General features: G+C 44.2%; 48 protein-coding genes, 1 tRNA gene and 3 pseudogenes (1 of these 52 cut by a window edge). 12 read left to right on the forward strand and 40 right to left on the reverse strand.

What is annotated here, in order from left to right:
• From IPL34_RS18560 to IPL34_RS18590, 7 genes are all read right to left on the reverse strand, one after another.
• Positions 1-701, reverse strand: partial view of a DUF4344 domain-containing metallopeptidase gene (locus tag IPL34_RS18560; RefSeq protein ID WP_296842985.1) — the 5' portion only. The gene continues 52 nt to the left of window position 1, outside the view; only the first 701 of its 753 coding nucleotides appear in the window; the start codon lies at positions 699-701; the stop codon falls past the left edge of the window.
• Positions 702-732: 31 nt separating this feature from the next.
• The gene (locus IPL34_RS18565; protein WP_296842986.1) at positions 733-2,406 is read right to left on the reverse strand and encodes a glutamine--tRNA ligase/YqeY domain fusion protein; all 1,674 of its coding nucleotides are present in this window, start codon (positions 2,404-2,406) and stop codon (positions 733-735) included.
• Between the two features lie 89 nt (positions 2,407-2,495).
• Positions 2,496-2,981 carry a CYTH domain-containing protein gene (locus IPL34_RS18570; RefSeq protein WP_296842987.1) on the reverse strand — a complete coding sequence of 162 codons (486 nt, stop codon included), beginning with the start codon at positions 2,979-2,981 and terminating at the stop codon, positions 2,496-2,498.
• 12 nt (positions 2,982-2,993) lie between these two features.
• A complete protein-coding gene (locus IPL34_RS18575) occupies positions 2,994-3,962 on the reverse strand; it encodes a beta-ketoacyl-ACP synthase III (protein WP_296842988.1) in 969 nt (322 codons plus the stop codon).
• Positions 3,959-4,987, reverse strand: a complete 1,029-nt coding sequence (plsX, locus tag IPL34_RS18580) for a phosphate acyltransferase PlsX (RefSeq protein WP_296842989.1) — start codon at positions 4,985-4,987, stop codon at positions 3,959-3,961. The genes IPL34_RS18575 and plsX overlap by 4 nt, the downstream gene beginning before the upstream one ends.
• A 100-nt stretch (positions 4,988-5,087) precedes the next feature.
• Positions 5,088-5,285 carry a 50S ribosomal protein L32 gene (rpmF, locus tag IPL34_RS18585; protein ID WP_296842990.1) on the reverse strand — a complete coding sequence of 66 codons (198 nt, stop codon included), beginning with the start codon at positions 5,283-5,285 and terminating at the stop codon, positions 5,088-5,090.
• 6 nt (positions 5,286-5,291) lie between these two features.
• A complete protein-coding gene (locus IPL34_RS18590; protein WP_296842991.1) occupies positions 5,292-5,825 on the reverse strand; it encodes a YceD family protein in 534 nt (177 codons plus the stop codon).
• Positions 5,826-5,924: 99 nt separating this feature from the next.
• On the opposite strand from IPL34_RS18590, the gene IPL34_RS18595 reads away from it, so the two are divergent.
• Positions 5,925-6,527, forward strand: a complete 603-nt coding sequence (locus IPL34_RS18595) for a nucleoside triphosphate pyrophosphatase (RefSeq protein ID WP_296842992.1) — start codon at positions 5,925-5,927, stop codon at positions 6,525-6,527.
• On the opposite strand, the gene IPL34_RS18600 is transcribed toward IPL34_RS18595, so the two are convergent.
• Together IPL34_RS18600 and IPL34_RS18605 are read right to left on the reverse strand one after the other, a co-directional pair.
• On the reverse strand, positions 6,524-6,847 hold the full coding sequence (locus IPL34_RS18600; RefSeq protein ID WP_296842993.1) for a hypothetical protein: 324 nt from the start codon (positions 6,845-6,847) through the stop codon (positions 6,524-6,526). The two genes, IPL34_RS18595 and IPL34_RS18600, sit on opposite strands and share 4 nt — an antisense overlap.
• A 28-nt stretch (positions 6,848-6,875) precedes the next feature.
• On the reverse strand, positions 6,876-8,015 hold the full coding sequence (locus IPL34_RS18605) for an IS4 family transposase (protein ID WP_296839273.1): 1,140 nt from the start codon (positions 8,013-8,015) through the stop codon (positions 6,876-6,878).
• A gap of 313 nt (positions 8,016-8,328) precedes the next feature.
• On the opposite strand from IPL34_RS18605, the gene rlmJ reads away from it, so the two are divergent.
• Positions 8,329-9,180, forward strand: coding sequence for a 23S rRNA (adenine(2030)-N(6))-methyltransferase RlmJ (gene rlmJ / locus IPL34_RS18610; protein WP_296842994.1), 852 nt, complete (start codon positions 8,329-8,331; stop codon positions 9,178-9,180).
• Positions 9,181-9,284: 104 nt separating this feature from the next.
• On the forward strand, positions 9,285-10,505 hold the full coding sequence (locus tag IPL34_RS18615; RefSeq protein ID WP_296842995.1) for an ATP-binding protein: 1,221 nt from the start codon (positions 9,285-9,287) through the stop codon (positions 10,503-10,505).
• On the opposite strand, the gene aroE is transcribed toward IPL34_RS18615, so the two are convergent.
• The 22 genes and pseudogenes from aroE to ndhC all read right to left on the reverse strand — a co-directional run bounded on the left by aroE (position 10,502) and on the right by ndhC (position 32,570).
• Positions 10,502-11,341 carry a shikimate dehydrogenase gene (gene aroE, locus IPL34_RS18620; protein WP_296842996.1) on the reverse strand — a complete coding sequence of 280 codons (840 nt, stop codon included), beginning with the start codon at positions 11,339-11,341 and terminating at the stop codon, positions 10,502-10,504. The two genes, IPL34_RS18615 and aroE, sit on opposite strands and share 4 nt — an antisense overlap.
• A 20-nt stretch (positions 11,342-11,361) precedes the next feature.
• Complete coding sequence (gene truB, locus IPL34_RS18625) at positions 11,362-12,279, reverse strand: tRNA pseudouridine(55) synthase TruB (protein ID WP_296842997.1); 918 nt, start codon at positions 12,277-12,279, stop codon at positions 11,362-11,364.
• Between the two features lie 3 nt (positions 12,280-12,282).
• On the reverse strand, positions 12,283-12,681 hold the full coding sequence (gene rbfA, locus IPL34_RS18630) for a 30S ribosome-binding factor RbfA (RefSeq protein ID WP_296842998.1): 399 nt from the start codon (positions 12,679-12,681) through the stop codon (positions 12,283-12,285).
• Positions 12,681-15,623 carry a translation initiation factor IF-2 gene (gene infB, locus IPL34_RS18635; protein ID WP_296842999.1) on the reverse strand — a complete coding sequence of 981 codons (2,943 nt, stop codon included), beginning with the start codon at positions 15,621-15,623 and terminating at the stop codon, positions 12,681-12,683. The genes rbfA and infB overlap by 1 nt, the downstream gene beginning before the upstream one ends.
• A 20-nt stretch (positions 15,624-15,643) precedes the next feature.
• Positions 15,644-17,131, reverse strand: a complete 1,488-nt coding sequence (gene nusA, locus IPL34_RS18640; RefSeq protein WP_296843000.1) for a transcription termination factor NusA — start codon at positions 17,129-17,131, stop codon at positions 15,644-15,646.
• The gene (rimP, locus tag IPL34_RS18645) at positions 17,124-17,609 is read right to left on the reverse strand and encodes a ribosome maturation factor RimP (RefSeq protein ID WP_296843001.1); all 486 of its coding nucleotides are present in this window, start codon (positions 17,607-17,609) and stop codon (positions 17,124-17,126) included. The genes nusA and rimP overlap by 8 nt, the downstream gene beginning before the upstream one ends.
• A gap of 66 nt (positions 17,610-17,675) precedes the next feature.
• Positions 17,676-17,752: transfer RNA gene (locus tag IPL34_RS18650), tRNA-Met, on the reverse strand.
• A 98-nt stretch (positions 17,753-17,850) separates the two neighbouring features.
• Positions 17,851-18,147 carry a DUF2818 family protein gene (locus IPL34_RS18655; RefSeq protein ID WP_296843002.1) on the reverse strand — a complete coding sequence of 99 codons (297 nt, stop codon included), beginning with the start codon at positions 18,145-18,147 and terminating at the stop codon, positions 17,851-17,853.
• Complete coding sequence (nuoN, locus tag IPL34_RS18660) at positions 18,144-19,589, reverse strand: NADH-quinone oxidoreductase subunit NuoN (protein WP_296843003.1); 1,446 nt, start codon at positions 19,587-19,589, stop codon at positions 18,144-18,146. The genes IPL34_RS18655 and nuoN overlap by 4 nt, the downstream gene beginning before the upstream one ends.
• The gene (locus IPL34_RS18665) at positions 19,589-21,112 is read right to left on the reverse strand and encodes a NuoM family protein (protein ID WP_296843004.1); all 1,524 of its coding nucleotides are present in this window, start codon (positions 21,110-21,112) and stop codon (positions 19,589-19,591) included. The genes nuoN and IPL34_RS18665 overlap by 1 nt, the downstream gene beginning before the upstream one ends.
• A 31-nt stretch (positions 21,113-21,143) precedes the next feature.
• On the reverse strand, positions 21,144-23,147 hold the full coding sequence (gene nuoL, locus IPL34_RS18670) for an NADH-quinone oxidoreductase subunit L (RefSeq protein WP_296843005.1): 2,004 nt from the start codon (positions 23,145-23,147) through the stop codon (positions 21,144-21,146).
• Between the two features lie 3 nt (positions 23,148-23,150).
• Positions 23,151-23,456, reverse strand: a complete 306-nt coding sequence (gene nuoK / locus IPL34_RS18675; protein ID WP_296843006.1) for an NADH-quinone oxidoreductase subunit NuoK — start codon at positions 23,454-23,456, stop codon at positions 23,151-23,153.
• On the reverse strand, positions 23,453-24,055 hold the full coding sequence (locus IPL34_RS18680) for an NADH-quinone oxidoreductase subunit J (protein WP_296843007.1): 603 nt from the start codon (positions 24,053-24,055) through the stop codon (positions 23,453-23,455). The genes nuoK and IPL34_RS18680 overlap by 4 nt, the downstream gene beginning before the upstream one ends.
• A gap of 8 nt (positions 24,056-24,063) precedes the next feature.
• A complete protein-coding gene (nuoI, locus tag IPL34_RS18685) occupies positions 24,064-24,555 on the reverse strand; it encodes an NADH-quinone oxidoreductase subunit NuoI (protein ID WP_296843008.1) in 492 nt (163 codons plus the stop codon).
• A gap of 9 nt (positions 24,556-24,564) precedes the next feature.
• Entirely contained in the window at positions 24,565-25,626 is a 1,062-nt protein-coding gene (gene nuoH / locus IPL34_RS18690) for an NADH-quinone oxidoreductase subunit NuoH (RefSeq protein ID WP_296843009.1), read from the reverse strand.
• Positions 25,626-27,986, reverse strand: a complete 2,361-nt coding sequence (gene nuoG / locus IPL34_RS18695) for an NADH-quinone oxidoreductase subunit NuoG (protein ID WP_296843010.1) — start codon at positions 27,984-27,986, stop codon at positions 25,626-25,628. Before nuoG ends, nuoH begins: the two co-directional genes overlap by 1 nt.
• Entirely contained in the window at positions 27,983-29,266 is a 1,284-nt protein-coding gene (nuoF, locus tag IPL34_RS18700; RefSeq protein ID WP_296843011.1) for an NADH-quinone oxidoreductase subunit NuoF, read from the reverse strand. Before nuoF ends, nuoG begins: the two co-directional genes overlap by 4 nt.
• A gap of 3 nt (positions 29,267-29,269) precedes the next feature.
• Positions 29,270-29,782, reverse strand: a complete 513-nt coding sequence (nuoE, locus tag IPL34_RS18705) for an NADH-quinone oxidoreductase subunit NuoE (RefSeq protein ID WP_296843012.1) — start codon at positions 29,780-29,782, stop codon at positions 29,270-29,272.
• A complete protein-coding gene (locus IPL34_RS18710) occupies positions 29,782-31,035 on the reverse strand; it encodes an NADH-quinone oxidoreductase subunit D (protein ID WP_296843013.1) in 1,254 nt (417 codons plus the stop codon). Before IPL34_RS18710 ends, nuoE begins: the two co-directional genes overlap by 1 nt.
• Positions 31,035-31,739, reverse strand: coding sequence for an NADH-quinone oxidoreductase subunit C (locus IPL34_RS18715; protein ID WP_296843014.1), 705 nt, complete (start codon positions 31,737-31,739; stop codon positions 31,035-31,037). The genes IPL34_RS18710 and IPL34_RS18715 overlap by 1 nt, the downstream gene beginning before the upstream one ends.
• A gap of 8 nt (positions 31,740-31,747) precedes the next feature.
• The gene (locus IPL34_RS18720) at positions 31,748-32,224 is read right to left on the reverse strand and encodes an NADH-quinone oxidoreductase subunit B family protein (protein ID WP_296835775.1); all 477 of its coding nucleotides are present in this window, start codon (positions 32,222-32,224) and stop codon (positions 31,748-31,750) included.
• Positions 32,215-32,570: pseudogene (gene ndhC, locus IPL34_RS18725) on the reverse strand (NADH-quinone oxidoreductase subunit A). The gene IPL34_RS18720 and the pseudogene ndhC overlap by 10 nt, the downstream one beginning before the upstream one ends.
• A gap of 390 nt (positions 32,571-32,960) precedes the next feature.
• On the opposite strand from ndhC, the gene IPL34_RS18730 reads away from it, so the two are divergent.
• From IPL34_RS18730 to IPL34_RS18745, 4 genes and pseudogenes are all read left to right on the forward strand, one after another.
• Complete coding sequence (locus tag IPL34_RS18730; RefSeq protein ID WP_296835781.1) at positions 32,961-33,944, forward strand: tripartite tricarboxylate transporter substrate-binding protein; 984 nt, start codon at positions 32,961-32,963, stop codon at positions 33,942-33,944.
• Positions 33,945-33,962: 18 nt separating this feature from the next.
• Positions 33,963-34,403: a tripartite tricarboxylate transporter TctB family protein gene (locus IPL34_RS18735; protein ID WP_296843015.1), complete on the forward strand. Its 441-nt coding sequence runs from the start codon at positions 33,963-33,965 to the stop codon at positions 34,401-34,403.
• A 12-nt stretch (positions 34,404-34,415) separates the two neighbouring features.
• Positions 34,416-35,926 (forward strand): annotated as a pseudogene (locus IPL34_RS18740) (tripartite tricarboxylate transporter permease).
• 25 nt (positions 35,927-35,951) lie between these two features.
• A pseudogene (locus tag IPL34_RS18745) lies at positions 35,952-36,982 on the forward strand (AbrB family transcriptional regulator).
• A 2-nt stretch (positions 36,983-36,984) separates the two neighbouring features.
• On the opposite strand, the gene IPL34_RS18750 reads toward IPL34_RS18745, so the two are convergent.
• From IPL34_RS18750 to IPL34_RS18765, 4 genes are all read right to left on the reverse strand, one after another.
• On the reverse strand, positions 36,985-38,181 hold the full coding sequence (locus IPL34_RS18750) for a hypothetical protein (RefSeq protein ID WP_296835795.1): 1,197 nt from the start codon (positions 38,179-38,181) through the stop codon (positions 36,985-36,987).
• Between the two features lie 180 nt (positions 38,182-38,361).
• Positions 38,362-38,940: a cupredoxin family protein gene (locus tag IPL34_RS18755; RefSeq protein ID WP_296843016.1), complete on the reverse strand. Its 579-nt coding sequence runs from the start codon at positions 38,938-38,940 to the stop codon at positions 38,362-38,364.
• A gap of 2 nt (positions 38,941-38,942) precedes the next feature.
• The gene (locus IPL34_RS18760) at positions 38,943-39,086 is read right to left on the reverse strand and encodes a hypothetical protein (RefSeq protein WP_296843017.1); all 144 of its coding nucleotides are present in this window, start codon (positions 39,084-39,086) and stop codon (positions 38,943-38,945) included.
• A gap of 28 nt (positions 39,087-39,114) precedes the next feature.
• The gene (locus IPL34_RS18765; protein WP_296843018.1) at positions 39,115-39,420 is read right to left on the reverse strand and encodes a hypothetical protein; all 306 of its coding nucleotides are present in this window, start codon (positions 39,418-39,420) and stop codon (positions 39,115-39,117) included.
• Positions 39,421-39,613: 193 nt separating this feature from the next.
• Here IPL34_RS18765 and IPL34_RS18770 point away from each other — a divergent pair, with 193 nt between their 5' ends.
• The gene (locus IPL34_RS18770; protein WP_366931086.1) at positions 39,614-40,555 is read left to right on the forward strand and encodes an FAD-dependent oxidoreductase; all 942 of its coding nucleotides are present in this window, start codon (positions 39,614-39,616) and stop codon (positions 40,553-40,555) included.
• A gap of 217 nt (positions 40,556-40,772) precedes the next feature.
• On the opposite strand, the gene IPL34_RS18775 is transcribed toward IPL34_RS18770, so the two are convergent.
• The gene (locus IPL34_RS18775; RefSeq protein WP_296835802.1) at positions 40,773-42,329 is read right to left on the reverse strand and encodes an ATP-binding protein; all 1,557 of its coding nucleotides are present in this window, start codon (positions 42,327-42,329) and stop codon (positions 40,773-40,775) included.
• A gap of 99 nt (positions 42,330-42,428) precedes the next feature.
• Here IPL34_RS18775 and IPL34_RS18780 point away from each other — a divergent pair, with 99 nt between their 5' ends.
• From IPL34_RS18780 to IPL34_RS18795, 4 genes are read left to right on the forward strand one after another with little or no spacing between them, the layout of a single operon-like run.
• Positions 42,429-42,836 (forward strand): PaaI family thioesterase, encoded by a 408-nt coding sequence (locus tag IPL34_RS18780; protein WP_296835805.1) that lies wholly within the window; start codon positions 42,429-42,431, stop codon positions 42,834-42,836.
• A 52-nt stretch (positions 42,837-42,888) separates the two neighbouring features.
• The gene (locus IPL34_RS18785) at positions 42,889-43,458 is read left to right on the forward strand and encodes an FAD-binding protein (RefSeq protein WP_296843019.1); all 570 of its coding nucleotides are present in this window, start codon (positions 42,889-42,891) and stop codon (positions 43,456-43,458) included.
• A complete protein-coding gene (locus IPL34_RS18790) occupies positions 43,430-43,936 on the forward strand; it encodes an FAD-linked oxidase C-terminal domain-containing protein (protein ID WP_296843020.1) in 507 nt (168 codons plus the stop codon). The genes IPL34_RS18785 and IPL34_RS18790 overlap by 29 nt, the downstream gene beginning before the upstream one ends.
• Entirely contained in the window at positions 43,870-44,271 is a 402-nt protein-coding gene (locus IPL34_RS18795; RefSeq protein WP_296843021.1) for an FAD-linked oxidase C-terminal domain-containing protein, read from the forward strand. Before IPL34_RS18790 ends, IPL34_RS18795 begins: the two co-directional genes overlap by 67 nt.
• Positions 44,272-44,436: 165 nt before the next feature.
• Here the strand turns inward: IPL34_RS18795 and moaB are convergent, their stop codons facing one another.
• The 4 genes from moaB to IPL34_RS18815 all read right to left on the reverse strand — a co-directional run.
• The gene (gene moaB, locus IPL34_RS18800) at positions 44,437-44,967 is read right to left on the reverse strand and encodes a molybdenum cofactor biosynthesis protein B (protein WP_296843022.1); all 531 of its coding nucleotides are present in this window, start codon (positions 44,965-44,967) and stop codon (positions 44,437-44,439) included.
• Positions 44,968-45,300: 333 nt separating this feature from the next.
• Positions 45,301-45,450 (reverse strand): hypothetical protein, encoded by a 150-nt coding sequence (locus IPL34_RS18805; RefSeq protein ID WP_296843023.1) that lies wholly within the window; start codon positions 45,448-45,450, stop codon positions 45,301-45,303.
• A gap of 118 nt (positions 45,451-45,568) precedes the next feature.
• On the reverse strand, positions 45,569-45,754 hold the full coding sequence (locus IPL34_RS18810) for a HAMP domain-containing sensor histidine kinase (protein ID WP_296843024.1): 186 nt from the start codon (positions 45,752-45,754) through the stop codon (positions 45,569-45,571).
• A gap of 174 nt (positions 45,755-45,928) precedes the next feature.
• Positions 45,929-46,175, reverse strand: a 247-nt coding sequence (locus IPL34_RS18815; RefSeq protein ID WP_296843025.1) for a hypothetical protein, incomplete at its 5' end; no start/stop codon positions are given.

Below are 46,175 nucleotides of genomic sequence, written 5' to 3' on the forward strand. Positions count from 1 at the left end.
TACTCTTCAATACATAACTCCGCACGCTCTGTAGGAAAACCCGCTAGCTTTTTTATCTCAGCATATTTTTTAGGATCACTACCATACACATGACAGAGCGCATTATAAAAACGCTGTTCATCTAAACTGTGCTCATCCCAAAAGTCCTCTTCAGTGAACTCTTTGCGATCAGCACTGATTAGGTCAAAGAAATCGGCCGCTGTGAGTACCACTTCCTGACCATTCTCAAAATACTCGCTGAGTATGACGCTAGATAGACTATCCGCCGCATCTTCTTCTTTACCCACAATCGGTAAATCATAGTTATGAATCAAGGCATGAGCGATTTCATGAATCAGAATATAAATCATGACATCAATAGCCGCTTCTGTAGGCGTACCTTCAATATCAGCCTTATTATCGGTATATAAGTCCTTAATCTCATTTACAAAAGCATAGGATACGATGATTTGCTTAGCGTCAGGATCATAGGCAGCGTCCTCGTCCTCTTTGCCATTAAAAACAATTTTTAAGCCTTTCGGGAGCTTCAGACTCTCATTGAGAGCACTGATAAGCTCCTGAAAGCTCTCTGAGGATTGCAAGGATTGGCGAATAGCATCGTAAGTTTTAGATGGCTCGTACACTACGGCTAGATCTTTAGCTTGAGTAGTCGTAATACCCAAGCACAACATCAAACTTAAAATCCTTAACCATCTCAACATATTAGCTATCCTTATCTACTCGATTAAACGGCTACGCAGTAGTACTTTTTTCCCAAGTATCTTTTAGACTAATCACGCGATTAAAGACCAAACTACTTGGTTTAGAATACTTAGCATCCTGAATAAAATACCCTTGACGTTCAAACTGATAGCGTGTTTCCGTATCAGCGTGCGCCAACTGTATCTCACCTTTACAGCCTTGTAAAATCACTAAACTATTAGGATTCATATAGTCAAGAAAGTTCTTGCCACCCGCATCCGGTGCTACATCTGTAAACAGACGATCATACAGGCGCACTTCACACTCAACATTCGTGCGAGCATCGACCCAGTGAATCACGCCTTTAGCCTTAACACCATCGACTGGATCTTTGCCTAAGGTATCTTCAATCACTTTAGCGTGTACCTCAGTAATATGACCGGCTGCATCCTTAATCGCTTCAACCGCTTCAATCACATAGGCATTGCGCAACCGTACCCGCTTACCAAGGACTAAACGCTTATATTGCTTATTGGCTTCCTCACGGAAATCGTCTTTTTCAATCCAAATTTCACGGCTAAAGGGCAATTCACGCACCCCAAAGGCTTCATTTTGTGGGTGATTAGGAGCGGTCATGGTTTCAGTTTTATCGGCTGGATAATTCACTAACACCACTTTTAAAGGCTCTAAGACACACATAGCACGCGGTGAATGTTCATTGAGGTCTTCACGAATAGCATGTTCGAGCATGCCAATATCAACGACACCTTCAACTTTAGTTACCCCTGCCATTTCACAAAAATCACGTAAGGCTTTAGGCGTGAACCCTCGGCGGCGCATCCCCGCAATAGTAGGCATACGCGGATCATTCCAACCATCTACATGCTTTTCATCGACCAGTTGTTTGAGTTTACGCTTACTCGTGACGGTATAATTCACATTGAGGCGTGAAAACTCATATTGATGCGGTGTTGCAGGAACAGGAAGATTCTCAATGAACCACTCATACAGCGGACGGTGATCTTCAAACTCTAAAGTACAGATCGAATGAGTAATCCCCTCAATAGCATCGCTTTGCCCATGTGCATAGTCATAGGAGGGATAAATACACCATTTATCGCCGGTTTGATGGTGCGATGCCTTTTTAATCCGATAAATCACCGGATCACGTAAATTGATATTAGGGGATGCCATATCGATTTTAACACGTAAAGCACAAGCACCCTCTTCAAACTCGCCTGCACGCATTTTCTCAAATAGCGCTAAATTTTCTTCAACCGTGCGCTTGCGATAGGGACTATCTTTGCCTACCTCGGTCAGTGTGCCACGATATTGGCGCATTTCCTCAGCACTTAAATCGCAGACATAGGCTTTACCTTGCTCAATCAGGTAAATAGCCCATTGATACAGTTGGTCAAAGTAGTCTGAGGCATAGCGTACCTCTCCCTCCCATTGATAACCCAACCATTGCACATCGCGTTGGATGGACTCGACATATTCCTCATCTTCTTTGGCTGGATTAGTATCGTCCATACGTAAATTGCACACCCCACCATAACGCTGAGCTAGCCCAAAATTCAGCCAAATTGATTTGGCATGACCTAAATGTAAGTAGCCATTGGGTTCTGGGGGAAAACGAGTATGCACTTGGGTCACTTTGCCACTGGCTAAATCGTCTTCAACAATACGCTCGATAAAATTTAATGGTTTATTGGTCTCGCTCATGATGGAAATAGGACCCTTGTAAAAGAATGGTAGTGATTAGACTATGGTTATAGATAGCTGTCTAGCACAGCCTTAAGGTAGCTAAGCGTTTAGGCTTTTTCAGCGTCTGACCACTGTCGATAAGGATATTGTGTTAAACGCACATTATAATAGCGTGGCTCAAGCGAAACCTCTTTGCCTGCCCAATCCGGTAGCTCAAAGGCTTCATTAGCCTCATTTAATTCTACTTCTGCCACCACCAAACCTTGATTATCGCCATGAAACTCATCGACTTCCCAGACCTTGCCAGCGTAGTCGATATAATGGCGGGTTTTTTCTATGAGGGGCGGCAGACATAAAGTACTCAATAGCTCTTGCGCATCTTTTAAGGGGATAGCGTATTCATACTCAGTGCGTGTCACGCCAATAGTCATGCCTTTAATATTAAGATTCGCTTGGTCATTCTCAATACGAATACGCACTGAGGCAGTAGGATTATTACTTAAATAGCCTTGGCGAAACTGCTCTGAGCGCTGTACTTGTAAACGCCAAGTATCAGAAATAACTAAAAACTTACGCTCAATTTCAGTGGCCATTTTACTGTCCTTTTAGAATCGCACTAATGCCGAACCCCATGTAAATCCGCCCCCAAAGGCTTCTAATAACACCGTCTGCCCGCGTTGAATACGTCCATCGCGTACTGCGGTATCAAAAGCAATTGGAATCGAGGCAGCCGAAGTATTACCCTGCTCACCCACCGTCACAACGACACGCTCCATCGGCATATCAAGTTTTTTAGCGGTCGCTTGAATAATACGGATATTAGCTTGATGAGGCACTAACCAATCCACATCTGCTTTAGTCATATGATTAGCTTCTAAAGTTTCCTCCACAATGCGCCCTAAGGTCGTCACTGCCATACGGAATACTTCATTACCTTTCATACGCAAGAATGCTTTACCTGCTAATAGCACATCACGATTACGGGATACGCCTGCGGCGACATTGAGTAGTTCTTCGTAACTGCCTTCGGAATGAATATGAGTAGAATAAATACCCGGCTCAGCACTAGGCTCTAACACTAAAGCACCCGCGCCATCGCCAAATAATACGCAAGTCCCACGATCAGTCCAATCCAATAAGCGCGACATGGTTTCAGCACCTACTACTAAGGCACATTTACTCGCACCACTACGCACAAACTTATCAGCCACACTCAGCGCATAAGTAAAACCAGAGCAAGCGGCATTAACATCAAAGGCAGCGCCCCCATTGGTAATACCTAAGCGGCCTTGTAAAAGACAAGCTGTACTAGGGAAAATGAGGTCTGGAGTTGAAGTTCCTAAGACAATTAAATCGACTTCATTAGGCTGGCGTCCAGCCATTTCTAAGGCTCGGCGTGCTGCCATTTCAGCTAAATCACAGGCTGACTCATTCTCAACTATATGGCGTTGACGAATACCCGTGCGCTCCACTATCCATTCATCAGTAGTATCCACGAATTGCGCTAGATCACGATTAGTCATAATGCGTGGTGGTAGATAGCTACCCGTGCCTGTAATACGTGAATACATCATGCCTCCACTCTAGCAGCTAAGAGCGCTTCAATTTGTTTATCAATGCGCTGTGGTACTTTCTTAATAATTTCGGTACGGGCAATGCCAATAGCATTCGCAAAAGCAAAACTATCCGCACCTCCATGACTTTTCACCACAATACCACGTAATCCCAACAAACTCGCGCCATTATAGCTGCGGGGATCCACTTGACGCCGGAATCGTGTCAACACAGGCAAGGCAATTAAACCCGCTAATTTAGTCAATAAATTACGTTTGAACCCCTCTTTAAGCAGGGTAGCAATCATTTTTGCCACCCCCTCGGAATTCTTTAGCGCCACATTACCCACAAAGCCATCACAAACCACGACATCAACATCACCTAGATAAATATCATCGCCTTCTACATAACCAATATAGTTAAGGGGTGACTTGGCTAAGAGTGCATGGGCGGCTTTGACTTGTTCATTACCTTTAATTTCTTCCTGACCAATATTAAGCAGCCCTACCTTAGGCGCTTCAATATCATCAATCGCTTTGGCTAACTCTGACCCCATTAAGGCAAATTGATACAGGTGCTCTGCGGACGAATCGACATTAGCCCCTAGATCCAGCATATGAGTATGCCCATCAATAGAGGGTAATACTGTGCAAATAGCAGGGCGATCAATCCCCGGTAGCATTTTTAATACAAAGCGTGCGGTTGCCATTAGAGCGCCTGTATTACCCGCACTCACCGCCGCATCTGCTATCCCCTCTTTTACCAAATTAATGGCTACTCGCATGGACGAGTCTTTTTTATTCTTAAGGGCACTGGTCGGTGATTCATCCATAGCCACCACTTGGCTGGCTATTTTGATCTGTAGCCGTTCTGAGAGAGTAGTTTTATGTTTGGCTAGGGCATCATGAATTTGTGCCTCGTCCCCTACCAGTATTAATTCGATGTCTGCATGAGCTGCCAATGCTTTTAAAGCCGCCGGAACAGTGACCTCAAGCCCATGATCACCCCCCATTGCATCTAACGCAATACGGTATTTGTTAGCCATAATTCATCCAACATACAATCCAAAAAAAATCGCGGGACAAGCCCGCGATTTTAAATATTTTTAGGGGTAAAAGTAATCTTATACCCCCAAAGACTTGTGCTTACTCTTGGACCTCTTCCACTTCAACAGCCGTCTTAATGATTTGACGACCACGATAGAATCCGTCTGGAGTCATATGGTGACGTAAATGGGTTTCACCTGATACAGGATCCACTGAAAGAGCACGATTTTTAAGTGCATCATGAGCACGACGCATATCACGCTTAGAACGTGACATACGGGTTTGAGCGACTGCCATATTAGCTTACTCCGATTTTTTCCAATTCTTTAATACTGCAAACGGATGTTGTTTTTCTTCCGTTGGAGCAGATTCATTATCTACCGCATCATCCTCATACCCCTCAATTAAGGGCTTTATGGGCTGACAGGAATCATGGCGTGGTATCAGTGGCATAGCGAGTAATAACTCATCTTCCACAAAATCACGCAAATATAGGCTATCGTCTTCTACTACCCAACTTTCATACCCTGCCTCTTCTGGGCGACGGTCTGTTTCAGAGCGGGTAAAAACCACTGCAACTGAGTGATCAATGCTTAATGCCATCGGTTGTAAACAACGTTGGCATTCCACTTGAAGCTCCCCTTGGATCGTACCTGTAACCATAGGTAAATGGGTTTCAGATAAGCCAAAGGTTAATTCCACTTGAAAATCACCACGGGTATCTACGGCTAACTCAGCTAAACGCAACATTTCACGCAGAGGCATAATGCCACTGAGTTCACGGCGCTGCTCAACGTAGCGAAAGGGATTAATTTCAACGGGTAACCTATTCAACATAAGGGCGCGATTATATGAAGATGGGGATGCAAGTGTAAAGAAAAATCACTATGATGGGGAGCTTTTTATTACTTCCTAGCGCTAATTTGTAACAAACTCATGATGAATTCTCAACCTCCCGTTTTAGTCCTAGCCTCAACCTCTAAATTTCGCCAAGAACTCCTGCAACGCTTGCAAATTCCTTTTGTATGCGCTTCTCCGAATATCGATGAAAGTCCACTACCTCATGAGTCTGCCTATGACTTAGTAGCTCGTCTAGCTTTAGCCAAAGCTCAAGCGGTACAAGCACACTATACGGATGCTCTTATTATAGGGTCTGATCAAGTGGCCGTACTAAATGAACAAATTCTAGGAAAACCTCATACTCATATTAATGCAGTAGCACAACTCCAAGCCTCCTCTAATCAATATGTCGAATTTCTAACAGGCTTATGCCTATTAAACACACATACTCATAGTTATCAGGTGGATGTAATACGCTATGGCGTCAAATTTCGTCCCTTAACCGAGCAGATGATTGAACACTATCTACAACGGGAACAGCCCTATCAATGTGCAGGTAGCTTTAAATCAGAAGGGTTAGGTGTAACTCTATTTGAAAAAATGCAGGGCGACGACCCCAGTGCACTGATTGGTTTACCATTGATTCGTTTGACCGACTTTTTACAACAACAAGGTATAACGCTGCCTTTAGCTCTTTAAAATACTCGCGTCTCACTTTGAACTGAAATAGTCACATCGACATCATGATGCGGCTTTAAAGTAAAGGGCTGCTCGTACCGGATACCACTAAAAATAATCTCAGCAACATAATTACCCTGTGGCAGATCGATTACTCCCGAATGACGATTAAAGCCGGTGGCAAACAATTTACGATTATTCCTAAGCTCATAAATTTTCCATGCTACCGGACGCATTAACGGCGCTCCTCCGGGCATCACGGCTCTTAAGCTCACAGTGCCACCTGACCCTGCTGCTTGTACGCCAGCACTTAATAGCCATATTGCTATGATCCCAATCATAGATTGATCTCTGTACACGACAATTCGCTTAACTCATTGAATCTTTTTCAAAAGAAAATCGCCTGAGTTTCATCCGTCCATCCTCGATCGCCATGAATTGTGGTGGACAAAGGAACAGAAGCAGCAGCCTAAGCCTATCCACTTTTTCCCGTACCCTTCCATTCAATAAATCGGTCAAGTAGTCCAAGCCGTAACGGAAGACACTTTGCTCTTTGCGTCCATGTTTTTTCGTCTTCAAAGGCTTGACGGCTTTTTCCTTCCATTCGCCGACTTTGTGCGCCCAACAGAAGCCAATGGCAAGCAACGCCATCATCTTTTTGATGCGAGGGGGTTTGGTGAAGTGAGTGGCTTCCATGTGAAAACCACGCCCTTTCAAGCATTGGAACAGGTTTTCAATTTCCCAACGTAGCCGATAAGTGCCAATGGGATCAGCCGTGTAGTGGTTGCTGGCGATAATCAACAACTCACCACTGGGCAGCTTTGAGCCACTGAGCCAAACCCATTCCCCGCTAACGTCGCGACGGTGACGGAGAACGCGCCGTTTACCCGGCTTGAGGTTGGCAAACAGCGAGCGGACATGCGCCTCTTTTTTGTGTTTGTCGGTCATCAACTGATTACCCTTGATACGAATCAAGTAGGGAATCTCTTTGGAAGACAACCACTTCCACCATTGACCACCAATAAACTCACGGTCAGCCAACACACCCAAGATGTTGTTGCGCCCGAATTGGCTGATAAATCGTTGCAGCAGGGCAATACGTTCACGTTGGTTAGAATTACCGCGTTTGTTCAACACCATCCAGTAAACGGGGATAGCCGCACCTTGGTAAACAACCGCCAAAGTCAGGAGATTGAGGTTGGATTTGCCCCATTTCCAGTTGGTTCTGTCGAGTGTGAGGTAGTATTGTTGACCACTAAAGGCGAACATTCCCATAAGAAAATGGGCAATGTCATTGTAATTAAAGAACACTTGGCTAAAAAAGCGTTGCATCCGTCGATAGCGGGAACCAATGTCGGTGTCAGAATCTATGTGTACCGCCAACAACGCCAAATTCATTTGTCGCGCACTCAGCAAAGTATGCAGCATTCCCACAAAACAATCCAAACGGGGCTTGCCCCAACTCAAGTGGGCTTTTAAACTGTCACGTAGTCCATCGCTCAGATCCATTTTGCTCTCCTGTGTGGTAACTAGAGAGTAAAACATAGGAGCGGTGGACTTTCACCATCTCCATGACAAACATGCTAAATCAATAAGTTAGTGGTTTTGTCGTGTACAGAGTAGATTGATATAAAATCTTCATATTACTTCCCTCAACATTCCACCCATGCACATAAGACTCTGACTTCAGTGTTTATTCAATGTCTAACACATGCCTGATATTTATACACATCACAAACATGAGAATAGCCTTTCCCTGTTCGCTACGCAGTGCTTTTTTCGCTAGCATGTAGCGCTTCAACTCTTAGGTAAATCATTATTTATGCTTAGCTATCGTCATGCTTTCCATGCGGGCAATCACGCAGATATTTTAAAACACGCCGCCCTTACTTTAATTTTAAATAGCCTCAATCAAAAGCCCAAGCCATACTGCTATATCGACACCCATGCGGGAGCGGGGTTATATCGTTTAGATTCTGAATGGTCTACTAAAACAGGGGAAGCGTCCTTAGGCATTCACAAACTCTGGTCTCATCGAGCACAGTTACCTCAATTAACGACTTATTTTGCTTGTATCCAAGGCTTAAATCCTAATGCAACACTCAGTTATTATCCGGGTTCACCTTGGATTGCTCAAACATTAGTCAGGTCAACTGAGCAATTGGTTTTAACTGAATTGCATCCTGATGATAAGAATTTACTCAAAAATAATTTGCGACACTCAAAACAGGTTACTCTAGTAGTTAATGATGGGTTTAAGGAACTACTGGCGCGTGTCCCTCCCTTACTTAAACGGGGCTTAGTTCTGATTGATCCACCTTATGAGCTTAAGCAAGACTATATGCTGGTAACAGAGACACTAGCCCAAGCTTATAAGCGTTGGGCAACGGGTATTTATGCGGTGTGGTATCCGATTTTGGCGAGTAAACGTGATCACAGCGACACTATGCTGCGTAAAATTAAGCAAGGCGCTTATAGCAATTTATTAAAAGTGGAATTGCATGTAAAAGGGGCAAATAGTGATTTTGGTATGTACGGCTCTGGCATGTTGATTGTCAATGCACCGTGGCAATTAGATACACAACTAGAAAGTATTTTACCCCCCCTAACCAACATACTTGCTCAAGATGAACACGCGAGTTGGACAGTAGAGTGGTTAAAAGCACCAACCTAAGCAGTATTAATCCTAGTGTAGCTCTGTATCATCGTTACTCTAGTCACTCAAATACTAATCCTGTAAATTATGGGAGTATATTCCTATAATTTACAGGATTAGCTATGTTAAAACGCCATATCCTTGCCGATGTTCAAGCCTATTTGATGCATTTTCCTTCTTTGCTGATTACGGGAGCGCGACAGGTGGGTAAATCCACCTTGGCTTTGCAACTAGGTATTGAAAATTATGTGACTTTAGATGACATCGCCACCTATCAAAGCGCAAAAGCAGACCCTAAAGGTTTTATTCTAAGCCTAACTAAACCTGTGATTATTGATGAAATCCAGCGTGTACCCGAATTATTTGTAGCGATTAAAGAGCAAATTGACTTAGATCGTCGTGCAGGGCAATTTGTTTTAACAGGCTCTAGCAGTTTACAAGGCTTTCGGGATTTATCGGATTCCTTGGCTGGACGTATTGGCATAGTCGATTTGTATGGCTTTAATCTCAGTGAGATTTACGCTACTAATTTTAATGTGCTTGATCACTTATTTAGTGATACACACTTTTCTTCACTAGAGCACAGTATTGATATACCCTCACACCTTATCAAAGGTGGTTTTCCTGAAGTACAAACCATAACGCATGCTAAAACTCGCATGTTGTGGTTTAGTTCTTATATTCGCACTTATATAGAGCGTGATTTACATGATGTAGGTAATATTCGTAACTTAGATAGCTTTATGCGCTTGTATTTATTATTGGCATTGCGTAGTGCTAATTTATTAAATAAATCAGAATTGGCTAAAGAATCTAGCATAGATACTAAAACCCTAGATAATTATTTGAGTATTTTAAAAAATACTTACCAAGTAGCCGTGCTTAAGCCTTGGTTTACCAATGAAGCTAAACGCTTAATTAAAATGCCCAAAGTTTTTATGCTAGATACTGGTATTTTGTGTCACTTGCTACGTATTATGGCTACTGATGAGCTAAATCAATCCTTACAACGCGGCGCGATCTATGAAACTTTTATCCTCAGTGAGTTAGTCAAAGCCAATACTTATGCTAAACAGCCTGTAGATATTAGCTTTTATCGTACTCAGGACGGTAAAGAAATTGATTTTATTTTAGATAATGGTAAAGGCTTAATTCCAATTGAGGTGAAAGCTGCATATACAGTCACCCTGCAAGACTTTCGTCACATCCAGTATTTTATTGAACAGAATCAGGGAAAGGTATTGCAGGGTATTGTATTTTATTCGGGTGACAGAGTACTGCCATTTGGAGAAAAGGATGGAGTAAAATTGTGGGCAGTACCATTTGGAGTGTTGGCAGGCTAATTCTTAGCTTTTAATTCCATCATCAATTGTTGCAATACAGGTTGTGTTTCAGGTCGCACACCGCGCCAAATATAAAACGCTTCTGCTGCCTGTTCCACTAACATACCTAAGCCATCCACGACTTGATTAGCGCCCTGCTCTGCTGCCCATTGCATAAACACAGTGGGTTTAGCGCTATACATCATGTCATAACAAAAAGTCTCAGCATTGATGCAAGTGGTGGGTATAGGTGGCAACTCACCCTGCAAGCTCGCCGAAGTACCGTTAATAATTACATCAAACCTACCTATTACGGCTTCAAAACTACAACCTGATACTTGACCTAAATCAGCAAAGGCCTGAGCCAACTCATGCGCCTTACTCACAGTACGATTAGCAATCACCAGCTCAGCAGGTTGTTGCTCCAATAATGGCTGCAACACTCCACGTACCGCGCCACCTGCCCCTAGGATTAAAATCCGTTTTTGCTTCAGTACTAAACCTTGATTTTGCATAAGGTCACGAACTAAACCGATACCATCTGTATTAGCCCCCCAAATTGAGCCATCGGCATGAAAACTAAGCGTATTGACCGCACCGGCTCGTTCAGCATACGCCGAGCGCTCAGTCGCTAACGTCCAAGCTTCTTGTTTAAACGGTACGGTCACATTGCAACCCTTACCACCCGCTGCACGAAAGGACTGAACCGTCGCCGTAAAGGCATCAAAAGGAGCTAATAATTTGTCATACTGAAGCGCTTGAGCCGTTTGCTGGGCAAATAAGGTATGAATTTGAGGGGATTTACTGTGTTGAACCGGATTACCAATGACTGCATAGTGATCTAGAGTATGTGCCATGCAAAGCTCACTTAATAAGATTAAAAGACAAATACGCGCTTGGGTTGAAGGGTAATATTAGCGCTAATTTCACCTAAACCGATGAAAACACCTGCTTCATCATACAGCTTAATTAATGGCACTGAAGGTTGCTCACAACGTATTTTTTGCCCTAGTTGAATCTTAGCTACTTGAGCCTCATGCAAGGTCACACTAGGTAGATGCGGTAAAGCAGCATCCATAGGCAATAAGCATTGATCTAAAGCAGCCACGCCACCTTGATCATTTAGCTCACGTAGCTCGTCTAAGCTATAAGTGCGCAGCCCATTAAAAGGATAAACTTCAACACGATGTAAAGCGGATACATAAGCTCCACAACCTAAGGCTTGCCCTATATCCTCAACCAAAGTACGAATATACGTCCCTTTGCTACAAGACACATCTAGCTTTAAATGCTGCTCATCAAAATCTACTAGCGTCAGCTCAGAGATTGTGACGGTACGACTAGAACGCTCTACTTCAATCCCTTGCCGTGCTAACTCATACAGCTTTTTACCGTCTTTTTTTAACGCCGAATACATCGGAGGGATTTGTTCAATCTCACCTCTAAACGAGGCTAATACGCGCTCTACACTATAACGACTCAACTCTGGAATAGGAGCAGGCTCTGAAAGCTCACCTTCGCTATCTCCAGTGGTACTGACTTGCCCTAAAGTGGCGGTGGTGAGATAGCGTTTATCTGCTTCTAATAAATACGCAGAAAGCTTAGTAGCTTCCCCAAAACACAAAGGCAACATACCCGAAGCTAGTGGATCGAGACTCCCCGTATGTCCGGCTTTTTCAGCTTTAAGTAGAAAACGTACTTGTTGCAAGGCTTGGCTACTCGATAAGCCTAACGGTTTATCGAGTAATAAAATACCGTGTACGGGACGGGAAGGAGGGCGACGGGGACGGCTCAAGATTCAACTACTTTTAGTATCCACATCCGTCGCGGAATCATCATCGGCATGACGATCACTAGCAACAGCTTGCTCAATCAAACGTGATAACTCATTACCTTTAGCCTGAGTATCGTCATAGAAAAAGTGTAAAGTGGGCACTGCTCTTAACTTCATTGCCCGCCCCACTTCGCGCCGTAAAAAACCTGCTGCATGGTTTAAGGCAATTTCAATATCTTTACCATGCTCAGCATCTAAAGTGTCGAACCATACTTTAGCATGCTCTAGATCTTTACTCAGGGTCACATCTAAGATTGACACCATACCGACACGCGGGTCTTTAATCTCATTGCGAATCAGCATAGCTAATTCGCGCTTGAGTTGAGCAGCTACTCGTTCTGAGCGAGAAAACGTCGTTTGCATTAGGCAATTTTCCGAGCTACTTCAATCTTTTCAAAGACTTCAATCTGATCGCCCACTTGAACGTCGTTATAGTCTTTTACTGCAATACCGCATTCAGTACCTACCTGAACTTCCTTCACATCATCACGATGACGACGCAATGACTCTAGTTCACCCGTAAAGATCACCACATTATTACGTAATACACGAATTGGGCTACCACGACGCACCACACCTTCAGTCACTAAGCAACCTGCTACCTGACCAAAGCCAGAGGCACGGAACACATTACGTACTTCAGCCAAGCCGATAAAGACTTCACGCGTTTCTGGAGAGAGCATACCGCTCATCGCATCTTTAACATCATTGATCACATCGTAAATAATGCTGTAGTAGCGAATCTCAATATCCGAATCTTGGGCTGATTTGCGGGTTGTAGAGTTAGCACGCACGTTAAAGGCAATCACTATCGCTTTCGAGGTCAATGCCATTTCAATGTCGTTTTCGGTCAAGCCCCCCACACCCGAAGCAATGACACGCACCTCAATTTCAGAAGTAGATAGATTAACCAACTCGCTGCGTAGTGCTTCCACGCTACCTTGCACATCGGCTTTGACAATCAAGTTCAATTGAGCACGTTCTGTTGCACCCGCTTGAATCTGATTGAACATATCCAATTTAGCACTGTTCTGAGCAGCAAAACGGGTATCACGTTGCTTTTCTTTACGCAATTCAGCGATTTCACGCGCTTTACGCTCATCAGTGACTACAATCGCTTCATCACCTGCTTGCGGTGCACCCGTTAAACCCAGCACTGCCACGGGAATAGAAGGCCCTGCTTCTTTAACGGAGCGTCCACGCTCGTCAAACATGGCACGTACCCGACCATACTCGGAACCACACAGTAAAATATCACCACGACGTAAAGTACCTTCACGTACTAAGACCGTAGCGACTGCACCACGACCGCGCTCCATACTAGCCTCAATCACATGACCTTTAGCAGGCGCATCAATCGATGCTTTCAATTCTTGAATTTCTGCGACCAATAATAAGGTTTCTAATAAGTCGTCAACACCTTGACCTGACTTACCGGATACACGTACTACGGGTACATCACCACCCCACTCTTCAGTGAGTACATTGTTTTGGGCGAGTTCACTCAGTACTTTTTCAGGATCAGCTTGCGGCTTATCAATCTTACTAATAGCTACGACTATCGGTACTTGAGCATCACGAGCGTGTTTAATCGCTTCTTTGGTTTGCGGCATAACACCATCATCGGCTGCCACAATCAAGACTACGATGTCAGTTACTTGAGCACCGCGTGCACGCATTTGACTGAAAGCCGCGTGACCGGGTGTATCCAAGAAAGTCACCGTACCACGCTCAGTCTCCACATGATAAGCACCGATATGCTGAGTAATACCGCCTGCTTCACCTGCTGCTACACGAGTTTTACGAATGTAATCTAGTAAAGAGGTTTTACCATGATCAACGTGACCCATAATGGTCACGACAGGAGGACGCGTGACTTCTTCAGAGGTTGCACTAGCCGTTACTTCTGCTAATAAAGAAGCATCATCAACCTCTTTCATAGCAGTGGCTTTGTGCCCTAACTCTTCAGTAACTAGAATGGCCGTATCTTGGTCGATGGTCTGATTGATTGTGACCATAGTGCCCATTTTCATCATCGCTTTAATGATGTCAGTGGCACGAATTGCTAATTTTTGAGCCAGATCAGAGACAACAATAGTCGATGGAATTTCAATCTCACGCACTACGGGAGCAGTAGGACGCTCAAAGCCATGTTTAGACTCCGCTTTCGCAGTGGCATCAACGCCTTTGCGACCTTGTTTTTTACCACCCTTGCCTTTGGGCATAGGCATAGCATCAATAACATCATCACGATCACGGGGATTCTTAGAACGAGCGGGCTTTTTATCACCCTTTTTCTTATCAGTACGCCCTTCGCCTGCTGTTTTTTCTACTTCAACCACTACCTTACTAGGCACAACGACTTTAGCGAGTACAGGCTCGACCTCATCATCGGCTTCCACAATTGTAGTACGTGGCGCTAAAGAAGGTTTAGCCTTAGGCTTAGGACGAGAAGGACGCCGTTTTAAAGCAGTGGCCGCTTCTTGACGTGCCGCAGCAACAACCGCTTCGCGTTGTTCTAAAGCAGTTAAACCTGATTGATCATTATCGGTCGCACTATTATCCGTGCTCGCCGCTGCCGCTGGCGCAGCAGGCACAGAGACAGGAGCAGGCGCCACAACTTCAGGGGCTTTTGCTACGGGTGCGCTAGGCTTTGATTCAGCCTTTACTACCTCAGCCACTGGTTTTGCTGGAGTCTCCACCTGAGTAGCAAGCACTTCCGGCGTCGGTGTTACTACGCTTGGAGTATTCACCACGACAGTAGGTTTAGTTTCAGGCGCTACCACAGGCTCTACTGGCTCAGGCTCTTTAGCCACTTCGCCTTTCGTAGCCACAGCAGGCTTGCCCGCCATACGCTTACTTTGCAGTTCACGACGCTCTTGTTCAGCGCGACGAATAATTTCCTCCCGCTCCAAACGCACTTTGCGTGCTGCCTCTAGTTCCTGAGCCTTAGCGGCTGCCACACTGGATACCGAAGCATTATCGTCTTGGTTACGGTTGAGTACTTTTTTGCGGCGTACTTCAACATTCACAGTCTTATTCGCGTTTTGATTGCGACCATGCGAGGGTTGCGCATGAGTAGACTCTTGACTAGCACGACGCTGTATCGTCATTTTACCAGTGCCCTTTTTAACGGCGTTATCGGGGTTTTGTTTCATCTTTTCTAGCAGCATTAATTTCTGCTGGTCGGTAATACTATCATCAGGGCCTGTTACACGGATGCCAGCATCCTGTAGGTGGCGTAAGAGAACCTCTACAGGGGCTTTAATCATTTCGGCTAACTTTCTAACAGCTATATCTGACATCTATCTATCCTCTCACAGCGCTATTGCTGTGCATCCGAGAACCAAGGTGCTCTGGCTGCCATAATCAAAGCTGCCGCTGCATCCTCGTCTAATCCGCTTATTTCCATCAGTTCATCGACTGACTGCTCAGCCAAATCTTCCATGGTACGTACACCGTGTTTAGCTAACTCATAGGCTAACTCTTCGGTCATATTGTCCATACCCAATAAATCATCGGCTGGTAAAGTAGAATCTTGCGCAATCGCTTGGGTTAATAAGGCATTCCGCGCACGATCCCGTAATTCCTCAACAATTTCTTGGTCAAAGGCCTCAATAGCTAAAAACTCATCGAGTGCCACATACGCCACCTCTTCTAAGGTGGAGAAACCCTCATCTGCTAAGATCGTAGCCACTTCTTCATCTACATCCAACTTGGATATAAATAAGTCTAAAATAGCACGTTGTTCCGCCGCGTTTTTCTCTTCAGCCTCTTCAACACTCATCACATTGAGAGTCCAGCCAGTTAGTTCGCTGGCTAAACGCACATTCTGACCACCTTTACCAATGGCTTGAGAGAGACGATCAGCATCTACCCCAATATCCATCGCCTTATTTTCCTCATCTACTACAATAGAGAGTACTTCAGCCGGCGCCATGGCATTCATGACATAGGTGGCAATATCTTCATCCCAGAGCACAATATCGACACGCTCTTCATTGAGTTCACGAGTCACCGTTTGAATACGCGAACCGCGCATCCCCACACAAGCGCCCACAGGGTCAACATTAGGTAAGTGAGTTCTAACTGCAATCTTAGCACGTTGCCCGGGATCGCGTGCGGCTCCCATAATCTCAATCATTTCTTGATTGATTTCAGGAACTTCCAAACGCATCAATTCAACTAGGAAGTTTACATCCGTCCGACTTACAATAATCTGCGGACCGCGTTGATCTTCCTTAATTTCTTTTAAATAACCACGAATCCGCGCCCCGACTTGAGCGCGTTCACGAGGAATCATTTCTTCTTTAGGGATGAAAGCCTCGGCATTATCCCCTAAATCCATAACCACGCCTTTATGATCAGCACGTTTGACCGTACCCATCAGTAGTTGTCCGACTCGATTACGATAACCTGAAACTAACTTTTCGCGCTCTGCTTCACGTACTTTAGCGACAATCACTTGTTTAGCGGTTTGAGCTGCAATCCGTCCAAATTCTACGGAGTCAATAGGTTCTTCAATGTAGTCACCTACTTCCGCTTTTAAACCACGATTGAGCGCATAGCTTAATAAAATTTGGCGTTCTGGGCTTTCAAACTCTGGGTCTTCATCATCTAACACTTGCCAACGGCGAAATGTTTTATAATCCCCTGTATTACGATCGACTGATACCCGCACATCCATATGCATACCAAAACGTTTACGGGTAGCCATGGCTAAAGCAGTTTCTACCGCTTCAAAAATTAATTCTTTGCCGACGTTCTTCTCGTTTGAAACCGCATCAACTACGTATAGAATTTCTTTATTCATGAGTACGTTTACCCTTACTCTTTGGCTGAGCTTTCATTTCGTATACTAGCCGCCCACGATCAATCACATCATAGGGAATAACATAACTATTACCTTCTACTTGAACGGTAATAGTCGCGGTGTCGCATTGTTCTAAGATCCCTACAAAATTACGTCGCCCTTCAATAGGAGTGCGCGTGCGAATTTTTAATTTTTCACCGACATATGCGGCGTAATGCTCCGGTATAAACAACACTCGATCAACACCAGGAGAAGAGACTTCAAGGATATAAGCCACTGGAATCAGATCTTCTACGTCTAAAGCAGCACCTATTTGCAGGCTCACTTTAGAGCAATCATCCACGGTAATACCCTGCTCACTATCAATAAATACACGTAATAATGCACTCTCCTGATGAGCACGGTATTCATACCCCCACAGGACATAACCAAGACCTGTTACCGTGGTCTCAATTAGAGCATCTAAACGTTTTTGCATAGTTAGCGGTATTCTCTTGACAGGAGGTAATAAAAAAGCCCCATAAAGGGGCTTTCTTCTTAGATTTGGTAGCGGGGGCAGGATTTGAACCTGCGACCTTCGGGTTATGAGCCCGACGAGCTGCCAGACTGCTCCACCCCGCATCTGAGGTTGTGAATACTATAGAAGTTTTTTAGGGAGTGCAAGCCTTTTACTAAAAAATTACTAATAAAGTTTACTGCACAACTAATTGGCCACGTGCTCAACGAATATGGCGATAAATGAAACCGGGCAAAGCAAACACAGCGAACACAAAGAAAGTGATAGCATAAAACTCCCAATCCTGAGAGTGCACATTACCCACCCCCATAATCCGCCGCTCTAAAGCATAAGCCAGCACACCCACCACTAAATACAGCACTAGCCACTCAAACAGGCGTACCCACACGTATTTAGTCTCACATTCGAGAATAAAAAAACAACGTTGATTCAACCAAGGTAAATTAGCCAGCACGCCAGCTAATACCAAAAAAGCAATTTGATACGATAAAGTTGTCATAATAAATGTTTAGCATCCAGCGCTCTAACACAAGCTGTTATCAGTAAGTTCGGCATAAAACCCACCACCAAGACCCAAACACCATTCAGACTTAACGTCACACCGAACTCTAGATCCCAACGTAAAGGGGTTGAGTCTTGCGGCTCGTCAAAGTACATCATTTTAATCGCACGTAGGTAGTAAAACGCACCAATGACGGACATTATGACCATACCAATAGCGAGCACTAAGTAGCCTGCTTGCAATACTGAATTAATCACTAATAACTTGGCGTGAAAACCTGCTAGAGGGGGAATACCTGCCATAGAAAACAATAGCATAAGCATCAGTAAAGCAAACCATGGACTACGCTTATTTAAGCCCTTTAAATCCGATAAAGTCTCAGCATCCAAGCCTGCTTGGCTCAATAGAATCAAGATCCCAAACCCGCCCACACTCATTACCACATAGACAATGGCATAAAATAAAGCAGCACTAGAACCATCGGCAGACTGAGTAGAAATACCTAGTAAAATAAACCCCATATGCGCAATCGCGGAGTAGGCTAACATGCGCTTGAGGTTGGTCTGTGCAATCGCAACTAAATTACCCAAGATTATGGATAACATCCCCAAGACCATTAAAATCTGCGCCCAATCAGAGGTGATATTACCTAATCCACTCACTAACAAGCGCACTAAAAGAGCAAAAGTAGCTAATTTGGGGATGCTAGCGATCAAGGCAGTAACGGCTGTAGGTGCTCCTTGATACACATCCGGAATCCACATATGAAAGGGTACTACCCCTAATTTAAAGCCCAATCCTGCAATCAAAAAGACCAAGGCTAGTAACAGCGGAACTGTTTGTGCTCCTGCCTCATGACCGAGTACTTCAGCGATAGCTAATAGCTCTAGAGAACCCGTCAAACCATATAAAATAGAAATACCATAGAGCAACATGCCGGAGGCTAAAGCACCTAATACAAAGTATTTCATGGCCGCCTCAGTCGCTCGACTATTATCACGCAACAGCGAAACCAAAGCATATAAGGACAAAGACATTAGCTCTAGACCCAAGTACAACACTACTAAATGGGTGCTTGATACCATGAGCATCATGCCCAGTACCGTAAACAAGACCAACACATAAAACTCACCCGGAGCTTCTTGATGGTTTGACCAATATTTGCGTCCATACACTACAATCGCACAGGTTAGTAGTAGGGCTACCACTTTCAGCAAACTAGCAAGGTAGTCGTGCATATACATATCACCGACTACTTGTCGTGCAGCCCCATCGGCAAAATTGCCATACACTAACAAAGCGGCGGCTAATAAAGCCGCTTGCGTCAACATATAGGTCAAAATACGGCTATGCTGTCTTAGAAATAAATCCACTAATAACACCACTAATGCCGCTACTAACATAAAAATTTCAGGTAGGGCAAAACTAATACCATTCATTATTGTACTCCCTGCCCTTTAACTTCCACGGCGGCACGAATATATTGGATAAGCTGATCTAAGGAGGCATTCATTAAATCCATTAATGGCGCTGGCCACAATCCAAGCACTAAGACGGCTAACGCCAAACCGCCCAGCATTAATACCTCACGAGTGCTCAAATCTGTTAATTTATCTACCTCAGCATTCGTCACTGAACCAAACACCACTCGTTTAACTAGCCATAAATTATAAGCCGCACCAATCACTAAGGTCAGTGACGCGATAAGTGCTACTGAAATCGATACACTCCATGCCACGGAAGCAGTAATCACTAAGAACTCTCCGATAAAGCCTGAAGTTCCGGGTAAAGCAGCATTGGACATAGCAAAGAATACAAATAAAGTAGCGAACCACGGCATACGGTTTACTACCCCACCATAGGCTTTAATTTCACGAGTATGCATACGGTCATACAACACACCGATACATAAAAACATAGCGGCTGAAATAAAACCGTGTGACACCATTTGCACCATAGCACCTTGTAAAGCGATGATAGGAATATCAGGATCATTACCATTCCCTACCAACCAATGCACCATAAAAAAGCCCAAAGTTACAAAGCCCATATGTGCAATCGAAGAATAAGCAATCAGCTTTTTCATATCAGTCTGCACTAACGCAACGAAACCGATATAGACAATAGCAATCAAAGACAGCACCATCGGAATCCAGTAATACACACTCACTGCATCACTCAAAAGGGGTAATACAAAACGAATAATCGCATAGCCCCCCACTTTTAAAGTAATCGCGGCTAAAATAACCGAACCTGCTGTAGGCGCTTCCACATGGGCATCTGGTAGCCAAGTATGCACCGGCCACATGGGAATTTTGACCCCAAAAGCCAATAAGAAGGCAAAGAAAATTAATATTTGCGCCTCTTTACCCACCGGATGCTGATAAAAATCCTGTAAGGCAAAACTACCATTAGCATGTTGATAGAGATAGATAAGACTAATAAAGAAAAAGACTGAGCCTAAAAAGGTATAGAGAAAAAACTTAATAGTGGCATAAACTCGTCTTGGACCACCCCATACCCCAATAATAATAAATAAGGGGATTAGCATCGCTTCAAAAAAGATGTAAAACAACATCGCATCTTGAGCTAAAAATACTCCATTTACCACACCTTCCATAATCAGGAAAGCTGCAAAAAATTGAGCGGGCTGCTTGGTGTTTTCCCAACCACTGCCTATAGCAAAAAGCGTGATAAAGGTATTGAGTAAGAGTAAGGGCAAGGCAATTCCATCAACCCCTAAATAATAATCTACTTTAATACCTGCTATATCAATCCAACTAACACGCTCGACTAGCTGAAGATGAGCACTAGACCCATCAAATGCAGGTAATAATAGTAAGCTTAAAATAAAGGTAACGACAGCAGCACCTAAAGCCGCCCAATTTAGCCAAGGGCGATTATTGAGGATTAATACAACCGCCCCTGCTATAATAGGTAGCCATACTAACCAACTTAACATATTATCATCCTCATGGTTGGAAGACTCCCGACTACCATAATAATGCAATAAACCATGTTGCCATGGCTAAAATGCCCAAGATCATTGCTAAGGCTGAATGATATAAATAGCCTGATTGAATTAAACGCGTTTTATTAGAAAACCAAGCTACCACGCGTGCTGTACCATTTACCAATAAACCATCAATAATCATGCGCTCCACTAATGCCATAAAGCTATTACCTAAATATAAAGCACCTTTGGCAAAAAAACCTTGGTTAAACGCATCAAAATAATATTGATTTTCAAGAATTCTGCGTGGTGTTTTTAATCTGTCATTTAACCATACTAGGGCATTATCATTTTTAAGGTATAAATACCAAGCACTAGTAATACCTGCAACCATTAATATAAAAGGTAAACCCATCATCCCGTGTAAGATAAAGCTCAGTACACCATGATACTCTGCTCTTAATAGGTTATCCGTCTTGTGTAACTCATATTCCTTAGACTCTTGTACTCCATTATTGACCTCTAATTTAGACTGCTCACCCATAATAATAGAGTTGCCAAAGAAATCTCCCAATCCTACCGAGTATATATAATAACCTGCAAAAACAGCGGGGATTGCTAATAATACTAATGGAATCAGTACAACACGCGGCGATTCATGTAAATGATGTAGGGTATGATCATCCATACGCTCATCCCCATGAAACACCATGAAGAACATACGGAAGGTATAAAAAGCGGTAACAAAGACCCCTAACACTAATAATACATAGGCATACATTGCGGCGGGCTGATCTGATAGTTTTACTGCTTCTATAATTAAATCTTTAGAGAAAAAGCCTGAAAATCCGGGGAAGCCCACTAAAGCTAAAGAGCCAATCAAGCAAGTCCAATAGGTCACGGGCATATAACGTTTTAAGCCACCCATTTTACGCATATCTTGTTCATGGTGCATACCTATAATCACAGAACCTGCCGCCAAAAAGAGTAAGGCTTTAAAAAACGCATGCGTCATTAAATGGAATAGTCCGGCTGAATAAACCGACGCACCCAATGCAGTCATCATATAACCCAATTGTGACAGGGTAGAATAGGCGACCACACGTTTAATATCGTTTTGCACAATACCCACTAGACCCATAAAAAAGGCTGTAGTAGCACCAATCACTAAAATGGCATTTAAAGTCCACGTCGCATTTTCAAAAATAGGAGACATGCGTGCAATCATAAAAATGCCTGCGGTCACCATAGTAGCCGCATGAATTAAGGCTGAAATGGGAGTCGGACCTTCCATAGAATCGGGTAACCAGACATGCAAAGGCACTTGAGCCGATTTACCCATAGCCCCAATTAAAAGCAAAATACCTACAATTTCCGGTACTGGTAAATCGAGCACATCAGCATGGGAGCGTAAGAATAAGCGCTCAAATACATCCTCATAACGTAGGCTAGATAAACCACTAACATTCACTACAATGACCGCAATACCCAGCAATAAGCCAATATCACCCACTCGATTGACTAAAAAGGCTTTCATATTGGCATAAATCGCTGTTTCTTTTTGATACCAAAAGCCAATTAATAAATAAGATACTAAGCCCACACCTTCCCAACCGAAAAACAACTGAAGGAAGTTATTACTCATCACTAACATGAGCATGGCAAAAGTGAATAAGGAAATATAGCTAAAGAAGCGCTGATAGCCCGGATCATCATGCATATAACCTATGGTATAGATATGCACCATGAAGGAGACAAAAGTTACAATCAGCATCATAAAAACCGTGAGCCGGTCTATTAAAAAACCTACTTCTAACTCAATTCTACCGACTGTTGCCCAACGATAGACTTGAATATTCTCACTATAATTAGCGTCAAACTGGAGAAGGTAATAAAATACATAGGCTGATAATAAAAATGCCATACCGACCAAACCACTGGTGACCCAATGGCTAGCATTACGCCCTATCTGCTTACCAAAAAAACCTGCCGTAATGGCGCCAATTAAGGGTAAGAGCACGATAGCAAGATAAATAATCTCCATTCTCTACCCCTTCATTTCATCTAGATCTTGTACTTGAATCGAACGCTTATTACGGAATAACACTACTAATATAGCCAAACCAATGGCAGCCTCAGCCGCAGCCACCGTTAAAATAAAAAATACAAATATTTGACCATGTAAATTATTTAGATAGTATGAAAAAGCCACAAAATTCAAGTTAACACTCAAGAGCATTAACTCAATACACATTAAAATCAATAAAATATTTTTGCGATTAAGCACTATGCCCGCGATACTAATAGCGAATAACATAGCCGCTAAAATCAGATAATGAGTTAAGGAGATCACTGGTTTTGTCTCCCTGAGGGTAATTTGATTAAGCGAATCCGGTCTTTACTTTGCACTTGTACCTGCTGATCAATATCTTGAACCTTGACATCTTCGCGGCGTCTTAAGGTCAACATAATGGCTGCAATAATTGCCACCAATAAAATAACAGCGGCTATTTCAAAGGGAAACAGATAATCTTTATATAATAACGCACCGATAGCAGCCGTATTATCAGTATTTTTAAATAATTCTGGGTCTGGTGCAGCTTTATCAAATAAAGAACTTTGTAGCATTAAAATCAGCTCGACAATCAATAGAAACAACACAGCTAAGCTAAAAGGAAAATATTGCCCGAAACTCTCTTTAATAGTCTCGCCTCTTAAGTTGAGCATCATAATAATGAATAGGAACAGCACCATGACCGCCCCCACATAGACCAAAACTAACGTGATACTTAAAAACTCAGCCTGTAATAATAACCACAGGGCGGCACTATTAAAAAAAGCTAAAATTAATAATAGCGCTGCATATACTGTATTGCGTACCACCACGACTCCAACCGCTGAGCCGATGAGTAAGAACGCAAATAAATAAAACAGCCATGCTTCAAAACTCATACTAACTCCTAGCGATAGGGGGCATCTTGGGCTTTTACGCGGGCAATCGTGGCTTCATGCTCATCACCGACTGCGAGTAATTTAGCCTTAGTCATAATATTTTCACCGCGCTGCTCAAAGTGATATTCAAAAATCGGGGTTTCAACAATGGCATCAACGGGGCAAGCCTCTTCACAAAAGCCACAATAAATACATTTAAATAAATCAATATCATAGCGCGTAGTACGGCGTGTACCATCAGGGCGCTCATCTAGCTCTATTTTAATAGCCAACGCTGGACAAACTGCCTCACATAGTTTGCAAGCAATACAACGCTCTTCTCCATTCGGATAACGCCGTAAGGCATGCAATCCTCTAAAACGCGGTGACAATGGTGTTTTTTGTTCGGGATACTGTACTGTGATTTTGCGCTCAAACAAATACTTACCCGTGACCTTAAGCCCCTGCAATAGCTCTGCTAGAGTAAAGGACTTTAGATAATGCTTAATATTAATCCCCATCACTTACTCCTAAGAAAGCCAAGGCTGCCAACCCATTGCAACAGCCACACCTTCAGCAAATAACCAAACAATGGTAATTGGAATCAGCACTTTCCAACCTAAACGCATGATTTGGTCATAGCGATACCGTGGAAATGTCGCTCTAAACCATAAATATAAGAAAATGAAAAAGGCTGTTTTGATTAAAAACCAGTGTATACCATTATCAAAAAATAGCCCCACTACAGGAATATTGATGAGACTATCTAATCCTTGAAAGGGTGAAAGCCAACCACCTAAAAACATTAAAGAAGTCAAAGCCGAAATTAAAATCATATTGGCATATTCAGCTAAAAAGAATAGCGCAAAGGCCACTCCTGAATATTCAACATGAAATCCCGCTACGATTTCAGACTCCCCTTCTGCTACGTCAAAAGGAGCGCGGTTCGTTTCAGCCACACCAGAAATAAAATAGACTAGAAATAAACCAAATAAAGGCCACACAAACCAATCAAAAATACTACCGGATTGCGCTTGCACAATAGCGGACAGATTTAGGCTACTAGAGGCCATGAGTACGCCTACGAGTGCAAAGCCCATAGCAATCTCATAAGACACCATTTGTGCCCCCACCCTCAGAGCACTCAGCATCGCGTATTTAGAGTTGGAAGCCCAACCCGCCAAAATAATCCCGTATACCCCTAGAGAGGACAAAGCTAAGACAAATAATAGCCCCGCATTAATATTGGCTAATACCCAACCATCGGCAAAAGGAATAACTGCCCAGACCGCAAAAGCCGGAGCCAAGGCTAATACAGGCGCAATTAAAAACAGATAACGGTTAGAGCTAGTAGGTATGACGACTTCTTTGAGGAGTAGCTTCAGCACATCGGCAAAAGGTTGCAACAAGCCTTTAAAGCCTACTCGGTTAGGACCTAAGCGCACTTGCATATAGCCAATGATTTTGCGCTCAGCATAAGTGGTATAGGCCACCGCTAAAATCAGTGGAATTAAAATAGCCACTATTTTCAGCAAAATAACTATCACTAATTGCAGAGTAGCAGGTACTAGCTCCCATAAACTGGCTAACATTAAGCACCCTCCTCTGCTATTAACTCAATACTACCCCATGCAGCCCCTAATTGAGCGCTAAGATCATTACCACTCGCTATCCACACGCTATTATCAGGCACCGTCTCATCTAACTGGAGTGGTAAACGCACTGAGGCTGTACCTTGCTTTACGGTAATGACCGTTTCTGGCTTTAAATTTAAGCGTGCTGCTGTAGTCGGATGAATACGAACCGTTGTCGCTGGGACTAAAGCCTGTAACGCAGCAGCACGGCGCACCAAATTATCAGCTCGATAAGCATGCACTTCGCTAATGCGCTCTAAACCTGTAGGGCTAGGGCTATTACGCAATGCAGCATTAGGCTGAATGTTGGGCGGCGTTAAAGGATACTTATCGGCTAAGCGTCTTAGCTCAAAACTAATCTGCTCAATATTGACATACTCACAATCTGGCACATCCAGTTGACTACCGAGTACGCGTAAAATCTTCCAAGCCGGACGTGCTTCAGCTTTAGGCTCAGTCGCGGCTCTTACAAACTGCCACGTACCTTCAGCATTCACATAAGTCCCTGAGGTTTCAGCCCAAGGTGCACAAGGTAAGATCACCGTCGCATAGTCACGCATGGCTGGACTGATAAAGGAAGTCAGCGCAATCACCTGTTTAGCTTGGCGCAATTGCTGCACCGCCAAAGCAGGGTCAGCCATATCATATTCTGGCTCAGTTTGGAGTAATATCGCCGTATCAATCGTTTGGTTGAATACTTGATTAGCCCCTAGACCAGTAATGGCAGGCTTACCAAATGCACCACGATGCGGTAAGACACCTACCCAGTCCGCCCCTACACTATTCGCTTTAGCAGGAATAAACCCTAACTGACCTTGTAGTTGATCGGCAAGTTGTTGAGCTAGGCTAGCAAGATCAGCATAGTGAGGATGCTCTTGAGCGCTATTACCGAGTAAGACTAAGACTTTGCCCTGAGCAATACCTAAAGCAGCCTTAAGAGCATCCATATACTGACGCTCTAGGTATACACCCTCTAAAGTATCTGCCGAACTTGCTCCAGTTGCCCCATTTAGATTACTGATTAACTCTTGCAATACAGTAGCAAGTTGTGAAGGTGCAACCGCGCTTTGCGTCACTGGGTAATTGAATTCTACTTGGCGCATATTCAAAGCAAATATTTTTGCACCAAAGCGCTGAGCTAAATGAATACGATGATTGAGCATCGGTTGCTCATGGCGTACATCGCTACCGATTAAAATAATCAGCTTTTGCTCATTTATCGCATCAAGGGGTAATCCCAGCCAACTAATAGGCGGCAGTACTTGATCTGCTTGAGCATCCACTTGACGTAAGCGATGATCAATATGATTTACTTCTAAACTACGCAATACTTTCTGGAATAAATATAACTCTTCTAAAGTAGCATTCGCAGAAGCTAGCCCTACACTTTGCTCAGGATTGAGTTGAGTCAGTAGATCACGCGTTAAATTCAATGCTTCTTGCCATGACACGGTTTGCCATTGACCTTCACGCTTCACTAAAGGCTGCAAGGCACGCTCAGATGAATTCAAGCCTTCATAGCTAAAGCGATCCCGATCCGAAATCCAACATTGATTAATGGCATCGTTTTCGCGCGGTACTACACGCACCACTTTGCCATCAAAGGTATGCACCTCAATATTAGAGCCTACCGAATCATGTGCTGCTACACAGGGATGAGCCTTCATTTCCCACGCTCTGGCGGTATAGCGTGAAGGTTTAGCCGTCAATGCACCTACAGGGCACACATCGATCACATTACCCGATAATTCAGACTGCAACGCTCGCTCTACATAAGTCGTGATCGCCATACGATCACCACGCCCAATACCCCCTAGCTCACGTATACCCGCAATCTCCGTACCAAAACGTACACAACGCGTACACTGAATACAGCGCGTCATTTCAGTTTCAATCAAGGGACCAATATCAGGATCAGGCACAACGCGTTTAATTTCTTGATAGCGTGATTGAGTTTTGCCATGACTCATGGCTTGGTCTTGTAACTCACATTCACCACCTTGGTCACAAATCGGACAATCTAGCGGATGATTAATGAGTAAAAACTCCATCATGGCTTGTTGCGCATCAATGGCTTTTTTGGATTGAGTCCAGACCTTCATCCCAGCAGCTACGGGTGTAGCACAAGCAGGTAAAGGCTTACCCATTTTTTCCACTTCAACCAAACACATGCGGCAGTTTGCTGCAATAGACAAATGCTTGTGATAACAAAAACGGGGTACTTCAATACCTAAATCATCAGTCGCCTCAATCAACATTTGTCCGGGACGAACTTGATAGGCTTTGCCATTGACTTCAATGGTAATGAGTTCGCTCATCTCGCCCCCTTGACCATACTATGTCCATGCTGAATATAGTATTCAAACTCTGGACGAAAATGCTTGATAAAACTCCACACTGGCATAGCCGCCGCATCGCCTAGAGCACAAATAGAGCGCCCCTCAATATTACGTGCCACACTATCGAGTTTATCTAAATCGGCAATATGCCCTTTGCCTTGAATAATGCGAGTTAACATGCGATAGAGCCAACCCGTACCCTCACGGCAAGGCGTACATTGACCACAAGACTCTGAAAAGTAAAAGCGTGAGATGCGATGCAATACCTTAACCATGTCAGTCGTATCGTCCATTACCATGACCGCGCCCGAACCGAGTTGTGAGCCTACTTTACTCACCCCGTCGTAATCCATCGTGGCGGTTAGCATAATGTCTCCCGGCACTACTGGAGTTGAAGAACCACCCGGAATCACCGCTTTTAACGGTCGCCCATTACGTACTCCACCCGCTATCTCCAATAACTCACGAAACGGTATACCCATAGGTACTTCATAATTGCCCGGCTTATTTAAATGCCCCGACATGGAAAATATTTTTTCCCCACCCGCTGTTTTAGTACCTAGATCTGCAAACCACTTGCCACCATTACGCAAAATGACCGGAATCGACGATAAGCTCTCAGTATTATTAATCGTGGTAGGGCGACCATAAAGACCAAAATTAGCCGGAAACGGGGGCTTAAAACGGGGCTGACCTTTTTTGCCCTCTAAGGACTCCAGCAAAGCAGTCTCTTCACCACAAATATAAGCCCCTGCACCTAGTGAACCATAAAGATCAAAATCAATCCCACTACCTTGAATATTTTTACCTAGCAAACCTATTTCATACGCTTCACGCACCGCTTGCTCAAAACGCAAAAAAGGCTCGTCCATGAACTCACCGCGCATATAGTTATAGCCAACGGTCGCACCAATGGTGAATCCGGCTATCGCCATCCCCTCCACTAAGGCATGAGGATTAAAACGTAAAATATCGCGGTCTTTACACGTACCGGGTTCGGACTCATCCGAGTTACATACGATATATTTTTGACCGGGCATTTGGCGTGGCATAAAGCTCCACTTCATTCCTGTGGGAAAGCCCGCACCACCACGACCTCTTAAACCCGATAATTTTACTTCTTCAATAATCGCTTCTTGGGTGAGATCTTTACTGAGTATGCGCTTCCAAGCACTATAACCACCGACTTTTAAATAGGACTTTAAAGTGTGTGCCTGATCACCGAATTGCAACGTGGTATAACAAACCTGATTAGCCATGCCTTACTCCAATCCAGCTAGAATCTCATCCACCTTTTCAGGGGTGAGATTCGTGTAATACACATGGTTAATTTGCATCATAGGAGCACTCGCGCAGGCCGCTAAACATTCTTCTTCGTTTTTCAAAAAGAACTTATGGTCAGGAGTACGCTCTCCAATTTTTACCCCCAATTTAGTCTCAATATGCTCTACGATCTGATCTGAGCCGCATAACATGCAGGACACATTAGTACAAATAGAAATACTGTATTTTGCTGCCGCTTGCGGATCTAGCTCATACATAGAATAAAAACTAGCGACTTCATACACCGCAATGGGTGGCAAACTTAAATAATCTGCAACTGCATCCATCTTCTCAGTAGAGAGATAGCCATCGGTGTGCATGACTGCTCTTAAAGCCGCTAATAAAGCAGAACGCTTTTGCTCCGGTGGATAACGCTTGAGCCAATGATCAATTTCATGGCGTTCATGTTCGGTGAGTAAATCGCGTTTACGCGCTAAAGGACTCTGATTCACTAGCGATCTACCTCCCCAAAGACAATATCTTGTGTACCAATTAATGTAACTACATCCGCCAACATATGACCACGCGCCATTTCATCTAAACCGGATAAATGCGCAAAGCCCGGCGCACGAATTTTCAGCCGATAGGGTTTATTAGCGCCATCAGAGACAATATAACAGCCAAACTCCCCTTTAGGATGTTCTACGGCTGCATAAGACTCCCCTTCAGGTAAGCAATAGCCCTCAGTAAATAGCTTAAAGTGCTGAATCAAAGACTCCATATCCTGCTTCATATCAGTGCGCTTAGGCGGAGTAAACTTAGAGTCTTGCAATACCACAGGTCCCGGATGCGCTCGAAGCCATTGAATACACTGCTGAATAATACGATTAGACTGGCGCATTTCTTCCATACGTACTAGATAGCGGTCGTAGCTATCACCGTGTGTACCAATCGGAATCTCAAAATCCATTTGGTCATACACCGCATAGGGTTGGGTCTTACGCAAATCCCACTCAATCCCTGAACCGCGTAACATGGGCCCTGTGAAACCCATTTGCATAGCACGTTCAGGGGTTACCACACCTATACCCACTAAACGCTGCTTCCAAATACGATTATCGGTCAATAAGGTTTCGTACTCATCCACATAGGTAGGGAAGCGTTCCGTAAAGTCTTGTAAGAAATCGAGTAGGCTACCCTGACGATTCGCATTAATGCGTTTTAATTCTGCTTCACTACGCCAACGCGAGGCTTGATACTGAGGCATCACCTCGGGTAAATCACGATATACCCCGCCCGGACGATAGTAGGTTGCATGTAATCGTGCACCCGATACCGCTTCATACGCATCCATGAGATCTTCGCGTTCACGGAAGGCATATAAGAACATAGTCATCGCACCCACATCGAGCGCATGTGCACCAATCCAGAGTAAGTGATTGAGAATACGGGTAATCTCATCAAACATAGTGCGTATATACAGCGCCCTAATGGGGGGAGTAATACCCAATAATTTCTCTAGCGCCATGACATAGCCATGCTCATTACACATCATGGACACATAGTCGAGACGATCCATATAACCAATACTTTGATTATAGGGTTTGCTCTCAGCCAGCTTTTCAGTACCGCGATGCAACAGACCAATATGAGGGTCGGCACGTACTATGACTTCACCATCCATCTCTAGTACTAAGCGCAATACACCGTGAGCGGCGGGATGGGCTGGACCAAAATTGAGGGTATAATTACGAATTTCTGGCATTATTGCGCCCCCTCATGCTCACGAATGACGCGTGGAACTAAAGTACGCGGCTCAATGGATACAGGTTCATACACCACACGTTGCGTTTCAGGGTCATAGCGCATTTCAACTTGACCTATTAGCGGGAAATCTTTACGGAAGGGATGACCAATAAAACCATAATCGGTCAAAATACGGCGTAGATCGGGATGACCATCGAACATAATACCAAATAAATCAAACGCTTCACGCTCGTACCAATTAGCTGATGACCAAACCTTAATCAAAGACGGAATACGCGGAAAGCGATCACTCTCACACCAAGTCCGTACTCGAATACGTTGATTTTTCGTGACTGACAATAAATGCACTACTACCGCAAAGCGTCCGGGGAATTGCTCTGGCACTGTTAATTCGACCGCTTCCTCTTCTGCAAAATCAAAAGGGTCTGGATCATTAGAGGTTTGTACTGCGCGACTGAAGCCGCTACCCGTAGCATGGGTTACATCCCACTCACTATTGCCATAAGCGAGATAGTCCACCCCACACAAATCAATCAACTGCTCAAACTGTGTGGCATTGTCATAGCGGAGGAAATTACAGACTTCTAACCATTGCTCAGGAGGCACATCTAAGGTCAGCTCATTTAAGACTAATTTGGAACGTAAAATACGTGCACCCAAACCATCCTTTAAATACTCATTGAGTTTCTCTAAGTAATTCATAGTCAGGGCTACCGCGCAATCGTATTAGTACGACGAATTTTATTTTGTAACTGGATAATGCCATAGAGCAATGCTTCCGCTGTAGGCGGACAACCAGGTACATAAATATCGACAGGAATAATACGATCACAACCCCGCACTACTGCATAGGAATAATGGTAATAGCCCCCACCATTCGCACACGACCCCATAGAGATAACCCAGCGCGGTTCCGCCATTTGGTCATAGACTTTACGTAAGGCTGGCGCCATTTTATTAGTGAGTGTCCCCGCTACAATCATTACATCCGATTGGCGCGGACTAGGACGAAATACAATACCAAAGCGATCAAGATCATAACGCGATGCACCCGCATGCATCATCTCAACCGCGCAACAGGCTAAACCAAAGGTCATGGGCCACATCGAACCTGTCCGCGCCCAATTGATCAACTTATCGGCTGAGGTGGTGACAAACCCTTTTTCTAGAACGCCTTCTATTCCCATTCCAGCGCTCCTTTTTTCATTCATAAATAAAGCCAACAATTAAAATGCCAAGAAAGATAGCCATAGCCCCTAAACCAGCCATGCCAATCTCTTCTAAAGCCACAGCCCAAGGAAATAAAAAAGCGATTTCAAGATCAAAAATGATAAATAGGATAGCAACGAGATAATAGCGCACATCAAACTTCATCCGTGCATCATCAAAGGCATCAAAGCCACATTCAAACGCGGAATCTTTAGCAGCATCGGGGCGGCGGGGTCCCATCAATAAACCTAAACCTAAGAGCACTACAGCTAAGGCTAGACCAACCCCTAAAAACAATAAGATAGGTAAATACTCTGCTAACATGATCACTCCTAGTGATGCTGCAATCCAAATGTTGGGGGCAACAATAGTATTGACTATAAAGAGAACTCGTAAGACTGCCTATTCATCTGTATAGATAGACATCACTGACTCTTAGAGCAGCCCTAATATACCCTATTTTATATAGGCTATTATGCTTTTATCCAGCCCAGCTAACTTACGGTAAGAGATGTACCGTTTGGTATATCCAATAGACGCTAACATAACAATAAACGCAGCTAAATATAAGTTAGTGAACCTAAAAAAACTAGCGTACTTACCTCCTTCTCACTCAGTCATGACAGGTTAATGACAGCTTAAGACCTTAGACTAAGCACCAAGGCACTACTTTGGCCTGACGTGTCGTGAATATATGTCTAAGAGGAGAATCTAATGAAACGTTTAGTACTGGCAAGCGTACTTGCCCTCGCCTATTTGAATCCTTTCTCAGCCTTTGCCGCTAATCCTGAAAAACCTGAATGTGTGGCTCCAGCCAAACCGGGCGGTGGCTTTGACCTTACCTGTCGTATTATTCAAACCGGCATGTTAGAAGCTAAAACCCTTGAAACACCTATGCAAGTGACCTTTATGCCCGGTGGCATTGGTGCAGTTGCTTATAACCTATTTAATACCACACGTACCGATGATCCTAATGCGGTTGTAGCTTTTTCAAGTGGTTCTTTACTCAATATTGCTACCGGTAAATACGGTGAGTGGACTGAAAAAGATGCGCGTTGGGTCGCTATGGCAGGAACGGATTACGGTGCGGTAATTGTTAAAGCAGATAGCCCCTATACTGACCTCAAAGGCCTGATGGAAGCACTCAAGGCAGATCCTGCTAGTGTGGTAGTCGGTGCAGGTGGCTCGGTTGGCTCGCAAGATTGGATGAAAGCCGCATTACTAATGAAAGCAGCCGGTGCTGACCCGAAAAAAATGCGCTATGTCGCTTTTGATGGGGGTGGTGAGTCTATCGCAGCTTTACTCGGTGGCAATATTGGCGTCTACACCGGCGACATCGCGGAAATGGCGGCACATTTAGAAGCTGGCACGATGCGCGTTTTAGCGGTCATGCACAGTGAACGTCTTGGTGAACCTTTTGACAAAGTACCGACCGCTAAAGAGCAAGGCTATGATGTGCAATGGGCTATTATTCGTGGCTATTACATGGGCAAGAATGTATCGGATGATGCTTACAATGCTTGGGTAGAGCTATTTAAGAAAAGCTATGAAAGCGATGCGTTCAATAAGACGGTTAAAGACAAAGGCTTATTTAAGCTCAATTTAGCTGGCAAAGAAATGGAAGAGTATGTCATGCAAGATGTGGCTAAACTGCGCACTATTGCAACGGAAATGGGCTTACTAGAAGCACCTAAATAATTAGGGGAGTAACTCACTATGGCAGACAGAATATTTGCCGCCATTACTCTCCTAGTAGTAGTGGCGTATGGATGGGCAGCTTTTATGCTGATTAAAGCGCCCTTTCAATATGACCCTTTAGGTCCTGAGTCTTGGCCGCGTATTCTGTCCGTCATTGCGGGCTTATGCTGCCTTTGGATTATCTTTAAACCCGATGTTGCTCACTTTGATATTACCCATAATGCTTTAGTACGTATTACCCTGATGGTTTTACTACTGATTGGTTATGCTTATCTGTTTGAACATTTGGGCTTCATTTTGGCTACGGCTGGTTTTTGTATTGGAGCTGCCTACTTATTAGGAGCAAAACCCGTATCAGCCCTCATTTTTGGTGTGGCTACGGGGATTATAGGTTATGTAGTAGGTGCTAAATTGCTCGCTCTTAATCTACCTGCTGGCATTTTTAAAGGCTTGTTCTAAGAGGATTATGCGATGGATGTTATTTTATCCGGCTTAGGTCAAGGCTTTGCCGTTGCCTTACAACCCTTCAACTTATTTTTAGTTCTGATCGGATGCTTTTTGGGCACTCTGATTGGAGCGTTGCCGGGCATTGGTCCAATTAATGGGGTCGCCATTTTATTACCGATTGCTTATGGCTTAGGTTTCCCCCCTGAATCGGCATTAATTTTATTGGCCGGTATTTATTACGGTGCTGAATATGGGGGACGTATTTCCTCTATTTTGCTCAATGTACCGGGGGATGCTGGAGCGGTAATGACTACCTTAGATGGTAGCCCCATGGCTAAGCGCGGCGAGGCAGGTCGAGCATTATCTTTATCCGGTGTAGCCTCTTTTGTGGGCGGTTCTATATCGATTATTTTAATGACACTTTTTGCCCCTGCTTTAGCTGCTTTTGCGGTGCAGTTTAGCCCCGCTGACTATGTGGCTTTAATGGTATTTGCATTCACCTCCTTAGCTTCATTAGTGGGTAAAAATGGTATTAAAACCCTTTTAGGGGCAATTATAGGATTAATGATTGCTTCTATTGGTATTGATGCCAATACGGGTGTGATGCGCTTTACTTTGGGCAGCCCTGATCTGATGGCGGGGATTGACTTTCTTGTCATAGTAATTGGTCTATTTGGCATGGCGGAATTACTCCATCTAGTAGAATCCTATGCACGCGGAACTTTAAAAACGCTCCCCGTTGATAGCACCTTTGTTTCATGGGCCGATCTTTTTAAAGTTAAATGGGTAATGCTGCGCTGCTCTATTATTGGCTTTATTGTAGGGGTATTACCCGGAACGGGTGCATCAGTGGCGTCTGCGGTTTCCTATGGGACAGAAAAACGCTTAGCGGGTGAGTCTGGCAAGAGCTTTGGTACGGGTGATATTCGTGGATTAGCCGCTCCTGAGTCAGCTAATAATGCCTCTGCAGGTGGCGCTATGGTTCCTATGCTCACCTTAGGGATTCCGGGGTCTGGTACGACGGCTATCTTATTAGGCGCGTTATTACTGTTTAATATCACCCCATACCTATGTTATTCCAGCAAAAGCCTGAAATTGCTTGGGGTCTTATTGCCTCGATGTATATCGGTAATGTGGCTTTATTAGTGATTAATCTACCGCTTGTAGGACTATTTGCTCGCTTACTCACCATACCACAACAATATCTCACACCTATGATTGCTGTGTTAGCATTCATTGGGGTTTATTCGGTAGTGGGTAACCCTTTTGATCTATATCTAGCTGTCGGTTTAGGGGTATTAGGTTGGGTGTTAAAGAAACTAGAGTTTTCATTAGCTCCGGTCATTCTAGGCGTAGTATTGGGTCATTTATTTGAAGACAACTTACGCAGAGCACTCTCTATTTCAGGAGGGGATTGGTCTATTCTAGTGCAATCGACTAATAGCATTATACTCTATGTATTTGCCGTACTGGTCGTGGCTTTACCCATTGTTATTAGCCGTGTTATGCGAGCACGTCAGTCACAACGCCCTTAACTAATGTAGTATTATCAATATAATTATGAAGTTACCTTCCCGCATCATTTCGCAAACACTACTATTGGGTTTGTTAGGTGCGGGACTAGGAACACTACTCAAGCTCCCCGTCGCTCCCCTGCTGGGGAGTGCTATTTTAGTGTCTATTGCAACGCTGGCGGGGCTTAAGACCGCTAGCTCGAATCTGTTACGCAATATCAGCTTTGTGGTTTTAGGTTGCTCGCTAGGCAGTGGGATTACACCGGAAAATCTAGCGCTGGTGGGACGTTGGCCTCTAAGCTTACTGGCGCTTACTATCACCGTTATCTTAATGATGTATGCCAATACTTGGCTCTTAGCACGATTCTATGGGCATAGTGTAGAAACAGGTTTACTCGCCTCCAGTCCGGGCGCCTTGTCCTCGGTCATTGCTTTAGCACAAAGTGGTTACGGTAATGAACGCGCCATTATTGTCTTGCAGGGATTACGCCTGATATTAGTCATGGCGGTTTTACCTGTGATTATTGGAGGCTTAGATTTACAAGGCACTAATAATACTGCTGCACTACAGGGGGTAATGGCTTATGCACTATTACCTAGTTTATTTGCCAGTGCTTTTCTATTGGCTTTAGTCCTAGACAAAATTCACTTCCCTGCTGCTTATATTATGGCGGGCTTAGCTCTCAGTGCTTTAGGGCATGGCACTAGCCTCATTAAAGGTATCATGCCACAACCGCTTATTGTGGCTGCCTTTATTGTAATCGGTAGCAGTGTAGGTACTCGTTTTAACGGTATGCAACGCCATGAGTTAAAGCTCTACACCGGAGCTGCGATAGCGAGTGTCACATTAAGCAGTATCATTGCGGCTATGATGGCTTATGGGGTCGCCCTATTATTGCAATTACCGTTTGGACAGGTATGGGTTGCTTATTCTCCGGGGGCGTTGAGGCGATGGCGGCGGTGGCAATGGCTCTACACTACGACCCTGCTTATGTAGCTATACATCATCTATCACGTATTGTGGGGCTGGTGCTCACGTTACCGTGGATTATGACTTGGCTGAAGCGTAGTTCTTAGGCTCAATAGGGCATTACCATCACCCGCCCTACCATGCCTGCTCCATATTGACCGGGTTGTAAGGAAGCAAAATCCACATTGCCTACCTCCGTAAATTGCCAAATCAACTCTCCACTGTGTCCGGGGGCTAACGTCAAAAGTGGATTGACAGGAGTACTAGGCTCTAGCACTAATTGCTGTGCTAAAGTGCGTAAGGGAGCACTTTGCCCTAGAGTCCAGTCTTGTTTCACTAAGCCTCGGTTATGAATCACAAAGCGGATGGTTTCATTTTGCCTTACCATAATCAGATTAGGCTCATAGCGTAATGAATCCAACATGGTAATTTCGACCACACGATCCACATAAGCCGCCTCACCATAGCGCCCAATCGCTGGAGCACTATAATGATCTTGTGCGGAGCTAAAGCTAGGTATTTTGCTTAAATGACGGCTTGATGAGGCAACGGTTGCCTGTGGTGGTACAGAAGTGAGTATTGTGGGTTCTAGGGGTGCTTGACCTGTTAACTCTGCACCGACTAGCTGTTCTAACTGCTCACGCTCAGCCGCTTGAGCCACTACTTGTTCAGGGGTGGGAAGTGGACTTGGTATAAATTGAGTTGTTAAAGCAGTACTAGAGTCATTAGAGGCTGGTGCATGAGGATGATTTACGGTAGAGACCAGCGTAGGAGAATCATGGACTATAGTCTGAGGGTTTAACGCGACAGGGTTAATGTCTTGCTGTTCATGGGCTAAGGGGTCAGGATAGGCTTTAAAGTACTGATGCGCGGCTAAAGACCCCGCCCCCACTAATACTACAGCAGCGGAAGCATAACTTTTCCAATGCCCTAACGTGTCTTGCTCCACACTCCACAACAAAGCCACTAATGACATAATAAAACCTAAGGGCACTACCCATAAGCTACGATCCGGTGAATCAGGAAAGTGCTGTAATCCTCCGGTAAATAATCCCAAGCCAATAGCTAACACAGTACCTAGGATTAAGGATTTGATTAAACCATTATGATTGAAACGCTCCGCAGTAAAATACTCAATCATTTGTCCCAAAACGAAAAATACTACGCCAATGCCTGCGGTCATCAAGGAACGAGTATTGCTAAAAGCGCCATGACTGACAGCACCGGCAATAAAGCTGATGCCGATATAACGGCACAACATCGCAATATGTTGTAAAGACAATGTAGTAGATGAACCCGCAAACATACCAACCCCTGCACTATCATTATTACTATGCAATGAGGATAATCTGTCCTCATTTTTAATAACTCAGATTGTGCCGCTAAGTGGGTAGTTAATAAGAGCAGGTTTTGTGCTAACGGCTATAGTTAGCAGACTGAAATCGGAGTGTTTAGTAATAGCCGTGCACTTAATAGCTTTTGAGTATTAAGAATCTTTTTTCACCGTCACCGCGCCCCTCATGCCTGCTTCAAAATGTCCGGGCTGTAAACATGCAAAATCCACTGTACCGGCTTGAGTAAACTGCCAAATGATTTCACCCTTTGCTCCCGCTTCTAGCGCTACCATATTAGGATCATTGTGCTCCATATTGGGAAACTTAAGCATTTGTGCCGCATGCTCTTTTAAGAATGCTGGATCACCTAAAGTCAGCTCGTGTTTTAATTGCCCTTTATTTTCCACAATCAAAAGTACTGTTTCACCTTCTTTAACATTAATAGAGCTAGGCTCATAACGCATCGTGTCATCCATAGTCACATGAATAACGCGCTCGACCTTAGCTGGATCACCTGCTTGACCAATAGCACTAACTTGGGTTCCATGGTCGTGTGCACTGTGATCGTGGGCTGAGTGGTCATGAGACGGAGTAGCGCTCGTATTGCTAGCTTGTGCTACGACTGGTGCAGATGGCGCTACATGATCATGAATTGAGTGATCGTGTGCGGCTGATTCTTGCCCTGTAGTAGATTCTTGTGTGACTACCCTCACCATGACTGTGACCACCATGATCATCTACCCAAGGGGTTCGCTGTAAAATACTGATGTGCCCCTAATGAAATCGCCCCTACCACCACAAACGAGGCGGCTGCATAGCGCTTAATATTACCCGTGAGTTGCTCCTTATTCATCCAAATCAAAGCCGCTAAAGTCATAGCAAAACCCAGTGGTACGACCCATAAACTACGCTCTGGTGAATCGGGGAAATGCTGCAAACTTCCCGTAAAAAAAGCCCATCCCTATGGCTAAGAGTGCGCCTAATAACAGCGATAACCCCAAACCTCTGGTATCTCCCTTTTGGCGTGTCTCAATAAACTGCCCTATGAGAAACATAACAACCCCAATACCCGCCGTCATTAGGGAGCGCAAACCCGAAAACACGCCATGACTCACTGCCCCTGCGACAAAGCTAATGCCAATATATTTGCAAATCATCGACAAATGTTGACTCGCAAAACTACCTTGGTGCGCTGGCTCCGTACTTGCCATAGTGGACTCCTATTTAGATGGATAGCTTAATTTATAAGCCCAATGTTGGGACTTTAGCCAGTCAGTATTGTGAGTTATCAAGGTTGATTGTCAATTATCCCACTAAAGTACTCCCCTATTGTCATACTTGACTTTCAAGGGTCTGCCCTGCATAACCCTTTCCATGCATACATCTTTTTTCTAAGGTAACAACATGACTCATATCGCCGTGATTGGTGCAGGTTTTGCGGGACTAACCGCGATTCGCACCCTGCGCAAACTAGACAAAACCATTGATATTACCCTCATTTCACCTAAGGCCGAATTACATTACCTGCCTAGTACCATCTGGATTCCTAGCGGCTTACGGACTCGTGAAGATGTGGTGATTCCACTCGATAATTTTCTCAAACGTATGAATGTGCAATTTAAAGCCGCAAAAGTAACGGGCTTAAAAGACGGTGGACGCACTATCGAAACCGATCAAGGTATGGTCACTAGCGACGGCGTTATTATTGCCTCCGGTGGACAATTTATAAAAAAGCTCCCCGGCATTGAACACGCTATTACGCCCTGTGAAGGGGTCGATGCAGCGGAAAAAATCCGTGATCGTTTAAAAGCACTGCAAAGCGGCACGATTGCTATTGGTTTTGCAGGTAATCCTAATGAGCCTACTGCGATGCGCGGTGGCCCGATGTTTGAATACCTATTTGGCATTGATACCTTATTACGCAAGCAAGGTCGCCGTGACCAATTTAAATTAGTCTTTTTCAGTCCCGCAGAGAAACCCGGTAATCGCTTAGGCGAAAAAGCGGTAGCAGGCTTAATGGCTGAAATGGAAAAGCGCGGTATAGAGCGTCATTTAGGACATAAAATGAAAGGCTTTGAGGCGAATAAAGTCAAAACCGAGGGTGGTGAATTTGCTGCTGATTTGATTTTATTTATGCCGGGTATGACGGGTAATTCGTGGTTTGATAATAGTGAATTACCGCGCTCTGCGGGCGGTTTAGTACAAGCCGATAAGCATTGTAAAGTAGCAGGCTTGGATAAGGTTTATGTGGCGGGCGATTCGGGTAGTTTTCCGGGACCTGATTGGATGCCTAAACAAGCGCATATGGCGGACTTACAAGCAGAAGCGGCTGCAAAAATTTACTAGCTGAAATCAAGGGTAAACCTGCCGATCATACGTTTAAAGTCGAGCTGATTTGTATCGTGGACTCGAATGAAAAAGGTATGTTGATTAAACGCACTGAGACAGGTAGCACACTATTACCTAATTGCCGTGCATTCCATTGGGCAAAACGTGGCTTTGAAAAAGTATATTTGCGCAAATACCGTTAATGCACTTGAGCAGGGTTAGGTATTTAACACGCCTAATCCTGCTCAATGGCAAAGCCGACAATATTACGTGTGACCTTACTAAACTCCACACCAATTAAGTATAAGGGCTGATTCAATGCCCGATACTTGTCCGCATAGCGCTTGTCATGGATTTGTCTAAGCGCTTCGCCCTCTGAGCTATGCTCAAGCACTTTGAATTCAAATAAGTAAATGCGCCCGCTGAATTTCACCGCCATGTCTAGACGCCCCAAGCTCGAACTATCTTCGACTATGGTGTCAATCCCTAGCGCGGCAAAATGGGAGTAAAAAATGGAAGCATAGTAGCCTTCATACTGCGCTAATACCCCTCGGCTGCTGTCATACCATTGATGCGGAATACTGGCGAAAAAGGCGTGGAATAAGCCTTGGAGTTCTTCTACCGCATTACGTTGCAGGATTTTAATCAGGTTAATACGATTGCGTAGAGCCAAGCTTTCATTCACCCCATAGGCACTCAGTAGGCTGCTATTGAGACTGCTTTTCACTTCATGATTGGGGTAGCCCAAGGTGTAAAACCAATAGCCGAGCAGGGGTTGTTCGACTTGATGAATAGTTAAATAGCCCGTTTGAAACAACAGCGCTTCATTACTGATATGGTCAATATCAAAGGCTGAGAGTAGGGCTTCATCGGATTGGAGTTGTTCTAAATTGGGAGTGAAGAATTGATTATTGGCTAGGTGGCGAATCAGGAAGGTGGGTGTTCCCGTTTCAAACCAGTAGTTTTTAAATTCGCGGCGATCAAACAGATTGAGGACATCAAAGGGATTATAAACGCCCTCCCCTAGCCAGTTATATCCGTTATACCAATAGCGAATACTGTCTCGGTCTAAGCCCTCCAACTCTGGGGCAAACACGGTGTCTATATCCTGATCGGTATACCCGCATAGGGTGCTGTAGCGTTTATCAAGAGTAATATCTTTGAGGTTGTTCAAGCCCGAAAATAAGCTCACCTTGGAGAATTTAGTCACTCCGGTCAATAAACTAAATTTGATCTTGGCGTCATAGTCTTTGATCGTACTGTAAAAACCGCGTAGAAAATCTCGATTCGCACTCGCTAATTCACGATTTTCGAGCGCGTCTAAGATGGGTTTGTCGTATTCATCGATTAGAATCACTAAGGGTAAATTGGTTTGCTCGGTCAACCTATCAATCAAATCCGCAAAACGCCCCCCCACATCCTCTAATCGCGGTGGCATATCTAAAATACGCTCAAAATAACTTAATTGCTGATGCAGCGACTCTTTTAATGCAGAATGAACATTATAATTATTACGCCCAAAACTAAAGCGTAGTACTGGATATTGTACCGACCAATCCCATTGATCGTGGATGGCTAAGCCTCTAAATAGAAGTTCATTGCCTTCAAACAGTTCTTTAAGCGTATCCAGAAATAGGCTCTTACCAAAGCGACGCGGACGGGAGAGAAAATAGTGTTTACCTGACTCTATCAGACTAAGGGCTAACGCGGTTTTATCGACGTAGTAATAGTTATTTTCACGAATTTCGCGGAAGGTTTGAATACCGATGGGCAATTTTTTACGTGCTGTCATGGTGAGCTAAGACCTAATTGGACGTAAGCCTAGTTTAGCACGCTTCTCTAGGGCGCTAACTTTCTTTACTATCCCACTAAACTATTAGCGAGGATAGCTATGCTTAGTGCACAACAACTCAATACCTTTTTATCCCATGAATTCCCACAATGCCCAGCCGTAGTCGAGCAAGTCGGTGAGCGCAGTAGTACGGTGCGCTATAAAGTCGATGTTTCCGCATTGCGTCCGGGAGGCACGGTATCAGGACCTACCATGATGTTACTCGCCGATGTAGCCTTATATGCAGCCATTTTAGGAACTATTGGTTTAGTGCCTCTAGCCGTTACCACCAATCTCAATATTAATTTTTTACGTAAACCTCAGGCAGATAAAGACCTAATTGGCGTTTGTACCCTACTTAAATTGGGTAAAGTGCTGGCAGTGGGTGAGGTGAGTATTTATTCAGAGGGTGAAGACGAACCTGTTGCCCACGCAGTAGGTACTTATTCTATTCCGCCCAAGCAATAAACTGCGAATTACCGTAAGCTCTAACTCAATGCTTCTTTCTTGAGACACTATCATGACCGCTAGACACGCTGCTGCTCTACAAGCTTTTGCTGATCATTTTGGCAAAGACTTCTCCACGAATCTTACTACTCGCCAACAACACGCCCATACTCAGACTTGGCTGACTAACCAACCGGCGGATGGGGTGTTATTGGCTCATAATAAGCAGATGCTCATTGATGCGGTTAAACTGGCGGCGAACTATCAGTGTCCCATTATTCCTTTTGGAATTGGTTCGTCTTTAGAGGGTCATGTCAATGCACCGCTCGGTGGGGTGTGTATTGATCTATCCACTATGAATCAAGTACTCGAAATTCACGCTGAGGATTTAGCAGTTACCGTGCAACCCGGCGTTACGCGAGAAGCGCTTAATCAAACTTTACGTCATACAGGACTATTTTTCCCCATTGATCCTGGGGCTAATGCGACCTTAGGCGGTATGACCTCCACCCGTGCCTCAGGCACTAATGCAGTACGCTACGGCACAATGAAAGATGTCATTTTAAATCTAGAGGTGATCACGGCTACGGGTGAAGTGATTAAAACCGCCAGTCGTGCCAAAAAAAAGTGCGGCAGGCTATGACCTCACACGCTTATTTATAGGTGCTGAGGGGACTTTAGGCTTGATCAGTGAATTAACCGTCAAAGTGTTTGGTCGCCCTGAAGTAGTCGCAGGTGGAGTATGTGCTTTTCCTAGTGTCAATGCCGCCTGCCTTGCCGTGATTCAAACCATTCAATATGGTATTCCGGTGGCACGTATTGAGTTGCTGGATGAATTACAAGTCAAAGCGTGTAATAACTATTCCAAACTCACTATGCCTGAACAACCCACGCTATTTGTCGAATTTCATGGTAGTGCCTTGGGGGTAGCAGAACAGGCTGACACCTTTGCCGAGATTGCGAAAGAACACGGCGCTGATACTTTTTTAATTGGTCTAGTGATGAGAGCCAATTATCTCAATTATGGAAAGCTCGCCATCAAGCCTATTTTGCAGTGCAATCGTTGCGCCCTGACTGTAAGCCTTGCGCCACCGATGCCTGTGTACCGATTTCAAGATTAGCCGATTGTGTAGCTGAAACCCGCGCCGATATTGAAGCAACAGGTTTAATTGCGCCTATAGTTGGGCATGTGGGTGATGGTAATTTTCATGTGTCGCTATTGATTGATGTAAACAACCCGCATGAGATTGAAAAGGCTGAAAGCTTCATGGCTCGCCTGAGCGAACGTGCTATTAAAATGGGCGGCACTTGTACGGGCGAACATGGCATTGGTCAAGGTAAACAAAAGTATTTAAGTGCTGAATTAGGAGAGAACACAGTGGAAGTGATGCGCCTGATTAAACGAGCACTGGATCCACACAATATTATGAATCCGGGGAAGATTTTTAGTCTTTAATGTAATACCTCTTTAATGCATATCAAGCTAAGCTGCTTTCTAGGATAATGGGTAAGGGTTAACAGACCGTTTTGTCGCAGGGATGCGACAAAGAGCGTACAGGGATGTATTCACCGCGTGTCTGTTAAGCCTTACCCATTAGCCGCCTAGTGTACCACCAACCAATCACACCTCTAAAAATCGAGGCATTAACTCCACTAAATTGCACGGTTTATGACGGCTATCGAGTTGATGCACAATAATATGATCCCATCCGTCCTTACAAGCCCCCGGAGAGCCGGGCAAACTAAACAACACCGTACCATTAGCTAATCCAGCAATAGCTCTCGACTGTAAGCTAGAGGTCTTGATCAAGTTATAAGAAATCTGACGGAATAGCTCTCCAAATCCCTCAATTTCTTTGTCGTACAATACCTTAAGCGCTTCTGGCGTCACATCGCGTCCTGTTAAGCCAGTGCCTCCGGTAGTAATCACCGCATGAATCTCAGGATCAGCAATCCATTGCGACACAATGGCACGCAGCACATAAATATTGTCGGGAGCAATATGCTTAGCTGCCACCTGATGACCTGCCGCCTTAATACGTTCACACAATACTTGACCCGAAGTATCGTTTTCTTCAGTGCGTGTGTCGGATACTGTTAAGACCGCAATATTAATCGGTTTGAATGCGGCATTGGGGGGAGTATGTGACATGAAAGGCTCCAAACATATAAATAACTCAGCATCATGTCATGGAGAAAGGAAGCCTGCCAATAGGCTCATTAGCAGACTCAAGAAGGAATGAAGCTATTCAAAAAGAAAGGGTAGTAGCAACCACTCTAGCCACTACCCTAGGGGCTTCGTCCCTGAAACCGAAGGGCTTCCATAAGCGGAGAAACAATACAAACCAACAAGATTATTACCCTAAGGTGAGAAATAAACTTAATTAGTATAATTTAATAACCCTTAAGCACGTTTAGCCTTTGATTTTTTAATTACTTTTTTTAGCCTTAATATGTTTAGCAGGCTTTTAGCAACAGATTTCTTTTAACTTTGTGCTTTTGTAACATGACCCTTTTTCATGACTTTAGCTGTGGGTGATTTAGTCATAGTGCTAGAAGCTGCTTGAACTGAACTCATGCCTAATGCGGTAGCTAATGTAACTGCTAATGCCAGTGTTGCCATTTTGATTTTCATTGACTATTCCCTTTTATAACCTAAATTTTTCATCAACCCTGATTATGATAATCCATAACCTTGAGACATAGACTAACAAGCTAATTATTAAAAACGACTTAAAAGGTTAGCCCTTTTGTTATTTACAAAAGGGGAATAATGATAAAGGAAACTGTACTTGTACAATCAATCCCTTGCCGCTTACTGGTACACTCAACTGAATACTAGCCCCTAATTGCTGTACAATATTGTGCACGATGGCTAGACCTAGCCCTGTTCCAGCCGCTTGATGATTCGAGGCACGATAAAAAACGTTCAAACACATAGGGGCGCTCAAGTTCTGGAATACCAATCCCGCTATCCTCCACCCACAACTTTATATGCAGCGGATTAGTAGCCAGTCCTACCTTAATCATGCCTCCGGCGGAGTATATTTGATGGCATTATCTAATAAGTTTTTTTAATAAGATAGTTAAAGCAGACTCATTAGCTAAAATAGTTAAGGGTTGTTGGGGCAACTCAGCATTAACTCCAATTGATGGCTTTTAGCACTGACTTGATAGTCCTGAGTAATATAGGACACTAGATTATTTAAGGTCACCCATTCCTTTTCTAAATCAGGCATATCATGACGTGCAAGTGTTAATAACTGCTCCACTAGGTAAATAGCCCGCTCAATACGCTCACCTAGCTTTTGAATCGCCTGCAACCGTTGTGGCTCTGTTTTTGCACGCTCTGCTAATTGA

Origin of the sequence: Thiofilum sp., assembly GCF_016711335.1 — a bacterium.
In the GTDB taxonomy this organism is placed as follows: domain Bacteria; phylum Pseudomonadota; class Gammaproteobacteria; order Thiotrichales; family Thiotrichaceae; genus Thiofilum.

Bases quoted from the DNA above. Each gene is read 5' to 3' on its own strand.
- IPL34_RS18575 (WP_296842988.1), bottom strand. From the start codon at position 3,962: ATGATGTATTCACGTATTACAGGCACGGGTAGCTATCTACCACCACGC.
- IPL34_RS18785 (WP_296843019.1), top strand. From the start codon at position 42,889: ATGACCGCTAGACACGCTGCTGCTCTACAAGCTTTTGCTGATCATTTT.
- aroE (WP_296842996.1), bottom strand. From the start codon at position 11,341: ATGGCACATACTCTAGATCACTATGCAGTCATTGGTAATCCGGTTCAA.
- nuoL (WP_296843005.1), bottom strand. From the start codon at position 23,147: ATGGAGATTATTTATCTTGCTATCGTGCTCTTACCCTTAATTGGCGCC.
- rbfA (WP_296842998.1), bottom strand. From the start codon at position 12,681: ATGCAAACGACGTTTTCTCGCTCAGAACGAGTAGCTGCTCAACTCAAG.
- nuoN (WP_296843003.1), bottom strand. From the start codon at position 19,589: ATGAATGGTATTAGTTTTGCCCTACCTGAAATTTTTATGTTAGTAGCG.
- IPL34_RS18735 (WP_296843015.1), top strand. From the start codon at position 33,963: ATGGCAGACAGAATATTTGCCGCCATTACTCTCCTAGTAGTAGTGGCG.
- nuoH (WP_296843009.1), bottom strand. From the start codon at position 25,626: ATGTTAGCCAGTTTATGGGAGCTAGTACCTGCTACTCTGCAATTAGTG.
- nuoI (WP_296843008.1), bottom strand. From the start codon at position 24,555: ATGGGGATTAATATTAAGCATTATCTAAAGTCCTTTACTCTAGCAGAG.
- IPL34_RS18600 (WP_296842993.1), bottom strand. From the start codon at position 6,847: ATGATTGGGATCATAGCAATATGGCTATTAAGTGCTGGCGTACAAGCA.
- IPL34_RS18780 (WP_296835805.1), top strand. From the start codon at position 42,429: ATGCTTAGTGCACAACAACTCAATACCTTTTTATCCCATGAATTCCCA.
- rimP (WP_296843001.1), bottom strand. From the start codon at position 17,609: ATGCAAAAACGTTTAGATGCTCTAATTGAGACCACGGTAACAGGTCTT.
- IPL34_RS18655 (WP_296843002.1), bottom strand. From the start codon at position 18,147: ATGACAACTTTATCGTATCAAATTGCTTTTTTGGTATTAGCTGGCGTG.
- IPL34_RS18615 (WP_296842995.1), top strand. From the start codon at position 9,285: ATGTTAAAACGCCATATCCTTGCCGATGTTCAAGCCTATTTGATGCAT.
- IPL34_RS18760 (WP_296843017.1), bottom strand. From the start codon at position 39,086: ATGACTTTAGCGGCTTTGATTTGGATGAATAAGGAGCAACTCACGGGT.
- IPL34_RS18775 (WP_296835802.1), bottom strand. From the start codon at position 42,329: ATGACAGCACGTAAAAAATTGCCCATCGGTATTCAAACCTTCCGCGAA.
- IPL34_RS18710 (WP_296843013.1), bottom strand. From the start codon at position 31,035: ATGCCAGAAATTCGTAATTATACCCTCAATTTTGGTCCAGCCCATCCC.
- IPL34_RS18755 (WP_296843016.1), bottom strand. From the start codon at position 38,940: ATGGTGGTCACAGTCATGGTGAGGGTAGTCACACAAGAATCTACTACA.
- rlmJ (WP_296842994.1), top strand. From the start codon at position 8,329: ATGCTTAGCTATCGTCATGCTTTCCATGCGGGCAATCACGCAGATATT.
- IPL34_RS18595 (WP_296842992.1), top strand. From the start codon at position 5,925: ATGATGAATTCTCAACCTCCCGTTTTAGTCCTAGCCTCAACCTCTAAA.
- IPL34_RS18605 (WP_296839273.1), bottom strand. From the start codon at position 8,015: ATGGATCTGAGCGATGGACTACGTGACAGTTTAAAAGCCCACTTGAGT.
- nusA (WP_296843000.1), bottom strand. From the start codon at position 17,131: ATGAATAAAGAAATTCTATACGTAGTTGATGCGGTTTCAAACGAGAAG.
- IPL34_RS18680 (WP_296843007.1), bottom strand. From the start codon at position 24,055: ATGAGTTTTGAAGCATGGCTGTTTTATTTATTTGCGTTCTTACTCATC.
- rpmF (WP_296842990.1), bottom strand. From the start codon at position 5,285: ATGGCAGTCGCTCAAACCCGTATGTCACGTTCTAAGCGTGATATGCGT.
- IPL34_RS18570 (WP_296842987.1), bottom strand. From the start codon at position 2,981: ATGGCCACTGAAATTGAGCGTAAGTTTTTAGTTATTTCTGATACTTGG.
- IPL34_RS18565 (WP_296842986.1), bottom strand. From the start codon at position 2,406: ATGAGCGAGACCAATAAACCATTAAATTTTATCGAGCGTATTGTTGAA.
- IPL34_RS18730 (WP_296835781.1), top strand. From the start codon at position 32,961: ATGAAACGTTTAGTACTGGCAAGCGTACTTGCCCTCGCCTATTTGAAT.
- IPL34_RS18765 (WP_296843018.1), bottom strand. From the start codon at position 39,420: ATGGCAAGTACGGAGCCAGCGCACCAAGGTAGTTTTGCGAGTCAACAT.
- nuoG (WP_296843010.1), bottom strand. From the start codon at position 27,986: ATGAGCGAACTCATTACCATTGAAGTCAATGGCAAAGCCTATCAAGTT.
- plsX (WP_296842989.1), bottom strand. From the start codon at position 4,987: ATGGCTAACAAATACCGTATTGCGTTAGATGCAATGGGGGGTGATCAT.
- IPL34_RS18770 (WP_366931086.1), top strand. From the start codon at position 39,614: ATGACTCATATCGCCGTGATTGGTGCAGGTTTTGCGGGACTAACCGCG.
- IPL34_RS18810 (WP_296843024.1), bottom strand. From the start codon at position 45,754: ATGTGTTTGAACGTTTTTTATCGTGCCTCGAATCATCAAGCGGCTGGA.
- IPL34_RS18805 (WP_296843023.1), bottom strand. From the start codon at position 45,450: ATGAAAATCAAAATGGCAACACTGGCATTAGCAGTTACATTAGCTACC.
- IPL34_RS18715 (WP_296843014.1), bottom strand. From the start codon at position 31,739: ATGAATTACTTAGAGAAACTCAATGAGTATTTAAAGGATGGTTTGGGT.
- moaB (WP_296843022.1), bottom strand. From the start codon at position 44,967: ATGTCACATACTCCCCCCAATGCCGCATTCAAACCGATTAATATTGCG.
- IPL34_RS18720 (WP_296835775.1), bottom strand. From the start codon at position 32,224: ATGGGAATAGAAGGCGTTCTAGAAAAAGGGTTTGTCACCACCTCAGCC.
- infB (WP_296842999.1), bottom strand. From the start codon at position 15,623: ATGTCAGATATAGCTGTTAGAAAGTTAGCCGAAATGATTAAAGCCCCT.
- IPL34_RS18590 (WP_296842991.1), bottom strand. From the start codon at position 5,825: ATGTTGAATAGGTTACCCGTTGAAATTAATCCCTTTCGCTACGTTGAG.
- IPL34_RS18750 (WP_296835795.1), bottom strand. From the start codon at position 38,181: ATGTTTGCGGGTTCATCTACTACATTGTCTTTACAACATATTGCGATG.
- IPL34_RS18665 (WP_296843004.1), bottom strand. From the start codon at position 21,112: ATGTTAAGTTGGTTAGTATGGCTACCTATTATAGCAGGGGCGGTTGTA.
- nuoF (WP_296843011.1), bottom strand. From the start codon at position 29,266: ATGGCTAATCAGGTTTGTTATACCACGTTGCAATTCGGTGATCAGGCA.